The following is a 57,671-nucleotide window of genomic DNA, read 5'->3' as shown; positions in this document are numbered from 1 at the left end:
CTTTGCCTTTAAACATGACTGTTTCCACGCCGATAGCGGCCGCGGCGTTGGATACCACGGCGTCAAAAACGTCCGCCATTGTGTTGACGTCGCCGTATGCCTGGTAAAGTTCCATCATGGTAAATTCCGGGTTATGCGTGGTATCGATGCCTTCATTGCGGAACATTTTGCCTATTTCATAAATTCTATCTATGCCGCCAACCACAAGACGTTTGTGGTAAAGCTCTAAAGCTATACGCATGAAAAGCGGCATTTTAAGCGCGTTGTGAAATGTTTCAAACGGTCTTGCTATAGCACCGCCGGCGTCTGGCGTTAGGGTAGGGGTTTCAACCTCAAGGTAACCCATGCCGTCAAGCGTTTTGCGTATGGAGCTGATGATTTTGGCGCGCTTTCTAAAAATATCGGCAACGTCTTCATTGGCTATAAGGTCAACGTGGCGGTTGCGAAAGCGGATTTCAGTATCCTGCACGCCGTGCCATTTTTCAGGCATAGGGCGGATAGCTTTGGATATTAAATTAACGCTGCCCGCTTTAATTGTTTTTTCGCCTGTTTTGGTTAAAAACATATGGCCCGATACGGTAACAAAATCACCTACGGAAACGTGCTTTTTGAAAAAATTATATTTTTCTTCACCAAGAGTATCTTTCTGCGCGTAAAACTGTATTTTGCCCGTAAAATCTTTAATATGCGCGAACGCCGCTTTGCCCATAAGCCTGAGTTGCACTACACGGCCTGAGACGGTTACGTTAGCGTCTATTTCTGCGTCCATAGCTTCTTTTGCGCTGTTTACGCTGCCTGAGCGGGCCGGGTATGGGTTAACGCCTGCGGCTTTAAGTTCGGCAACTTCATCGTATCTTTGTTTAATTATTTCCGCTAAAGAATTTTGCGGTTTTTGTTCATTATTTTCTGTCATAGTTTCCTCTTGGTAATGCGCTATTTTGCGCTGTACTTATAATTTTATCAAATTGACAGCGGTTTGTTTAATGGATAGAATAAATGAAAGGGAGAATACTATGAAAAATTATAAATCACGCCATAGCTTAGCAAAGGCGGAAGGTTTTACATTAATTGAAGTGCTGGTAGTGGTAATGATTATAGCCATACTTGGCATTATCGCCGTACCGCAGTATATAAGAATAGTTGAAAGAAGCAGAATGTCAGAGGCGCAGGTAGCGCTCAAAGCCGCGGCGGAAAGCATACAAAGGGCCGAAAAAATAAAACACGGCATTGTGGGGGAGAACAACTGGGATATGATTGATATAAAAATGGGCGGAGACTATGATAAAACCACCCACACATACACAACATCTGACTTTGTGTATACATTAAATGAACAATCCTTAAGCAGCGTTAAGCACACTTTTATTAACGCCACAAAAAGAGAAGCCCCTTATTACAGCATGGAAATGCATGTAAACAAAGGGGATTTATCACCAGTTATATGCACTTACGCTACCGGAGACACTAAAGCAAAATCCGCCTGCGAAGACGGCGGCTACACGCAGTCTTACCCAAACCCGGGCAACAACAATAACGGTCTTACAAGACCGTAACAATATAAGTTTTAAAACCCCGCGTAAAACGCGGGGGTTTTATTTTATACATTTTTTAAGAAATGGGTAGTAAAGGTCCGCTTTTAACGGGTACTTTATTTCATTAGGTTTATCTTTAGCGGTAAAATTTACCGGGGCGCCGTCTATAACGCAAAGCGGGGTTTGCTCGGCCGCTTCACCCATTAAAATGGACGCCGCCGCCGCAAGAGAGTCGGCTATATCTACCATTGTCATAGTAAGCTTGCGCCCGTAAATATCTTTTTGGCCTACATAATTTTTTACGCCGCTAAAGCCCGAATACGCTACAGCCGCGCCTATTACGCCGGCACGCAGCGGCAGTATCATGCTGTCGGTAATAATAATACCAAGTTTTTTTACTTTATATTTTTTTATCAGCGCGGTGCGTAAAACGCGGGCAAGTTTGTAAGAATCTTTAGGCAGCAAAATTGTTTTACCGCCCTTGGAATTGGACTGGTCTATACCTGCATTGGTCATAACCATGCCGTCTTTAATTGTAAAGTAACAAAGGTATGTTTTAAGCGCGTAGGAACTTTCCTTTTTTATAAGCGCCTCATAATCTTTTTTACTAAGCTGGGGCAGTGTGCGGCCCCCGCTAAGCGCGGCTATTTTGGATGACAGCACAATAATAGCGCCCTCACTTATTTTAGGAATGTGGTTAAAAATAAAATTTGTCAGATTTTCTTTTTCTTCAAATATTCTTGTTTTAATTGGTGTAAGTTTCATAATTATCACTCAAAGGGCGCTACAAAATAAGCAAAAACTTCGTTAGATAAAAACATGCCGTCAAAACTTAATTTTATTTTTTCTTTATCACTCTCTAAAAGATTTTTGCCTATAAGTTCTTCAATTTCTTTGCCAAAATATTTTTGCATTTCCTGCGTGTAATCTATACCGCCAAGCTGGCGCAGCGCTATTAAAATTTGTTCGCCTAGTTTTTCTTTACCCTGCAAACTTTCTTCAAACTCACGTACTGGGCGGCCATTATTTATTTTATAAATATATTCCATGGGGTCTTCTATATTAGAATATCTTACGCCGCCTGTGTAGCCCGCCGCCGCGCTGCCTATGCCAAGATACTCACTGCCTTGCCAGTAAGATGTATTATGTTTGCTTTCATAGCCGGGTTTAGCGAAGTTTGAAATCTCGTAATGGTTATAACCCGCCGCCGCTAAAGTATGGTGGGCGTATTCCAGCATTTGGCGCATTAAAATTTGGTCTGGGTTAAAACCCTGCTCAAAAAGTTTTGTGCCCTCTTCTATCTGTAAACCATATAAAGAAAAATGCTCTGGGTTAAGCGACAAAACAGTTTTTATATCTTCTTCAAAATCCTGCATGGTTTGGTTTTGTACACCGCAAATTATATCAATATTAATATTATTAAATCCCGCCGCGCGTAAGGCGTTATAAACAGCTAAAAACATTTCTTTATTATGCACGCGGCCAAGCGTACTCAGGTGCTTATCATGCGTGCTTTGCAAGCCCAGGCTAACACGGTTAAAACCGTATTTTTTAAGTAATTCTATTTTAGCGCTGTCCAAGCTTTCGGGGTTGGCCTCGAAGGTGGATTCCTTAAAATTTTTGATAGGGCCAAAGTTTTTTTCTATATCATCAAAAAGTATTTCCAAATGCAAACGGTTTAGTACGCTTGGCGTACCGCCGCCTATATATAAGGTAGGCGCCTGAAAATTTTTATTAAGTTCCATCTCGCGCCCAAGCGCACGTACATAATCCAAATGTATCTCGTTGCGACCTGGGTATGAGGCAAACGCGCAATAATTACATTTTTGTTTGCAAAAAGGAATGTGAATATAAATGCCAGTCATAAACTCCTTACTTTTCTCCCTTTCGTAAAGGGAGTGGCCTGCAAGGCCGAGGGATTTATCACGCTGCGTAGCAGCTTACCATAAATGCCGTTGAATACCATCATTAAATCCCTCCCCCCTACGGGGTACTCCCTTTACAAAAGGGAGAAATAACGGCGCGTTATTTTTAAAAACATTAAGTCATGTTGAGCAGACGCGTCAACGCGCCAAAGTGAACATCTACTTCTTTTTAAAATACAGTTGTTTTTATTAGGTAAATCCTTACCCTTTTGCGTTGGCGCAAAAATTCAGGATGACTTAGTTTATATAAAAACATATCCAGCTAAAAATACTCTAAAAGAAATTCTTTATTTTTGAGCGGCAAGGTAGTCTAGGTAAGACTGCATAAAAGCGTCCAGGTCGCCGTCCATAACAGCCTGTACCTGCGAACTTTCGTAACCTGTTCTTAAATCTTTAATTAATTGGTAAGGCATAAAAACGTATGAGCGTATTTGGTGACCCCAGGCAATGTCGCCCTTTTGGCCGTAATGCTTTTCCTGCTCGGATCGTTTTTTATCGGCCTCTATCTGGTAGAGTTTGGCCTTTAACATTTTCATAGCCATTTGCCTGTTTTTAAGCTGGCTGCGCTCCACCTGGCAAGCCACCACAACGCCTGTTGGTATATGCTGTATTCTTACGGCGGTTTCAACTTTATTTACGTTTTGCCCGCCCGCGCCGCCGCTGCGAAATGTGTCTACCTTTAAATCTTTATCTAAAATTTCTATTTTAATTTCGTCTTCAATATCAGGCAACACGTCGCATGAGGCAAATGATGTATGTCTGCGTGAGTTAGAGTCAAACGGAGAAACGCGCACCAAGCGGTGTACGCCGTTCTCGCTCTTAAGGTACCCGTACGCGTAAGGCCCCTCTACTACGGCGGAAACGCTTTTTACGCCGGCTTCTTCACCCGGCAAAATATCTGTAATGGTAAGTTTTAACCCGTGCGCCTCGGCCCAGCGGGTGTACATTCTAAGCAGCATTTGCGCCCAATCGCAAGACTCCGTACCGCCGGCGCCGGCGTGAATATTTATAATAGCGTTAAGTTTGTCGGCGGGCTCGGAAAGTTTTATTTTAAATTCAATATTTTTAAGAGTATCTTCAACACTTTGCAGGCTGGCGGCAATTTCGGGCAGTTCCGCTTCGCTGCCCGCTTCGCGGGCCATGTCATAAAACGCCTGCGCGTCTTCTAAATCAGTTTTTAATTTGGCGTAAGTTTCAATATCCGTTTTAACGGCGTCGGCCTCTTTGGTTACTTCACGGGCCTTTTCGTTATCGTCCCAAAAGCCTTCTGAGGCGGACATCTTTTCCAGCACGGCTAAGCGTTCACGCTTTTCATCTATACGTAACAAAGAACCTGCTTTAGCGGTGCGCTCAAGCAGTTCATCTATTTTATTTTTGATGTCTTTAAATTCGATATTACTCATCTGACACTATAAAAGCGGTAAAAGCTATGTTAAGGAATATAAATATGCAAATGTACACAAACAGGTTGCCCCATTTAGCGTAGAAAGTAGCGTCCTGCTTTTCATGCAGTGGCACAGAAAAGTTCATAACAGTATCGGTATTAAGCGTGCTGGACTCTCTTATTCTTCCAAAGCCGTCTATCCAGCCGGAAATACCTGTATTGGCGCTTCTTACCACAGGCACGCCAAGCTCCGCCGCACGCATTACGTTGATTGCAAAATGTTGGTACGGGGCGGAGGTATCAAGATACCAGCCGTCGTTAGTTATGTTAAAAAATATTTTTGCGCCTTTAAGCTCAGTCTTACGCCAAATGGCCGGGAAAACAGATTCATAACAAATATTTATGCCTATTTCCGTATCGTCAAGTTTTTGTAAAGGCTGGTTGCGGTCGCCTGGGGTAAAGGAACCAAGCGCGCCAAGCACCTCAATATCTAAAGTGCTAAGGTAATCTTCAAAAGGTATATATTCGCCAAAGGGTACCAATTGTTCTTTATTATAAATACCCTGCAAACCGCCCGCGCGGTCAAACATATAGGCACTTACAAAGCTAACGTCGTCTACCGTGTAGGTAGAGCCTATTATTTGGTAAGCGTTAGATTTTTTGCTTATATCTTCCAGCCAGTTATAGTACCTTGCTTCCTGCGCGGGGCCGGGCAAAGCTGTTTCAGGCCAGACAATAATGTCAGGGTTGGTAGGTGTGATCTGTGCTAACTGCTCTTTAAGTTTATTTTCTATTTCGTTTACAAAGGCGGAGTTCCATTTTTTATACTGGTCGATATTCGGCTGTAAAATAGAAACTTTTAAAACTTTTGTAGGCGCGCCAAGCTGCGCGTCGGCCTTAGCCAAACGGTCTTTGCCGTATGTAAATACTAAAGAAAATACTATCGCGCCAAAAAATATTGCCAAGGCTCTCTCGCCAAAGCTTTTCATGGTAAACGCCGTAGCTATAGAGCCGTTTACAAAAGCTATGGCGAAACTTACCGCGTATACGCCGCCTATGCTTGCCACCTGCAGCATAACGGTATTATTCCACTGCGAGTACCCAAGCATGAACCAAGGAAACCCTATAAACCCCTGCGCCACTACCTGGTGCAAAAGCTCTAAAGATACCCAGCCTGTAGCCACAAGCAGCGGGTAAAAATAATTGTACTTACGCGCGTAAAAACAAAGCCCGCCAAACAGCGCGAACTGCGCCGAAACTGAGACCGACAACACCACGCACGCCCCTATAGACATAACATTGGTAACGCCCGCGGCCATAGCAGTATAATATATCCAGTAAAATAATCCTACGCAGGTAAAAGCGCCTGTTAACCAGCTGAAAAACACGCTGCCAAAAAGGCCGCGTGTTTTCCTGATACCCACAAAAAGAGGCACCAAGGATACCCACGCAACTATAGAATGGCTTTGTTTAGGAAAGCTGAGAAATACAAGATACGCGCTAAGCGCCGCCGCGAAAATAAACAGTAGCAGCCTGCCCATAATAGCAAGTTTATCGGCAAAAAAAGACGAGTTTTCTTTATGCTTATGTATATCTCTTTTATTAGAGATATAGCTGTACACCTGCGTATCACGCTGGCGTACTACATATTGGCCTGTTTTCCTTTTTTTCTCTGCCATGTCAAAACTCTCTTATAGATTTTCACCGCAGCATTTTTTGTATTTTTTACCGCTGCCGCAGGGGCAAGGGTCATTACGGCCTATTTTGCCGGGGGTAACGGTATCGCGCGAACCTACAGTTTCATCGCCCGCCACAGCCTCTTTACCTACAGGAGACACACGGCGTTTGGGCGGCAATTGTAAGCGGAAAATATATTCCACCATAATGTCGCGCACTTTGTTAAGCATGCCAAGGTAAAGGTTGTGAGACTCTTTTTGGTATTCAATTAAAGGGTCTTTTTGGGCGTAACCGCGCAGGCTGACGCTTCTCTGCATTTGGTCAAGTTCATATAAATGCTGTTTCCACGCTTGGTCTATAATTTGAAGCAAAAGCATTCTTTCAACTTCGCCAAAGTCAACGGCTTGGTCATAAAAATATTTAGAACGCTCGTCAAAAACTTTTTTAACTTTTACAATAGTTTCTTCTATAGCTTTATCCACGCCATTAGGGTGCAGGTTTTCAGCGTTGTAGTTGGACTCTATTGTAAACACTCTTTGCAGGAAAATATTAAGCGTGTTATAGTCAGACTTAGCGGGTTGCTTTTGGTTATAATAGCGGCCGAAAGCCTCTTCTATAACTTCTTTTATCATCTCCATAACCTGCGCGTTTACATTGGCGCCGTCTAAAATAGAGTTACGCAAATGGTAAATAGCCGTTCTCTGCTGGTTCATTACTTTGTCATAATCCAGCAAGTGCTTGCGGATATCAAAGTTATGCCCCTCAACCATGCGCTGGGCGGATTCTATCTGCCTGCTCATAAGGCGGGACTCAATTACGTCGCCCTCTTTCATGCCCATTCTTTCAAGTACGGCTGAAATGCGCGAGGTATTGGCAAACAACCTCATAAGCTCGTCATCAAGCGATATATAAAAACGGCTTAGCCCCGGGTCGCCCTGGCGCGCGCAGCGGCCGCGCAGCTGGTTATCAATACGTCTGCTCTCATGGCGTTCGGTGCCTAAAACGTGCAAACCGCCCTGCTCTACCACAGCAGCCTGGTCTTGCGGGGTTGTGGGGTTGCCGCCAAGCACAATGTCAGTACCGCGGCCAGCCATATTGGTGGCTATGGTAACCGCGCCTTTTGCGCCCGCCTGACTGATAATTTGCGCTTCCATCTCGTGATATTTGGCATTAAGCACTTTATGCGGTATGCCTTTGGAGCGCAGCATATTACCAAGTTTTTCAGATTTTTCTATAGAACGTGTACCTACAAGTACCGGAGCGCCCTTTTTCCAAAGTTCTTCAATGTCCTGCACAATAGCATTATATTTTTCACGCTCCGTGCGGAAAACTAAGTCCGGGTTGTCAACACGCTTAGAAGGTTTGTTGGGCGGTATTTCTACAACGTCAAGTTTGTAAATTTGCCAAAACTCGCCCGCTTCCGTCATGGCGGTACCGGTCATGCCGGAAAGCTTGTTGTAAAGTTTAAAGAAATTCTGGAACGTGATTGTAGCTAAAGTTTGGTTTTCTTCTTTAATTTTAATTCTCTCTTTAGCTTCAACCGCCTGGTGCAAACCGTCTGACCAGCGGCGGCCGGGCATAAGGCGGCCGGTAAACTCGTCCACAATAATAACCTCGCCGTCTTTTACTACGTAGTCTACGTCTTTTTCATAAAGATGATGCGCGCGCAAAGCCTGGTTAATGTGGTGCACCCATTCGGACTCTACGTCGTTGTAAAGGTTGGGCACGTTTAAAAACTTTTCGGCCTTGGACACACCGTCTTCGGTAAGGGTGGCGTTGTGGTTTTTTTCGTCTATAACAGCGTCGTACCCGGCGGAAAGGTTTTCGCCTGAGTATTTAGCTTTTATTTCTTCGTCTTCAGTAATTTTACGTACTTTTAAGTTGGGGATAATGCGGTTAACAATTTCGTATTTATCTGTGCTCATTTCGGCGGGGCCGGAGATAATAAGCGGGGTTCTTGCTTCGTCCACTAAAATAGAGTCAACTTCGTCGACTATACAGTAGTTAAGCGGGCGCAAAACTCTGTCTTCTTTACGCACGACCATGTTGTCGCGCAGGTAGTCAAACCCAAGTTCGTTATTGGTAACGTAGGTAATATCCTTTTTGTACATTTCCTGGCGGCCGGCATTGTCCATCTCGCGGTTAATATAACCTACGGTTAAACCTAAAAATTCATGTACCGGGCCCATCCAGCCGCTGTCACGTTTGGCAAGGTAGTCGTTAACGGTAACTACATGTACGCCCGCGCCTGTAAGCGCATTTAGGTAAGCGGGTAAGGTGGCCACAAGGGTTTTACCTTCACCAGTGCGCATTTCTGTAATTTTGCCCTGGTGCAGCACCATGCCGCCCAAAAGCTGTACGTCATAGTGGCGCATTTTAAGCACGCGTTTGCCGGCCTCTCTAACAGCGGCAAAGGCCTCGGGCAAAATATCGTCAAGCGTTGCGCCGGCGGCAAGGCGTTCTTTAAATTCTAATGTTTTATTTTTTAATTGTTCGTCTGATAACTTTTCAAATTCGGGTTCAAGTGAGTTAATTTTGGCGACAACAGGTGTTAATTTTTTAAGATCTCTCTGGCTTTTGGTGCCAAAGATTTTTTCTACCACAGATGTAATCATTTTTTAAGTCCTTGATGTTTGAATATTATTCATAATGCGCGCGTACACGTTCGGGTACACGATAATATATTATAACTCTTTTTAGGGCTTAAAACTTAGTAGTTTTGGAAAGTTCTTTGATAGCGGCCGAATTTCTGGCCTGCAAAGTTGTGTAAAGAGATGTTTTTGGTTGTTTTTTATCCTGCTTGGCGGAATAAATTTTGCTGATGGAAGTAAACACTTTTTTAAACGCCTCCACCACAGCCGGGTCAAAAGATTTGCCGGACTCGTCCACAATATAGTCATACGCCTTGGCCGGCGTCCAGGCAGACTTATAAATGCGGTCCATGCACAGCGCGTCAAACACGTCCGCCACGCTTACTATGCGGGCCTCTATGGGGATATCCTCCCCGCTAAGGCCGTGCGGGTAGCCCTCCCCGTTCCACTTTTCATGATGGTAAAGGCTGATTTTATGCGCCAGCTGTAAAATTTTGGAATGCGCCCCCTCCAAAATACGGCCGCCGTAAATGGTGTGGGACTTCATAATTTCATACTCCTGCTCAGTCAATTTGGCGGGTTTTAATAAAATATTATCGGCCAAAGCTACTTTGCCTATGTCGTGCAGCGGGCTGGCGTTTTTAATAAGCTCGCAGTACTTACGTTCCAGGCCAAGCGCTAAAGCTATTAAAAATGAAATTATACTTATGTTTTTTAAATGGTTTCTGGTGTCTTTCTGGTCACGGTATTCGGCGGTGACGGCCAGGCGGTAAATGGTTTCCAACTGGGAAACGTGCACGTCCTGGTACAAGCGGGCTATTTCTATAGCGCCCGAGGCCAAGGCCGACATAAGCATAAGTATGCCTTCGTCTTTTTTATCAAAAGGCGTGCCGTCGTTTTTGTTGGCTACCTCAAACACGCCAAGCACTTTGCCGGAATTATTTTTGAGCGGGACAACAAGCATGTTTACCGTCTTAAAATCGGTAACCATGTCTAAATCCATAGAAAATCTGGGGTCTTCGTAAGCATTGGTTATATTAATAACCTCGCCTGTGTTGGCGCAGGTGGATATTACGCTTTTGCCGTCAAGAGGAATGCGGATTTCGGTATGCTCGTCCAGCCCTTTGCCTTGGGCTATTTTTGACCAAAGCTCGCCAGATTCCGCGTCTTTTAAGAAAATGGCGCAGCGGCCTACGTTAAGAATTTTGGTAATTTGGTCGCCCACAATATCCAACAGCGCGTCAAGGCGAACCTCGTTAGATACCTGTATCCCGAAGTCCACCAGCAGATTCAGCTTCTCTTCAGCTGTCAGTTTTCCTATCTGCATAACCGTTTCCTATATCCCCAATATAAAACACCCTTGCCTTAGCATAATACTTTTTTAGACATTTGTTAAGCGTATTTTTTTGCGCCAGGCTTGTGCACACAACAATATCGGCCTGGTTGTACGCGATATACTCGCTTTTTATTTTAAAAAACACCGCTGTTTCTTTAGGCTTTATTTTGTCATAACCAAACAAAGCCAGCGGGTAATTTTGCCCGTACCAGGCGGGCGTAAAATGTTTAAACATTTTGCCCAGTATCTGTGATGAAGAATGAAAAAGTTCGTCCTCCGCGCTGAAAAGCGATGTTTTGGTTAGAATAACCTTCTCTTCGCTGTCAGTTTTTTTAATTTGGTTAAGCGGTATTACGTCCGCTAAAAACTTTGTGTTGGCGGCAAATTTTTGCGCTTTTTCAAAGTGCTGCGTCCCGTGAAATATTTGCGGGTACTTTTGTATAAAATTATAAATTTCTAAACTGTCCGTTACTATTTTTTTGTCCGCGGTCGGGCACAGTTTAAAATATTTTTCCATCAGTTTTTGTGCGCGCGACCTGCACTGCGGCAGCGTGCCATACACATATTCATACATGCCTGTGTCTTCATACAAAACGCCTGCCGTGCCAAAAATATTTTTTATGGTTTCATATATTTTAACGCCTGTTTTTACTTCTGTAAATTTTGCCTCAAATGACGGCAGGAAAAAGGCTGCGGCGGTTTCGGCGGTTTCTTTTTTTAGTTTATTTTTAAGCGAAAACGGATTTAAAGAAATTAAAATTTTTTGCGCTCTATATAACAACGGCAGTTTTCTTGCCGCAACGCTGCGTTCCAACTCAAGCACATGTTCGTGTGTGGGCACCTTTGCAAAACATTCTTTGGTGCACAGCCCGCATAACATACAGCCCGAGGTTACTTTTTTTATACGCTCAGTATTTTTACGAAAGCCAACTTTAGCTTCCATAATATAACGCAGCAAAATATTGCGTGCGCGGGGCCCATTGTCCTCGGTATTTGTTAACAGTTGGAACGGGCACGCGCGTGAGCAGTAGGCGCATTTATTGCACTGGCTTACGCTGTCATAAAGCGCTTTCTGCCCCATCTGCGTAAAAATAACGTGCTGGTGCAGCGGCTCCTCGCCGTCACGGAAAATAAATCTTTTGGGGGAGGAGGCTATAATAAAATCTTCATGCATTTTTTTGCTCCTCCTCTTGCGCGGCAAATTTTGCGTCCGGGTCAATTGCTGTTTTTATTTTTGAAATATATAAATTGCTCACCGCCGTCTTTTGCGCAAGCGCAGCGGGTTTTTCTTCTTTAAAAAGTCTTATTATAAGCTTTGTTATAACACCGTACTGCCCGCGCGACCCGGCAAACAAACGCGCCAAATTATACCCCGCCGAGTTTTTTACAAACTTACCGCCGTAATTTACAACGCCGCCGTTGGCAAGCACGGCCTCAATGCCTGTTACGCTTGCCGTAAATTCATTGCTTAAACCTTGCGCCAAAAGCCCGCCTATTGAGCCTTTGTACTTAGGTAAGGCGGCGTAAAGGTTGTGTTCGGCCAAATTTTTTCTAACCATATCTACAGCCGCGCCGGCCTCAACGGTAAGAGTGTAATTTTCTTTATCTATATCTAAAATTTTGTTGAAGTTTTTTAATTCTATTTTAGGTAATTTTGATTTTGTTTTATTTGTGTTTAAACCTGTTATGACGGCTTTGTCCGCCTTGGCAATTTTAGCGGAAAGTTCTTTAACATTCCCACTTAACTGCGGCACGCGCGGGTTGTTAATAACTACGGGGAAAACTTTGTCGGGGTTAGAAATATTTTTAGGGTCAAAAACAGCTTTTAAAGTTTTGAATAAATTTATTTCCGCCTCGCCATACATATATGCCATAGCGGCGCGTTTTTCTATACCTACGCCGTGCTCGCCCGATATTGTGCCGCCCAAATCCGTTACCGCACGCAGCATTTCTTTACCGGCTTTTACTACAAAACCTGTTTCATACTGGTTGCGCTCGTCAAAGACAATGTTGGGGTGTAAATTGCCGTCGCCGGCGTGAAAAAATAAGCCCGCGGTAATGCCGTAATTATCGCAAATCTCTCTTGTTTTTTTAATGGCCTGCGGCAATGCGGCGCGGGGGACGGTGCCATCCTCTACAAAAACATTCTGCGCCAGTCTTGCCATGGCGGCGTAGCCGCCGCTGCGCCCGCGCCAAAGCGCTTGGCGGTGCGCCTCGTCTTTAGCCGTTTCTGTTTTGAAGGCTTTATGTTTTTTGCAAATGTCCTCAATTTCTTTCATCTCACGCTCGGCCTTTTTTTGGTCGCCGTCGGTTTCTATTAAAAGCAAGGCCTCGCAGTCTGTAGGGTAACCGCTTTTGGAATAGGCCTCTACAGTTTCTATGGTAAGTTTATCCATAGCTTCCACACAGCGGGGCACTATGCCTGAGGCCGTGATAGCGGCAACGGCGGCTATGGAATCATCTATAGTATTAAAAGCGGCCAGCATGGTTTTTATAAAGGGGGTTTGCTTTTCTATCTTAAGCCAAAGTTTGGTAATTACGCCAAGCGTACCCTCGGAGCCTATTATAAAACCAAGCAAATCAGGCCCGGCGTCATTAGCGGATAATATTAAAACTTCACCCTGCGGGGTAACAAATTCTATTTGTGAAATATGCTCTCTTGTCGCGCCGTATTTTACGCCTTTGGCGCCGCCGGCGTTAAGCGCGGCGTTGCCGCCTATTGTGCAGATTTTTTGGCTGGCCGGGTCGGGCAAATATGTATAGCCAAGCGGCTCAAGCGCGGCGTGTAAGTCAGCGTTTACCACGCAGCATTCTACTTCAACCGTTTTATTTAATGTATCTATTTTTAAAATTTTGTTTAGCGGCATCATGTTAAGCACAACGCCGCCTTTAAGCGCCACGCAGCCGCCCACATGGTTAGTGGCGCTTGCGCGCACAACAAAGGGCACCTGGTTTGCGTTTAAAATTTTTATTAAGGGCGCGACGGCCGCGGTGTCAGTTATTCTTAACACAGCTTCGGGCATAGTGCGGTCCAAACTGCAGTCAAAGGAGTGCAGCGCAAGGGTAATTTCATCTGTAAAAACATTATCCGCGCCAAGCAGCCCTATAACACCAGCCTTAATTTTTGAGAAGGTATCCTTTACGAACATATATTAATTATAGTATTTTAGTAAAAATAAAGGGGCCGCCGCCTTCTTAAAATGCTACAATAAAATTGATACATAATAAGGTAATAGGGGTGTAGTTATGGAAACAAGAAATCACTCATCTTCCGCTTTTGTAAAAACGGAAAATAAACAGAGTAGTGAAGCGCAGGCCCAGTTACCCGTTTCATACGGGAAAACTGAAGCTTTTTTATTGCCGAAAGACCCTGCCTGGATGTTCCTTTTCTGGGACATTACCGGCACCACATATGACTATATAAAAAGCCAACACGGGTTTGATATTTTTGACAAGTCAAAACAGGTTGTTAGATTACACGACACCACGGGGAAAACTTTTGACGGGTACAACTCAAACTCATATACTGACATTGACGTATTTTTTGACGCTAAAAGCTGGTATTTACAGGCGCCCGTAACAGGCCATACTTATGTGGCTGACCTGGGGCTTGTAACGCCGCAAGGCACGTTTATCCTAATGGCCCGCAGCAACCCTGTGGCCCTGCCTACAGGCCGCGTAAGCGACGTTATTGACGAAAAATGGATGACGGTTGAGTCCAACTTTCAGAAAATATACGCTATGTCCGGCGCTAACCTGATAGGGTTAGGCGCAAGCGAAATGGCCCACATACTTAACGAAAAATGGCGCACTATTGAAGGCATGCCGTCCTCATACGCGTCTTCCAATATGTCTTCTAAACATATTGTTAAAGAAGACACGCAGGTGCAGGATGACATGTGGCTTAGGGCGGACTGTGAGATTATAATTTACGGTTCAGCCTCACCTGGCGCCACGGTAAAAATTAACGGTAAAGAAATAGAACTTAATAACGGTTCTTTTTCAATAAGGCAGTCTTTACAAAAAGGTGATGTTGTTGATTTGCCCATTACGGCCGAGAAAAACAATATGACCAGAAGCCTGAAAATAAAAGCCCAAAGGGAGGACTAACCCATGGCCCAAAAAGGTTACCTGGCGCTTGTACTGCACGCGCATTTGCCGTTTATAAAACACCCGGAATATCCTGACTTTTTGGAAGAAGACTGGTTTTACGAGGCGATGATTGAAACATATCTGCCGCTTTTAGATATGTACCAAAGGCTTACGGCCGAGGGCGTAGACTTTAGAATAACAATGTCTATAACCCCGCCGCTGTGCGCCATGATGAGCGACCCGCTTTTAATAAGCCGCTTTAAATACTACCTGCACGCCCGCCTGGAACTTAGCGAAAAAGAACTTTTACGCACCAAAAACACGGAGTTTTACTACGTGGCCGAAATGTACAACACTAAGTTTAAAAGATACAGAGAACTTTTTGAAGACATTTACGGCGGAAATATTTTAGAGGGCTTTAAAAAATTCCAGGATATGGGCAAACTGGAAATTATTACCTGCTGCGCCACGCACGGTTATTTGCCGCTGCAAGTGCATAAAGAAAGCGTTAACGCGCAAATCAAACTGGCGGCTGACGATTACAGACGCCGCTTTGGCCGCGGGCCAAGAGGCATATGGCTGGCAGAGTGCGCCTATAATCCCGGCGACGAGAAGTTCCTCAAAGCGCAGGGCATAAGATACTTTTTTACGGAATCACACGCCACATTACACGCCACACCGCGCCCGAAATACGGCATTTACGCCCCTATTTACGCGCCTAACGGCGTAGCCACATTTTCAAGAGACATGGAATCCGCCCAGCAGGTTTGGAGCGCGGAAAGCGGCTACCCCGGTGACCAGGCGTATAGAGAATTCTACCGTGATTTAGGCTACGACCTTGATTACGATTATATTAAACCTTACCTGCACAGTGACGGCGTACGCAGAAACATAGGCATGAAGTACCACCGCATTACAGGTAAAGTTTCTTTAAACCAAAAAGCGCCGTATTATCCGACAGACGCTAAATCTAAAGCGGCGGAACACGCCGGCAACTTTATGTTCAACCGCCAAAAACAGATAGAATATTTATCCACGCTTATGGACCGCAAGCCGCTGGTAGTATCTATGTACGACGCCGAGTTGTACGGCCACTGGTGGTATGAGGGCGTAGACTTTTTAGAATACCTGTTTAAAAAACTGCATTATGACCAGGACGAAATTACTTTAATTACACCTTCGGAATACCTTGAAAAGTACCCGGAAAACCAGGTCGCGCAGCCGTCTGCCAGTTCATGGGGAGACAAAGGTTACAACGATGTTTGGCTTAACAGCGGTAATGACTGGATTTACAGGCATTTAATTAAAGCGGCGGAGCGTATGATGGAAATGGCAAACTATTTCCCCAACGCGCAAGGCCTGCTCAGACGCGCGCTTAACCAGTGTGCCAGAGAGCTTGTTTTAATGCAATCGTCAGACTGGGCGTTTTTAATGACGGTGGGTACAGCGCAGCAATATTCCACCAAACGCACTAAAGTTCACGTACAAAGGTTTAACGAACTTTACGAGCAAATTAAAAACAACCGCATAGACGAAGCATATGTTTATGACCTGGAAACCAAAGACAGCATTTTCCCGGAAATGGACTACACCGTCTACCGTTCTGAAGAAAAAGACAGAATATTAGCGCAAGATTAAACTTAAACCAAAAGCCCCGGTTATACCGGGGGCTTTTAAAAACTATTTATGCAAAATAAAAATTTAACACCCGCAATACTTGGCCTTTTTGCCATTACATTTATATGGAGCTACAACTGGGTTGTAATGAAATCCGTACTATTATATATAGGCGCGCTGGAATTTGCCGCACTGCGCTGCCTTTCAGGCGCCGCCATTTTATTTTTACTGTTGGCCGTTATGCGCAAACCGCTTGCGCCGCCGCCGTTAAAACTTACCTTGGTTGTAGGACTGTTGCAAACTGCCGGTATGACGGGGCTTACGCAAATGGCTTTAATATCGGGCGGGGCCGGCAAAACCGCCGTAATAGCGTACGCTATGCCGTTTTGGGTAATTATTTTAGCCGCTATTGTTCTTAAAGAAAAAACCACCAATATGCAAAAACTGGCGTTTACAATAGCCGCCGTGGGCCTGCTGTTTGTAATAAGCCCGTGGGATGGAACGGGCGGGCCGCTGATAAGCTCTGTTTTTGCTTTAGTCGCCGGTATGATGTGGGCGGGCGGGTCTGTGGCGTTTAAAAAAATACCGCACGGCAAAAATATGGATTTGATGAATTTTACAGCCTGGCAAATTTTAATAGGCGCAGTAATTTTGGCAGTGGCCGCTATTGCCACACATACGCAGCCCATTGTGTGGAATATGCACGTGGCGGGCGCATTGGCTTATAACGCTGTTTTGGCTACCGCTTTCGCGTGGATGATGTGGCTATATGTTTTAAAAACTTTACCTGCGGGTATAGCGGGCTTGTCGACACTGCTGGTACCTGTACTTAGCGTGCTGTTTACCTGGTGGAAGCTGGGCGAACGCCCTGATATATACCAAACTATAGGCGTAACGCTGATAGTTGCCGCGCTCTTAATGATTTCCTTACCCGGCATAATAAAAAAGAGAAGGGGCCGCAAACCCAAAAACAAAGAAAACGCACCTATCGGCATGTAAACAATAAGTTTTATATAGTTATAAGTGCCGTTGTGAAAGTGAATTTCATAAGATTTTGAGTAAAATTTGGCTTTTCTCTTTTTCAGCACACTTGGTGCGGGCAACACGGTGGGTGTGGTGGAAAAGAGAAAAGCCAAATTTTGCCAAAAGCTGACGAAATTCCATTCCGCTGATTGAAAGCTGAGTGAACGAAGTGAGCGACACAGCCGGGACGCGAAGCGAAAAAATCTTTTAAAACAAAAGCCCGGCCACATGGCCGGGCTTTTATTTTTAAATTACGGTTGTTTTACCATTGGTAGTTTGTCGGGCTGGGTTTGCGTGGGTTTTACTTCAACCTCGCCTACTATAAGCGCCGGGGCGATTATGGCGTAGGGGTATTTGTTAACAATATTTGTAACGCGCATTTTGTCGCCGGCGTAAATAATGTCGCGCAGCGAGCGGGTGTTTAAGTTATTAAATACCGCGCCGTACACGGGCTCTTCTCTCCCGTCGGCCGTGTAAACCCTATATAATACAGAAGATGAATTGCCCTCTGACTTTAAGCAGTATTCAAGCTCCTGCTTGGCGCACTCCTGCATAAACAAGGCTTTCATTTCAGCTTCCGGCACCGTTGTCTCAGCTTCAAAAAACAAATTGCTTACGCCGGCGGACGGGGTGCGCACGTCTCTGGCATGGCCGTTGGAAACCTTTTGCCCCTTAATTAAACTTCTTGTTGTAAGCAGGTCCGTAAGTTTACCGTGTTTTACAAGCTCTACCTTTTTGGCGGGGGCGCCCTCTTCGTCCATTTTATAATAGCCGGCTAAGGTTTTGCCGTTGTATTCCTTAAGCAGCGGGTCGTCGGTTACGTTAAAAAAGCTGCTTATTACCCTAAGGCCTTTTTTGTCTGCAAACTCACCCACTTTGTTGCCGCCGCGCTCATACCAGGTTGTTTTTGTATTGCTGGCGGCCGGTACAAAGACATTGTCCAAAAAGTCTGCTCCCGCGCCTTTGGCATACCATACCGGGCCGATATAGCTGTCTATTTTTTTAGCTTTTTTAAGCGCGGCCGTTTTGGCGGCAAAAGCCTCAACTTCCTCTTTAAGCTCTTCTAATTGCGGCACGTCTTTTACGCTCATATATGTTCTGCTTAAAGATTCGCTTAGTTTAAAACCATTTTCTGTTTGTAACTCTGTGGTTACGTCAAAGTAAACTATTACCGGGTTTCTGTAATAAAAGCTGCCCTCGCTGTCTAAATAATAATTTTGGTAATTATCATAGTTTATAAAAACTACAAATTTATCTAAATCGGGATATTTTAAGCCTATTTTAGACAGTTCTTTTACCGCGTTTTCAAAATATTCGTGAGAAAAAACTTCTTTATTTGTGTCTTCTCTTATAACGTTTTTGGGCACAGGGGAAAAATCGTCCAAATCATCTTCCATATTCCTTTGTTGCTTATAAGCTTCTTTCCTGGACAATTGATCAAGAGACTGCTTGTAAGCGGCCTCAGACGCCTGCCAAAAAGAATCTCTTATCAAATTATACCCGGCGCCCGCGGAGTACCATATAGTATTGTATTGAAAATAGTTTGGGCTATAGCCGTAGCCGGTATTATCATTTTTTTTGTCGCCCACGCGCATATTCACATACCCTCTCTGCTTGGCGCCGCCCGTGTCACGCAGTAAAGCACCTAAAGAAGCGCCTAGAGAATACTGGTAGCGGTCCTCTAAGTTATAGGTAATAAAATAAGGCTTTTTTAAACCTTTCATATGCAGGCCTTTTTTGTTCCTGTTCATTTCGTCCTGCATGGCTTTAACCGCTGTGTCATAATCTAATGCGAATATGTTTAAAGGTAAGGCTAAGAGTAAAGCAAATATAATATTTTTCATAGTTATTTAGCCTCCACGGGGTTAGGTAAAATAGGCAGCTTTTGGGCAGATTTGTTCACCTTTTCCACTTCAAGTTCGCCAATAAGTATACTGGGGGAAACGGCAGACACAGGCACCCAACCGGACTCCGCCCCGCAATTGCCGTTAAATACTTCAACATCATCAGCCGCGCCCAGTATTTTGCTAAAACTGGTAAGCGGCGTACCTACAATATCCACCCCGCGCACAATCTCGTCCGCGCGGCCATCCGGGTAAACCCGGTAAACCAGCAGCGGGGTTACCTTAAAACTTTGTGGATTATTACGGTCTATCATAGTAAATCCGCCGGAAATATCCTCTATTATAAGGCCGTAAGGTTTATTTTGTTTTTTAATTTCGTCCTTAAGCATTTGTTTAAGAGTGTCGAATGGCACGGGGTTCTGGGCCTCTACAATTGTATTACCCATACGCGATACCGCGCGGGACCCTATTTCTTTTCTGCCATGTCCGTTGGAGTTTTTAAAGTTTTTTATAGGACTTCTGCCCATAAGAAAACCCTTTAATACGCCGTGCTCTATTATAGCCGCCTTTTGGGCTTTTACCCCCTCATCATCATATGTATAAAACCCTCTTAAAGGCGTGCCGTTGTAGTGGGACAGAGACGGGTCGTCATAAACGCTTATTATGGGCGATACTACCTGCTCTCCAACTTTACTGGTAAAGGTTTGTCCGAAAGACTCGCTCTTCTGCCTATGCCCCTCCACTCTATGCCCTAAAATTTCATGGAAAAACACACCGCTGGCGCGGTTTTTGAGTATGACGGGCCCTGTAAAAGGCTCTACCACAGGGGCATTTTGCAAGGCTTGCAAATGTCCTATATCTTTCAAAATATCCTTTTCCACTTGCTCAACCGCGGGCATGTCCGCCATAGCAAACCCGTTGTAGGCGTTATACCTACTCAGTTCCATACCGTCTTCATTGCGGGTGTTAAGCGTGTAAGAAAGCCTGATCATATCGCGCCCTTCCACTATGCTCACGCCCTCGCTGGTTACAATATATTTATTAGTGGTTGTATAGTCAAAAGAAACATAACTGTCCAGTAAAAATGGGTATTTTGTCATAATGGCGGAATACTTTTTAAGTTCTTCTTTAAGCGCGGCGCGGTCTAGTTTTTCGGCTTTTTTTACCGGGGCGTAGTATTTAACGGGTTTTGGCGCGGCGGAAAAATCGTCAGAATCGTCCTTGCTTGCCGCTGTAACGCCATCGTTAGTTTTTACCTTTAAAAACTGGTCCTGCGCTTTTTGCGCCTCTTCCTGCGTGGCACGCCACATTATATTTTTAAGTGCGGCGGGGTCGTTTTCCACAGGCACCATGTAATTACGCAGGCTAAGAGTATCTTCGTAATCATCTTTAAACTCATGGGTATTGTCTAGCTTGCGGCTGCCGGCGCGGGCGTCCACATTAAGAGTTCTGTCATGAATAGCGCGCTCGCTTGCCAAATCACCCAAAGACGCGCTGGCGGAGTAGGAATCTCTGTCCTCTATATAATAGGACATATAGTATATTGCGGGGTTTTGCTTGCGTAAAACCTTAAAATTTCGGTTAAGTTCTGCCGTCATAGTGTCGACGAGCACATCCTGCCCTATACAAACTGTGGATAAGGCCATTAAAAATATAACTAAAAATTTTTTCATAAAATCTCCGTTTATGGTGTACAAGCAATTACTTTTTAGTATATAATATAAGAGAGATAAAAGGAAAATTAAAAGAAAAGAGAGGAAATACACTATGGCGTTTAGTTTTATGCCCAAGACGACGGAGTTTTTTGATTTGTTTGACGAGCAGGCCGCGAACTTAGTACAAGGTTCACGGCTTTTTTTAGAAATAGTTAACAGTTCTAAATTTGAAGCGGTATCGGCGGAAAGAATGCACGCCCTTGAACATAAAGGCGACGAAATTAACCACAAAATTATCCGCACGCTTAACGAGACGTTTGTTTCACCCTTTGACAGAGAAGACGTTATGGCTTTTGCCGGCAATATGGACAATATTATAGACGGCATGTACATGATAACCAAGCGTTTGTCCATCTACCACATAAAAGAAGCTACACCTGAACTTAAACAGTACGCTTTGCTTTTTGAAAAATGCACTCTTATACTGCAAAAAGCTGTTAAAGAGCTTCGCCACTCAACCAAAAAAATGAAAGAAATTTTAAGATACTGCGTGGAAATCAACAGCCTTGAAAACGAGGGCGACGCCATAAGAGACAACGCTTTAGGCGCACTTTTTGAAAACGCCACAGACCCTATCCTAGTAATAAAATGGAAAGAAATTTACGAAGCCGCGGAAACTATCACAGACATGTGTGAAGCCGTGGCGAACACCATTGAAGCTATTTTAGTCAAAAACAACTAGGCGGTGCCGTTATGACTATTTTAGGCGTTTGGATAGTATTCCTTATTATATTGGCGCTGTTTTTTGATTACCTTAACGGGTTTCATGACGCTGCCAATTCTATAGCAACTATTGTTGCCACGCGTGTTTTGTCGCCCAGTTTAGCTGTTGTTTGGGCGGCTTTTTTTAATTTCATCGCGTTTTTATTTTTTGGCACATTGGTCGCCAGCACAATAGGCAAAGGTATTGTTAATATAGAGGTAATAGACTCTTTCATAATATTCGGCGCGCTTATGGGCGCTTGCATATGGAACCTTATTACCTGGTTTTTGGGGCTGCCTACCAGCTCCTCACACGCACTTATAGGCGGGCTTATTGGCTCGGCCATAGTAAAAGCGGGCACGGGTTCTTTGGTTAAATCCGGCATTATAAAAACAGTAGCTTTTATAGTGGTGTCCCCGGTGCTTGGCATGCTTTTAAGTACGCTTATGGGCGTTATTGTTTTTCATATTTTTAAGAGAAGCAACCCCCACAGGGTGGACGCCTGGTTTAGAAAGGGACAGCTGCTTTCAGCCGCGGCCTACAGTTTAGGCCATGGCGGTAACGACGCTCAAAAAACTATGGGTATTATAACCGGCCTTTTATTTAGCGCGGGTTGGCTTACAGGTGAGTTTCACGTGCCCTTCTGGGTCGTTCTGCCCTGTCAGGCCGCTATAGCGCTGGGCACACTCAGCGGCGGCTGGAGAATTGTAAAAACTATGGGCAATAAAATTACCCGTTTACGCCCGGTAGACGGCTTTTGCGCCGAAACCGGCGCGGCTATTTCATTATTCTTCTCCTCTTTTATGGGTATACCGGTAAGCACAACGCACACCATTACAGGCGGTATTGTTGGCGTGGGTATGCTTAGAAGAATGTCAGCGGTACGCTGGGGCGTGGCGGGCAGGATAGTGTGGGCCTGGGTAATTACAATACCCGCGGCGGCCATAATATCCGCCCTTTCATATTACGCCGCAATCTGCGTAACAAAAATGTTTTAAACAGTAAATAAAAAACCCGCCAAGCTTAGCTTGGCGGGTTTTTTATTTGTACAATTAGTATATGGGCTTAACGGAAAATAAGATTTTTAGCGTGACCGAAATCTCTCTGGCTATTAAAGAAATGCTGGAGGGGGTATTGGCTGATGTGCGTATAGAGGGCGAGATAAGCGGCCTGAAAAAAGCGTCCAGCGGGCATATTTATTTTGATATTAAAGACGAAAACGCTCTTATTTCCGCCGTACTCTTCAAAGGCTACGCCAGATACACCGCAGACCTTAAAGACGGGTTAAAAGTGCTGGTGCGGGGCGACCTTTCCTGCTATATCAAGCAGGGCCGTTACCAGGTTATAGTTAAATCTATAGTGCCTGTAAGCACCGGGGATTTATATTTAGAATTTGAAAGACTTAAACAAAAGTTAGCGGCCGAAGGCCTGTTTGACCAGGCCCGCAAACGCCCGCTGCCCGAGCATTCTTCTATAATAGGCGTAGTAACGTCCCCCACCGGGGCGGCGTTCCAGGATATTTTAAGCGTGCTTAAAAGGCGCAGCCCAAATGTAAACGTTATACTCTCACCCACTCTTGTGCAGGGCGCCGGCGCGGGCAAACAAATAGCCGAAGCTATAAAAAAATTAAACAAACTAAAACCCCGCCCCGATGTAATTTTAGTAGGGCGCGGCGGCGGCAGTATGGAAGACCTGTGGTGCTTTAACGAGGAAGTTGTGGCTCGCGCCATAGCGGCATCTAAGGCGCCTATAATTTCCTGCGTGGGGCATGAGACTGATTTTACCATAGCTGATTTTGTGGCGGATTTACGCGCGCCCACGCCAAGCGCGGCGGCGGAGATTGTGGTGCAAAACTCGGCCTCCGTCAAAGAATACCTGGGCCAGCTGGCCAGGCGGCTTGCGCAGAATACCAACATAATGTGCCTGCGCGCGCAAAATAGAATTAGCTACGCTCTGGCATCACCGTTTTTTAAAAACCCAGCTGATGTTCTTGCCCGCAAAGAGCAGGATATAGACATTTTGTCAGATGCCTTAAACAACGCTTACGCTATTAAACAAAAAGATTTTGCGCATAAGCTAAATGTGCTTACGCATAAACTTGAAGCGCTTAACCCCTCCGCCATATTAAAAAGAGGTTTTAGTATTGTAAGAAAAGACGGCGTTTTGGTACGCAGCGTAAGCCAGGTTAATAACGGAGATATTTTAGAAGTGCAGGTAGCAGACGGTAAATTTAATACGGAGAAAAAGAATGCATAAATTTCCTTTAATCAAATATATTTCTATTTTGTCTATAGTTGAAGCGGTTATTTTAGTGGCTATAGTTTTGGCCGGGGTTGTTTTTAACGCGCTTAGTATGAATTTATTTTTTGTGCTTATTATCGGCGTAATGGTTATCACTGTAATCACAACAGCTTTTATTGTTTTTAAAGCGGTACAGGTAAAGAATGAAGTAGCGTCCTGGCCGTCAGAGCAATGCAAAGTTATTGATGTGCAAAAGAAAGGTTTTAAATATATTATAAATGTGGAAGACAAAAAAACAAATTCCGTTTTTACCAGCCTGCCCATTATGTTTAACCCGGCTAAGGCCATAGAAAACGATAATATGTTAACCGTTTACATCAACCCGCGTAACCCGCTGGACTATTTTGTAGACGTTACCAAATACGCGCCTAAGAGGTAGAATGAAAAAATATTCAATAATGACGCCGCTAAAAAGTTTTTTATTTTTAATGGCCGCGATAATAACTTTTTGCATTTGGTTTGCTAACTCTAACGGGACAGATTTAACCAAAGCGTCGCCCATGATGCTGGCCGTGGCCATAGTGGTGCTTGTTATGCTGGCAGTGCCGGCGGCGGTATTTTTTAAAAATATTTTGCGCACATTAGCCGCCAATAAAAAACTGGCAACATGGCAGGCGCATGAGGGTCAAATTTTAAAAGTAGAAGACGCGCCGTCCGCTTATATAACGCTGTACTATTTAGAAGTATCTCTTGGTAAAACCAGCAGTGAACGTGTGCAAAGCCCAAAGTTTTCTTTTGACCCAAAAGAGTATTTGGGGGATAAAAAAATAACTGTATACATTAACCCAAAAAACCAAAAGGATTATTTTGTAGACACCAGGCAAATTTTTGAACGCGCGGGCAGAACGCCGTTTGTAAGTTGAGGATATTATGAAAGAATTAACATTTGAAGCAAAACTGAAAAGGCTTGAAAAAATAGTGGCTGATTTAGAGGCGGAAAAAACAGGTTTAGACAACTCCGTAGTATTATTTGAAGAAGGTATAAAACTGGCCAAAGATTTATCGTCATCACTTAAAGAAATTAAATTTAAAGTAAGCGTACTAAAAGAAGAAAACGGCGAGCTTTTTGCCGCGCCCATAGAAGAGGACAACTAATGGCCGAGAAAAAGCCCAGGCTGGATATGGAACTGGTGGCGCAGGGGTTTTTTGACTCGCGCACGCGTGCGCAGGCCAGCATTATGGCCGGCGAAGTTATGGTCAACGGCCAGGTGCAGTACGGCGCGGACTATAAAGTAAAACCAGAGGATATTTTGACGCTTAAAGAAAAATCCTGTCCATACGTTTCGCGCGGCGGCCTAAAATTAGAACACGCTTTAAAAGAATTTAAAATAGATGTAGCGGGTAAAATATGCGTGGACATCGGTGTGGCAACAGGCGGGTTTAGCCATTGCTTTTTAAAGTTTGGCGCAAAAAAAGTTTACGGCGTTGACGTAGGCAAAGGCCAGCTGGCAAGTGAAATAACTAAATTTGAAAATTTTATTTTTAAACCTAATACAAACGCGCGTTTTATGACGCCCGATATGTTTGAAGATAAATTTGACGTAGCGGCGGTGGACGTATCTTTTATTTCACTAAAAATGATTTTAGAGCCACTGCTTAAATGTATGGCGCCGCAAAGTGATGTTATACTACTTATAAAACCGCAGTTTGAACTAACGCCAAAACAAGTGCCCGGCGGCATTGTAAAGACAGACGAAAACCGCCAGCTTGCCATAAAATCCGTACAAGATTTTTTTAACGAAAACCTGGCGGCAAAGTATAACGCCCACGGCAAAGAACTCATAGAAAGCCCCATAAAAGGCACCCACGGAAATATAGAATATCTATGGCATATAGTTGTGGGCAAATAAAATAAGCCTAAAATATATCTTTTAAAAACCCGTAGGGGCGGAGCTAGTCTCCGCCCGCTGTTACCTAACAATTTATGGTTTTAAAATTGTAGATGTCTACGTCGCGCCGTTGACGGCGCTCCTCAACATGACTTAATTTATTAACAGCACATTCCCCCTCACCTGCTTTGCCGCAAGCGCTTTGCGCTAAACAGCGCGGCAAAACTTCCTCTCCCCAAAAGGGGCGAGGAAATAAAACAAATGCTGTAAAAATGTTGTTATAAGTACATTTTAAACCGCTGATGAAACTCAAGCGAACGCAGAGAGCAGCGCATCTGGAACGCAAAGCGTAAAAAAGGGGCCCCGAAGATTTGAGATTAGTTTGCGTTTTTATTTTTTTGGCACACTTGGCGCGAGGAACCCAAAGGGCGGACGGGGTGTGTCGAAGAAATAAAAACGCAAAACAACTCAAAGATTTGGGGATAAAAAAGAGAGCCAAAAGGCTCTCTTTTTTTACTCTTTAAATCCTATGCAGCAGTTGCCTAGCATGCATGCGGGGCAGGTTGGTTTACTATGTGTAAATTTTACAGCCTCTAATATACTTTTGGCAAAGTTGGTAAGCGACGGGTCACGCGCGCCCATTACCATAATAACGTCGCCGGGTTTGGCTTCTTCTTCAATCACGGCGGCAATATCTTCGCGGCAAGGGTCAAAGTAAACATTGGTTAAGCCTTTGCCTACCGCGCCGTCGTAAACGCTTTTGGCTGTAACCCCCTCGGGTATAGTACCGCCGGGGTAATAGGCTTCGGTCAGCCAAAATTTATCTTGCGGCCTGAGCGTAACAGCCAGCATATCAACAAACTCGTCTTTAAGAAGTTTAATTGAAGCAAAAGCGTGCGGCTGAAAATAGGCAAACACTCTTGCTCCCCTTAACTGCGCGGCCTTTAAAGCGGCGCCAAGTTTGTGCGGGTTGTGGGCGAAATCGTCTATAACTTCAATATCATTATGTTTGCCAATACTGTTAAAGCGGCGGTAAACGCCTTTATAATTTTTCAACGCTTCGGCGGCAACGTGCAAGGGCACGCTAAGCTCTTTTGCCACGGCAATGGCGGCAACGGCGTTTTGCACATTGTAGCGGCCGGGGATATTAAGCGTAAATTTTTGATCTTCCACATAAAAAGTAGTGCCAAAGCCGTCCATCTCAAGATTTACGGCCCTTACGTCGCCGTGTTCTAAACCGAATGTTTTGTATCCGTTAAAAATATCTTTAAGCTCAGGCTCGTCCGCGTTATATAAAAACGAGTTGCATTGTTTGGCAAATGTGGTAAAAAAGCCTCTCAAAACGTCCAGCTCTTTGTGGTCTTTTTGTATATTTAAACAAACGCCCACTTCAGGTGAGTATTTTACTAAAGAACCGTCACTTTCGTCGGCCTCTATAATAAGCAAATTGCCCGCGCCCTTATATACATTGCCAAAAAAACCTTTGTCTTGCAGTGATAACAGCGTAGCGCCGGTAATAACTGACGGGCTCATATCCGCCGCCATTAAAATATCAAACAGCATAGCGGTAGTCGTACTTTTTCCGCTGGTGCCGGATATTGCTATAGTTTTATTTTTGGCTACGTGACTCGCCAAAAGTTCCGAACGGTGCATAAGATTTATGCCAAGACTTTGCGCTTTAACAAGTTCGGGATTGTCTGATTCTATGGCTGAGGAAACTACAACAAGCTCGGTTGTTTCATCTATCCCGCTGCCGTCTTGCGGGAAAATAACCGCGCCCAAATCGCGCAGCGCTTTAAAAACCGGTAAATCAACCATGCCTTTATTTATAAGCCTGTCAGAACCTGTAACAATGTCGCCGCCCATGGCGTGCAGCTGCGCTAACGCGCTCATGCCTATGCCGCCTATGCCTATAAAATGTATTTTCATTAACTAAAACTCCGTGGTTGGGTAAGGGTAAATTATTTTGTTTCTATATAATCTTTCATGCTGTAAAAGCCGGGCTTTTGTTTAACCAGCCAGGCGGAAACCAGTACCGCGCTCTCGGCAAACAAAGCCCTTTTTTTAGCAACATGCGATAAAGTGATTTCTTCGTAATCTGAGGATAACACCAATGTATGAGTGCCAACAATTTCGCCTTCTCTTATAGCTTTAATATCCTGTACGGGAAAGCCCAGCTCCGCCGCTATAGCTTTAGCGGTGCCTGAGGGCGCGTCTTTTTTATGAATGTGGTGTATTTCTTCAAGGTGCCTGTCATAGCCCGCAAAAAGTTTTTGCGCGTACGCCAAAACCTCCGTAAACATATACACACCTATGCTTACATTGGGGGAGAAGAAAACGGGAATATCTTTGGTTTGCTGCAGTTCGCGCACAAAATCTTCCGGCAAATTAGTGGTGCCTGTCAAATACGCCGCGCCGGCGGCCTTTGCTACTTTAAAAGATTCAGCGGCGCCTTCAGGCAAAGAAAAATCTATAACAATGTCAAAGCTGCCTTTAACATCTTGACCTTCTTCTCTTAAAACGGAAATTTCTAAGCCAAGCTGCGGGTTTTTTGTAATAATGTCCGCGATCATGGCCCCCATTTTGCCTTTGGCGCCGTTGATTAAAACTTTCTTCATTGCGTAAGACCTGACGTTACAATATACTCCACAATCTGCGCGCCGTTAAGCGCCGCGCCTTTTAAAATATTATCCATTGTGGTAAACAAATGTATAACTTTTTTGTTTTGCATATCGGGCCTTAAACGGCAGACAAAAACTTCGTTCTTGCCGGAAATTTCTTTAGGCGTAAAAATATTTTCACCGTATACTATGCCGGGGTAAGTGCTTAAAAGTTCTTTAACTTCAAGCATATTAAAATCTTCTTCCGCCCTAAGCGTAACGCCCAAACTGTGCCCGTTGTCCACATAAACGCGCACTGTGTGCGGGTAAACGGCCAGATCAGGCCTGTTGAGGATTTTTCTGGCTTCCAAAACTGTTTTTAATTCCTCGCTGGAGTAACCTGTGTCCAAAATAGAACCTATTTTAGGCACGCAGTTTTTGTGGTAAATAGAAGACGGGTCCGCGCCCTCGGCAATTAACTTTTTACCGCCGCCGCTAAGCGCCTGGTATGAGCAAAAAAAGAGTTCGTTTATTTTATACTTTTTGCCAAGAGCGTCAAGTATCATAACAAGCGGGGTAACCGTACAGTTGGGGCTTGCTATAAGTTTGGTTTCTTTGGTTATTGTTGTGGGGTTAATTTCAGGTATAACTAAAGGCACGCCGTCTTTTTGCCTGTATTCGCTGGACATATCCACAATAAACTTGGCTTTGCCCTCAAGCTGCTCAACCAATTTTACGCTGTCGGCGTTATCTGTGCATAAAACCGCTATGTCCATATCGGTCAGAGCGTCTTGCCTGGTAAATTCTTTTATTTCTATATTTTGCACTCTTGTAAGACATTTTCTTAAAGTCTGCCCTACTATGCCGTTAATCCCTATTATGCCTACTGTTGTTTTCATTTAATTACCGTCCCTACGTCGCCAGTTTTATAATAAACAATTTTTATCGCCACGTTTTTATCTTTTGCCAATTTTACGGCGTCCGGGTGCAGAATGTTGGCGCCTTCCATGGCAAGTTTATACATTACGTCAAAGTCAATTAAATCTAATTTTTCAGCGTCTTCAAATTTGTTAGGGTCTTTATTGTAAACGCCTGTCACGTCTTTTATCATTTCCACGCTTTGGCCGCCAAGCTGGCTGGCTAAAAATACGGCCGACACGTCTGACCCGCCGCGTTTAAGGGTGGTAATTTCTTTATGTTCGCCAATGCCCTGGAAGCCGGCCACTATCGGCACATTGCCTGCGGAAACTTCTTTAAAAAGCCTGTCGCTTTTAAGCGCCAAAATATCGGCGCCGCTGTGCTGTGATGTTGTTACTAAACCTATTTGGGAACCTGTCAGCGAAACAGAATTTACGCCGCGCGCCCTTAACGCTATGGAAAGTAACGCCACGCTTATACGCTCGCCCGTTGTTATTAACATATCCAACTCGCGCTTGTCCGGGTTTTCGGCTAAGCTAAAAGCGTTGTCCAGCAAAATGTCCGTCATATTACCGTTGGCGGACGCTACTATTACCGGGTGTAGCCCGGCGTCAATTCTATTTTTAATAAGGTCTACCGCTAAGAGTATTTTTTCTTTATTGGCAAGTGTGTTTCCGCCGAATTTTAAGACTACAACATTGTTGTCCATATTTAAAAGTTCCTGTATTTATATTTTAAGTAAAAATCTTTTATCCGCGCCGGCAAGCACGGCGTCAATTTTCTTTTTAGTTTCCGCGCTTAAAGGGCCCAAGGGCAGTCTTACGTTTTCTTTACAAAAGCCCAGTTTGCTTAAAATATATTTGGAGCAGGTGGGGTTTGTCTCATAGTAACAGGCGGTTATAAGGGGGTAGGCCTCGGCAAAGGTTTTAAATGGTTCTTTGCCTTTAAAAATATCTACAAAAACCTGCGGTATGCAATTGGACGCGGCGGAAATTATGCCTTTGGCGTTAAGCGCCAGCATTTGCGGGAAAAGGTCGTCATTGCCGCAGATAATATCTATTTTATTAGAAAGCTCCACCGCTTCCTGCGTTATATGGTTAATGTCGTAGTCAGACTCTTTTATACCTTTAATTTGAGGTATACGCTGGGCTATTTCAGCCAGTACTTTAACGGGCACTTTAAGGCCTGTTCTGCCGGGGATATGGTATAAAATTATAGGCTTATCAAGCTCCGCCACTTGGCGGAAGTGCTCGTAAAGCCCCGTGGGGTTAGGTTTATTGTAATACGGGGTTACAATCAAAAACGCTTCGGGGTTAAATTCTAAAAATTCTTTAGCGGCGGCAACTGTGGCGGCTGTACTGTTTGAACCAACGCCTATTACTATTTTGGCGCGGCCGGCTATAACGTGTTTGGCAAATTTTACAATTTCAATTTTTTCTTCTTTGGTAAGGCAGGGGGTCTCGGCCGTTGTGCCTAACAGCACAAAGCCCGCCACGCCGCAGTTAAGGTTGGCGGTTATTATTTTTTCTAACGCGGGAAAATCTATATTCCCCTCCTGCGTAAAAGGTGTTATAAGCGCACAGTATACTCCGTCAAACATATTGCCCTCCCCTTTCATATAAACATCATATGGACATTTTAAAATATTTTAGCATTTTCAATCAGATAAATTTGATAAACTTTTAGTATATCCTTTTGACATTATTAAGGGCATGGAGATTATATGGGAACAGAAACAGAAAACATAAACCAGGAAATTTTTGAAACAAATCCTAACCCCGGGGAGCAGCCGCAGGAACAGACCGCCACACCCCCGCAAGAACCCGCGCCGGTACTCCCGCAGCCCGAGCAGCCCAAAGCCAAAAAGCTTTCTATGCGCGGCACAAACTGGCTTAGCGTATTTGTGCTTTTATTTTTTGTGTCCTCTTTAAGCGGCCTTTATATTATTTTTTCAGGCGGCGTGCAAGGCGGCAAAAAAGCAAAAGTTCAAAAAACCGCCCAGCTGCCGGCTTTTAGCAATATGGCCGCCACCGCTAAGAAAAACGAACCCGGCGTAGCCGTAATTAAAATTAAAGGCGCTATTATGGAGTCTTCGTCTTCTTCATGGAGAGACACCTCCGCCAGCGCCATTGCCAAAAGAATACGCGACACGGCAGACAAAGACAATGTAAAAGCCATTATCATAGACATTAACTCCCCCGGCGGCACGGTAGCCGCCGTGCAGGACATTTACAACGCTATTTTATACGCCAGAAATAAAAAAGGCAAAAAAGTAGTCGCACTATTTAGAGACGTAGCCGCAAGCGGCGGTTTCTACATAGCCATGGCGGCGGATAAAATAGTAGCGCAGCCGGGCACAATCACAGGTTCTATAGGCGTAATTATGCAGACAAGCAACTTTGAGGGCCTTATGGGTAAAGTGGGGGTGCAATTTTCTTCCATAAAATCCGGCCAGCATAAAGACATAGGTTCACCCTACCGCCCCATGACGCAGGAAGAAAGAACCCTTGTGCAAGAAATGATAGACGACTCTTACAACCAGTTCTTAGACGCCGTTAAACAAGGCCGCCCCAATATTAACCCCATGGAACTTAAAGTATACGCAGACGGGCGTGTTTTTACCGGCAGAAAAGCGTTTAGCATAGGCCTTATCGACGCGCTGGGCGGAGAGAGTGAGGCTCTTGATATCGTAAGAGACTTAGCGGGCAACAAAAGCCTTAAAATACTCAGCAATAAGCCTGACACATTTAGAGAGTGGTTTTTCTCTTTTGACCCGGAAATGTCTTCAAGAGATTTAACCCGCCAGCTGGAATCAATGGCGTCACCCAAAATGGCGTATTTGTGGACGATGTAGGGGATTATATGAGTTCAATATACTCAAGTATCTTAAAACTTTTTAATTCCCAAGAGGAATTTTTAAAGGAAACAGTGGCAAGCCGCTCTATGGGGCTGGGCATGCTGGGGTATGTTATGGGCGCTTTTTGCGTAACTTTTTACGCTAATTTTTACAGCGGCGCCAGCGTACTTTCCTTTGTAGCGCAATTTTTTGTCTATTTAGCTGCAATGATTGTGCTGAGCCTGGTTTTTGCCTCTATAACCCAGTTATTTTTGGACCTTATAGCAAGAGAAGGCAACGCCCCCGGGCTGTTTGCGCTTATAGGCATAAGCGAGTTTGCTAAAGTACTGCTTATAGCGGGGCTTTTGATGACAGGCGCGGTAAAAAACGGCGCGGCCTTAGCCTCTGTAGTGGCGGTGGTAACTTTCATATTCCAGTTAGTATTTTTAACTGTTATGATATCCCGCGCTTACACAATGCCTAAAGGCCTTGTACTGCTGTCTTTTGTTATAACTATGGTACCCGCCGTTATGGCGTGCGTACTCATGTTTATAACAGCCGCCGCAGGCATAGTAGCCCTAATAATGGGCCTGGCAGCATAAAAAGTTTAACAAAAAAGCCCCGGGCAACCGCCCGGGGCTTTTTTATAAATAAATACCGTTTCCGTTCCCTCAGCGAAGCGAAAGGGCCCGCTGAAATAAATAAGTGCCGTATCTTTCCTTTAACATATAAGTGCCTTTGACCTGCCCCGCAATTAAGGAGAGGCCAACATCATAAAGTTTTTAAGGGCATTTTTTGAATTCTGTCTGAGTAAAAAATTTATAAGGTTGCAGTACTACAGCAAAATTTTTTACGAGTTATTCAAAAACCCTTAAAAGCACCTTGCTCGACCACGGCGGGGCGAGGTTTTTGCTTACTTTTTTACGATAAAAAAAGTAAGTCGCGCTCAAAGCGCGAAACTATTTACAAACCAACACCCATATACTAGCAGGCAAAATCTCCACTTTAATATTATCCCCGGTGCTCTGCTTAGGCTCACCGTCCACGTGATAAAAAACGGGGCCCCTGGTAAAAACCTCGGTATTCTTAACACGTATCACAACCGTAGGGTTAAAAGGCCTGAAGTCAGAATTAAAAAACGACGGCAGCCCAAGCAAAAGGCTAAATTTATTTTTATCCAGCACTTGCACCATATCAAGCAGCCCGTCCGTCAAACTGGCCTTTGGCGCTATTTTAAAATTAGTGCCGTACTGGCGGCCGTTAGCAAACACAAGCGTAAGCGGGGCTATTTCTATTTCGTGCCCCTCGGTTACCACTTTTACTTTTTTGGGTTTATAGCTAAATACTATTTTGGCGCCAAGTTTAAAGTATGGCCAAATTCCTCTTTTGCCATGCGTGGCAAAAGCATGCGCAATATCGGCCTCTATACCTATGCCCGCCACATTTATAAAAAGTTCGCCGTTAATGCGGCCCATGTCGGAATGTATTTTTTTAGCTGTTTGCAACTGCTTTAAAGCGCGTTCACTGTTTAAATTCATGCCTATTTCACGGGCAAAACCGTTGCCCGAACCCCTGGGGATTATGCCAAGCGCAGTGTTTGTGCCATAAAGCCCTTTTGCAACTTCATTTATAGTGCCGTCGCCACCGCACGCTATCACGCTGTCCTCCACTGCAGCAGCTGCCGCCGCGGCAAGCTCCGTCGCGTGGCCTGCGCGCTCCGTAAATTTTATTTCCGCCTGCGGAAAATATTTTTGGACTAAAGAGGCAAAAGCCTTAGCGTCTTTTTTGGCGCCGCTGTTGGGGTTAATAATAAAAATCATAATTTTTTAATTTCCTTTATCCCGTATTTAGCTATAGACTCGCCTATAATCTCTGTCCTTATAAACCCTATGCCGCCGCTTACTAACCTGCCGCCTACGGCGGCCAGGAAAAACATAAAAAGCGCGTGTAAAACTAAATTAAGCACCCCTGTCATAGACCCCGCGTCCACCGTCATAGGCCCGTATTGAGTGGTAACGGACATTTGCACCGGCGCAACCACTTTTATAGGCGCTTGCCCCTCTACAAAAACTTTAAACATTGCGATTGTGGCGAAAAAAAACATTAAAAGCCCGACACAAACCAAAAAATACCCTATTATTTTATTCATATAAATAATCCTCAGCAAAAATTTTACCAAAAATGCGGTTTCCCGTCCAAAAGAGTATCTCATATTTTGTATACTTTAAGTATATACATTTTATTGATTTTTAAGAGGTTTTATGAACAGCAAAGATATAAGAGAATCCTACCTACAGTTTTTTAAATCTAAAGACTGCACTATAGTGCCGTCCAGCTCTCTCATACCTGAAGCTGACCCTACACTGCTGTTTACCTCCGCCGGCATGGTGCAGTTTAAAGCAAATTTTTTAGGTTTAGATAAAAGTTTAAAACGCGCCGTTTCCTGCCAAAAATGCGTGAGAACCACAGACATCGACTCCGTCGGCTTTACCAACCGCCATTTGACGTTTTTTGAAATGCTTGGCAACTTTTCCTTCGGCGATTATTTTAAAGAAGAAGCCATTGCCTGGGCCTGGGAATATTTGACAGTAACGCTTAAAATGCCAAAAGAAAAACTTTTTGCCAGCATTTACAAAGGCGGCATTGCCCAGCGTGACGAAGAGGCCTATAATATTTGGCTAAAATACGTAGACAAAGACCGCATTTTTGAACTTGGCGAGAAAGACAATTTTTGGACCATGGGCCCCACAGGCCCGTGCGGCCCGTGCTCTGAGATTTACTTTGATTTCGGCGACAAAGGCTGTACAAATAAAAACTGCGATATTACGTGCGACTGCGGCAGATACGTGGAAATATGGAACATAGTTTTTACACAATTTGACCGTAAAGAAGACGGCAAAATTGTACCCTTAGCGCAGAAAAACATTGATACCGGCATGGGCTTTGAACGCCTGACAATGGCTATGCAGGGCACCAAAAGTTTATACGAAACAGACTTGTTTTCCCCTCTCACAGACGCCGCCAAAAAAATACTTAATATTAAAGGCGACACTAAAGAAGAAACCGCAACCTTGCGCATAGTGGCGGACCACGCGCGAAGCTCCAGCTTTCTTATAGCGGAGGGCATTTTACCCGCTAACGACGGCCGCGGTTATATTTTACGCCGCTTAGTGCGCCGCGCGTTAAGATACGGCAAAATGGCGGGCGCCAAAGGCCCTTTTTTATACAATCTTGTTGATATTGTGGACCGTGAGTTTGGCGATGTTTACCCTGAAATAAGAAACAACAAAGACTACATTAAACAAGTAATAAAAACGGAAGAAGAATCTTTCTTTAAAACGCTTGAAAACGGTGAGGAAAAACTGGAAGAAATTTTGAAACGCAACCCAAAAATTGTAACGGGTGAAGAAGCGTTTTACCTGTACGAAACATACGGGTTCCCGGTAGAGCTTACCAAAGAAATAGCGGGCCTTAAAGGCATTGGCATTGACGAAGCTAAATTTGAAGAAGCCAAAAAAGCCGCGCGGGATAAAAGCCGCTCTTACGCAGATGAATTTGCCAAAGAAAAATTGGTTGTTTTGCAGCGCCTTGAAGTAGCGTACAAAAATACTTTTGTGGGTTATGACACATTGTCAACAAAAGCTGTTATCCTTGGCCTGCTTAATGATAAATTTGAAACCGTAGACACATTGGACGGCAGCGGTTACTGCGTGCTGGACAAAACGCCTTTTTACGCCACAGGCGGCGGGCAAATAGGCGATAAAGGCACAATAGCTTCTACTGAATTCTCCGCTAAAGTTACCGCCACAGAGCGCCCTTTGGGGTCCATAATTTTACATTCAATAACAACCAACGGCCCGTTATCCGTAGGCGATAATGTTATTGCGGAAGTAGACCTGCTTAACAGGCGCAAAACGGCCGCTAACCATACGTCCATCCATTTAGTTAATGAGGCCTTGCACCAGGTACTTGGCAAAGGCGTACACCAAGCAGGGTCTTTCGTCTCCGACGAAGTTTTCCGCTTTGACTACACCACACCAAAGGCGCCTACACCGGAACAGTTAAAAGAAGTTTTTGCCATTGCCAATACCGCTGTGCAAGACGCGCACCAGGTATCTTGCGAGCTGCGCCCGCTGTCCGACGCCGCTAAATTTGGCGCGGTAACATTGGTTGGAGAAAAGTATGCGGACCCGGCACGCTTTGTGCTTGTGGGCGGTGATTTTGAGAGTACAGACCTAAAATACAGCTTAGAGCTTTGCGGCGGCACACACGTACAGAATACGGCTGAAATTATGACAATTTTACTGTTAAAAGAATCCGCCCTGTCAGCGGGTGTGCGCCGCATTGAGGGCGTGGCGGGCCTTAGCGCTATAGAATACCTTAACGCTATGCGCGCCATTGTTGATGACTTGGCTAAAACCTACACCGTCCCAGCAACCGAAGTAGGCGCCAGAGTAAACGCCTCTATGGAAGAATTAAAAGCGGCTAAAAAAGAGATAACCGCTTTAAGACAAAAAATGTTAACCGGCGGGTCAGCCTCCACCACTACCGAAGAAACTTTAAAAGACGGCAGCAAATTGGTGGCCTTTTACGCCGAAGGCGCAAGCCCCAAGGAGCTGCGCTCTATAGCAGACAACCTTAGCCATAAGCATAAAGATTCCGTAGTGCTAATTGCTGTGGACGATAACGGCAAACGCTCATTTGTAGTTAAAAAAGCGGGCGCCTCCACCGCCGACGCCTGCGGCCTGGCCAAAAGTTTGGCCGAGGACCTGGGCGGCAGAGCCGGCGGCAAAGACGACTTTGCGCAAGGCGGCTGCCAGATAATAGACTGGAAAGAATTTTTAAACAAAGCCAAAGACATTCTTTCTTAATTAATAAATTAAACAAAACCCCCCGCCCCGCATAGTTTGCGGCGGCGGGGTTTTTATTTTAAATGTAATGCTATAGTGCAGCAATTTGGCGACAGCGGGCGGAGACAAGCTCCGCCCCTACAAATTGTTTTTATAATGTAGGTTCTCACGCCCGTCTTCGCTTTGCTACAACGCAGCTCAGAATGACATTATTTATATAACAGCACATATTGTGTACATCACCCTCACCTGCTCGCTACGCTCACTTCCTCTCCCCTAAGAGGGAGAGGAAATAAAATTAGTGCCGTTTCCGTTCCCTAAGCAAAGCGAAAGGGCCCGCTGAAATAAATAGGTGCCGTATCTTTCCTTTAACATATAAGTGCCCTTATCCTGCCCCGCAGTCAAGGAGAGGCAATATATAAAGTTTTTAAGGGTATTTTTTGAATTCTGTTTGAGTAAAAAATTTATAGGTTGCCGTACTACAGCAAAATTTTTTACGAGTTATTCAAAAACCCTTAAAACACCTTGCTCGACCACGGCGGGGCGAGATTTTTGCCTACTTTTTTACGATAAAAAAAGTAGGTCGCGCTCAAAGCGCGAAACTACCCCTCCCCCGTGGAGTGAAAACAAATAAAAAAGTAAGCAAAATAGGCCCTTTTTGGGCCTTGGGTTTAAGCTAATTTAGCTTATAATAGAATATAAGGAAACACCCAGAAAATGGATAAAAACCATATCGAGCCCTTAGGCTTTAGTTTCCTTATAAATGTTTTAGTTTAGTAGTTTATGGGAGCTATTAAACGCGCACGTGAGGACGTGCTAAAAGGTTTAAGGGGATGGCTAAAAGCTCATCCCCTTATTTTATTCCTTATTCCAAAAAAACAAGCTTCCATATTTGGATAAATAGCAAACAGTCTACTCTTTTATTCTTCTATTTTTAAATTCTACAACCCCAGCGCGGGGGCTGCGTCCTGCATGGCTTTTAATGATATTTCGGCAAACTTTTCAAAAGGTATGCCTATGCGTTCGCACTCTAATATTTTATCTCTGCTGACGCCGGCGGCAAAACGCAGTTCTTTCATTCTTTTGGCAATAGATTTTACTTTGACTGAAGACACTTTTTTGTCCGGGTAAATTAAAGCGATGGCGGTAATAAAGCCGCTGATAGTTTCTCCGGCGCAAAGCGCGTGGTCAAACATTGTGGAGCGTTCTTTTCCTTGCGCTTCAGCGTTGTGCATTTCTATAGCGTCAATTATATCACTATCCACCTTGCCCTCTAAAATTGGGCGTGCTTTAAAACCATGCTCGTTCATATTACCCGCTGTTATTTCTACGTCTATATCATGCAACAGTCCCGCCATTGCCCACATATATTCGTCTTGGCCAAGTTCTTTTGCAAGCGCGCACAAAATAGCCTCGGACGCTAAAGAATGTTTTATCATGGCGTCGCTTTTTACATATTCTTTTAGTAAATTTAAAGCCTCTTCTTTACTTATCATGCCGTCTCCTAATTTTTGTAGAATAGTAGTATGAATACATCTTACAAAAAATCTAACTTCGGCCCGGCGTTTTTCTTTTTAAATGAAGAACAGAAGGAAGCCTTGGCGGATATTTACGCCTTTTGCCGTACGGTAGATGATATTGCAGATGAGCCCTCCTCCAACCCCAAAGGGGAATTAGCCGGCTGGCGTGAGGAAATAGACAAAATTTTTTCAGACCAAAAACCATTTTCAGAACTTGCCAAAGCCTTGCAGCGCCACGCTGTTAAATTTAACCTCAGCAAAGAAAATTTTACCCTGCTTATAGACGGCATGGAAATGGACCTTGATAGGACAGAGTACAAAACATTTGAAGACCTTGAAAAATATATGTACCGTGTGGCCGTAGTAGTGGGCCTTATGTGCTGTGAGGTAATGGGGTTAAGAAAAGAAGAAATTTTAGACTACGCAACCAACCTTGGCTACGCCGTACAGCTTACTAATATTATAAGAGACGTTTACTCTGACATAGAACTGGGCCGTGTTTACTTGCCGGAAGAAGATATGCAAAAATACGGTATTTTAAGCATAGATTTGCAAACCAAAAACACCGCCGCGCTGGCGCCCATCCTCTCCTACGAGGGGGAAAAAGCAAAAGAATTTTTTAACAAAGCAAAAGCGCTGTTTCCTAAACAATATAAAAAACAATTGCTTGCCGCCAAGGCCATGGGCGCTTTGTACGAGGCTATACTTAATAAAATAGCTAATAGAAAATATGTCTTTACAGAAAAAGTATCCCTTAGTAAAATAGAGAAAACATTTGTTATTATCAAGGAACTTGTGAAATGAGAATTTTTTGTACGCTTGCTTTGGTAACGGGGCTTAGCTGCGCGGTATACGCGCAGTATTCTTCCGCGCAAGTGTGTATAGAAACAGGTAAATCTTTATTTCAACAATCCAAAATTACCGAGGCCGAAAAAGTTTTTAAAGACTGCTACGCCATGGAACCTAAAAATACGGACGTGCTTATCAGTTTAGCCGGCCTTGCGCTGCTGCAAAATAATAATGCCCAGGCTAAAATTTATTTTGAGGCCGCCGTCGCGCTTTTACCTTTAACTTCGCCGTACAACGCCTATTGTTATTCACGCCTTGGCGATATTTACTTTAAAGAGCAAAACTATAATAAAGCCAAAGAAAATTACGAAAAATCTTTAAAATTTAATTATTCTAACGTTAACTCTATAATAGGCTACTCCGTAGTGTTGGAGTACCAGGGTGATTTAACAGGCGCCGCCAAAGGGTACAAAACCGCCCTTTCAGTGGAGCCTTACAACCCCATAGCCAGAGAAAACTACCGCAGGCTTGAGCCTATAATTTTCAGTAAAGAAGATTTTTTAGAAGCATTAAAAGTAAGAAACGCCATTAACCCAGACACCACCGAAGTTACTAAAGCAGACGTAGACCTGTTTAGAAAAATACACCGCGCCGAGCAAAGCATGGGCGTGGAATATTTGCAGGACAAATATAAAAGAAAAGTACCCCAGGGCCTGATTGTAGAGACCGGCACAGGCACGCCGGAGCTGCGCCTTATGCTCTCACTAAAAGGCTATAACGAAGTCATCCGCCTTATGAGTATGGAGGCGGCAAAATTCTTTCAAGAATCCGGCATAAAAAGTAACGAAGTTTACAAACTGAGAGATTTAAACGGCCGCGAAGTTTTTGACCAACGCGCCGTACTTACCGACGAGGGTATTGCCGTATACTCCAAAGCGCTTGAGGGTAAAAAAGCTTTTATCCTGCCGACCGAACCTATCCCCGCCGTAGCCCAAGAGGCCGACGCTTACGCCAAACAACTTTTAGAGCTTGGTTATACGGAAGTCTCGCCAAAAGAATATACTTATGTTAAAGAAGAGTCCAAATGTTCCGACGCTACTTTAAAATACAGAATGGAAGTTAAAACTTTAACCGCGCCAAGGCTGCGCTATTTTGTATACACACCCAAATCGCACGACCAAATAAGTATGCCCAAGGTTATACCATATAACCTTGTTATGCATTACAGAGAGCTTACCTCAGACAACCCGCAAACCGTAAGAGTGTACACATCATTCTTCGGCGAGAAACAAGCCAATTCCCCAACGGTATGCGACAACCGCGGGGAATATATAGGCATGTAAAAAGTATTTTCTACAGCACTATCCTTTAAAAATTAAAATAATAAAATAAAGTCATGTTGAGGAGGCGCACCAACGCGCCGACGTGGACATCTACCGCTTAACAAGTGCAGTTGTTTTATGCGACAAAGGGCGGAGACTAGCTCCGCCCCTACAGCAAATTTTTATTTGTACGCCGCTAGTTCCATAATGGGGTGGACAGATATCTTTCCCCGGTATCTGGCAAAATTACCACAATATTTTTACCTTTATTTTCCGCTTTGGCGGCCAATTGCAGCGCGGCCCACATGGCTGCGCCGCTGGTTATACCCGCGAAAATGCCTTCTTTCCGCGCCAAATCACGGCCCGTGGCGTAAGCGTCTTCTTCTTTTACTTTTATAATTTCATCAATTATTTTTGTGTTTAAAACCTTTGGCACAAAGCCCGCGCCAATGCCCTGCAACCCGTGCGGGGCCGGCGGCTCGCCAGATAATACGGCTGATTTAAAAGGCTCTACCGCTACTATTTTTACATTGGGGTTTTTCTCTTTAAGTACTTCCCCAACACCGGTTAATGTGCCGCCTGTGCCTACGCCCGCAACAAAAATATCTACTTTACCCTGCATATATTCAATAATTTCAGGCGCGGTTGTAGCGCGGTGAATAGCGGGGTTGGCGGGGTTGCCAAACTGGTCGGCAAAAAAATACTCTTTGTTCTCCGCCAAAATTTCCTGCGCTTTGGCTATGGCGCCTTTCATGCCTTTGGGGCCTTCGGTAAGCTCTAGCTTTGCGCCAAGCGCGGCCAAAATACTGCGGCGCTCTACACTCACACTTTCGGGCATGGTTAAAATTAATTTATATCCCCTTTGCGCGGCTATAAACGCCAGGCCAATACCGGTGTTGCCGCTGCTGGCCTCCACAATGGTGCCGCCGGGGTTTAATTTGCCGTCCTTTTCCGCCGTGTTAATTATGCCTAAGGCCAAGCGGTCTTTAACGCTGGAAAGCGGATTGAAACTTTCCACCTTGGCAAAAATATTTGCCTCTCCGCCAAGTTTTGTTATTTGAACAAGCGGTGTGTTGCCTACTGTCTGCGTCAAGTTTTTATAAATCATTCTTCCCCCTTTAAGTCAACTTTCCCGCTGCTGCGCGGGTGAAACATTTTATGTTTTGCTTTCAAATCCGTTACATCTACATGCGTGTAAATCTGCGTTGTCTGCAGGCTGGCATGGCCCAGCATTTCCTGCAAGCTTCTCAGGTCCGCCCCGCCGCTAAGCATATGGCTGGCAAATGTGTGGCGCAGTAAATGCGGGTATAACTTTTTTTGTATACCGGCCAGTTTGCCAAGGTCAGAAATATCTTTCCACACGCTTACGCGGTTTATCTTACCGCCGTCACGGTTTATAAAAACCTCTGACGCGGACGCGCGGCCTTTAAGTGTTTTCTCACGCTCAAATAAATAATTTTCCAACACTTTTACGGCGCGTTCGTGCATGGGCACAAACCGCTGCTTGCCTCCTTTCCCAAACGCTAATACCCAGCGTTCTTTTAAGTTTACGTTTTCTATGCGCAAATTTACAAGCTCGCTCACACGCAGGCCGCAGGCGTACAGTAATTCCAAAATTGTGACGGTGCGGACCTCGCTAAAAGTACGCGCGGGGAAAGAGAGCAGGCGCTGCATTTCCTCTTTGCTAAGCTGCTGCGGTATTTTTTGGGTAAGTTTGGGGGAAGATAAAAAGCGGCAAGGGTCTTCTTTAATATCGCCGTTGATTATAAGGAATTTATAATAATGTTTTACCGCTTCTGTTTTTCTAAAAACAGATTTGGGCGCGAGACCGCGGGTTTTAAGGTGATAGACAAACTCGTCCATAAAATCAGTGTTGGCGTTAACGGGCGCGACATTATTTTCCTGGCAGAAAAGCAGGAATTCTTTTACATCACGCATATAAGCGGAAATTGTATTGGCGGAAAGCTGCCTTTCAAATGCCAGATAATTTTTAAACTCCAGCATAATTCCCCCGAATTAAACTTTACTGCAGAATATTTGTGTACATCACCCTCACCAAGCCCGCCTACGGCGTTGGCCTCCTCTCCCCTAAAAGGGAGAGGAAATAAAACAAGTGCCGTTTCCATTCCCTAAGCGAAGCGCAAGGGCTCATTAAAATAAAATCAGTGCCGTAAGCCGTACCCCTAAGCAAAGCGAAAGGGCCCGCTGAAATAAATCAGTGCCGTTAGCCGTAATCCCCTTTAAACTATAAGTGCTTTTGACCTGCCCCCGCAATTAAGGAGAGGCAATCATCATAAAGTTTTTAAGGGCATTTTTTGAATTCTGTCTGAGTAAAAAATTTATAAGGTTGCCGTACTACAGCAAAATTTTTTACGAGTTATTCAAAAACCCTTAAAAGCACCTTGCTCGACAAAGGCGGGGCGAGATTTTTGTTTACTTTTTTACGATAAAAAAAGTAAATCGCGCTCAAAGCGCGAAACTACCCCTCCCGCAAAAAGCGGAAAAAATAAAAAATAAAAAAAGCGCGCGGACCCAAAGGCCCGCGCACTATTATTCTTATAACAAGTGTGAGGCTATATCGGCCAGCTTACTGCGTTCCGTTTTTGTAAACGTAATATGCCCATAATTCTTTTGCCCTTTAAACTTATCTACCAGGTATGTAAGACCGTTAGACTCGGCGTCTAAATACGGCGTATCAATCTGGTACGGGTCGCCCGTGACAACAACCTTGGTGCCCTCGCCCGCGCGGGTAAGAATTGTTTTAATTTCATGCGGGGTAAGGTTTTGCGCGTCGTCCACAATCATATACTGCTGCGGTAAGCTGCGGCCCCTTATGTGTGTGATGGAAGCAATTTCCACTTTACCGGAATCTAAAATATATTTAGCTTTTTCTTCGCCTTCATCAGGGTTTTTGCGGTCAGCCAAGAAGGCCATGTTATCGTAAATAGCGCCCATCCATACTTCCAGCTTTTCTTCTTTGCTGCCGGGCAAGAAGCCAATATCTTTACCTACCGGCACTACGGAGCGGCACACAACAAGGCGTCTGTACTTTTCTTCGTCTAAAGTTCTCTGCAGCCCTGTGGCCAAGCTGATTAAAGTTTTACCTGTGCCTGCTGAACCAACAAGGGTTACCAGGTCAAGTGAATCGTCCAGCAAAAGTTCCATGGCAAAGCGCTGTTCTTTATTAAGCGGTTTTATGCCCCATGCGGTAGGTTCTGACTGCGGCAAAAGCTTTATAACAAGCTCGCCGTTGTTACCCACGCGGCCGATGGCGGATTTTTTGCTGCCGTCGTTAACTTTTAAGATAACATACTGGTTAGGGTAAAAGGTATGTTCACCGGGCACGGGTATTTTTTTATCTTTATAAAGCGCGTCTATCACGCCGGAGTCTACTTCAATCTCGGCCACGCCGGTGTAAAGCTCGTCGTAGCTGATTTTATCTGTGGTGTAGTCCTGCGCTTCTAAACCTAAAGCTTCGGCTTTTAAACGTAAATTTGTGTCTTTGGTTACAATTATTACCGGTTTTTTAGCAGTGGTTTTTTTGGTTTCTTCTTTTTGTTTAAGCGCGTAGGCTATGTTTAAAATGCCGTTATCTGATTTATTAAAAATAAAACCCGCGGGCAAAGCTTTTTCACGCTCCATTTCTATTCTAAGAGTGCCGCCGCCTTCTGTGGGTACGCCTTCGCTAAGACGGCCCTTTTCACGGTAGGCGTCTAATGTTCTGGATATTACTCTGGCGTTTTTACCCCTGTCGTCGGCGTCGGTTTTAAAATTGTCTAACTCTTCTATTACTACTATGGGAATTACAACATCATTATCCTCAAAAGCCTCTATGGCTTTAACGTCGTGAAGAAGGACGTTGGTGTCTAATACAAATATTTTTGTCATAAGCTCTCCATACTCAAAGTTTAAAATCCCTTGAGCATATTGTAGCATTAAAATATTACAATGTAAGTATGAAATATTTATGCATACATGGGCATTTTTACCAACCGCCAAGGGAAAATGCATGGACGGGGACTGTGGAGGTTCAGGAGTCCGCCGCGCCGTATCACGACTGGAACGCCCGTATTACCGCAGAATGCTACGGGCCTAACGCAAGTTCAAGGGTACTTAACGGGGATAAAGATTTAACGGCTTTAGTAGACAATTATTCTTTAATAAGTTTCAACTTTGGCCCGACGCTACTCTCATGGCTAAAAGAAAACAACGCCGACGTTTACCAGGCCATACTAGACGCGGACAAAGCGTCTCAAAAAAACTTTTCCGGCCACGGCAGCGCCATAGCGCAGGTGTACAACCACATGATAATGCCGCTTACAAACGAGGCCGATAAACGCACGCAAATTATTTGGGGGATGGAAGATTTTAAGTCACGTTTTAACCGCATGCCCGAAGGCATGTGGCTGGCCGAAACCGCCTGCGACACGCCCACGCTGGAGCTGCTGGCGGAGTACGGCATTAAGTTTACCATTCTCGCCCCCGGCCAATGCGCCAGAGTACGCAAAATAGGCGACAAAAACTGGACCGATACTTCAGGCGCTAAAGTGGACCCTAAGCGCCCGTATCTGTTCAATTTGCCCTCCGGCAAAACCATAACATTGTTTTTTTATGACGGGCCTATATCGCAAGGCATAGCCTTTGGCGATACTCTTAAAAGCGGTGAGAATTTTGCCGCGCGCCTTTTGGGCGCTTACACGCCTGCCAGCCAAACACAAACAGAGCTGGTGCATATTGCCACAGACGGGGAAACTTACGGCCACCACCAAAAGTTTGCCGACATGGCGCTGGCCTACTGCCTTAAACATGTGCAAGACAATAACCTTGCGCAAATTACAATTTACGGCGAGTTTTTAGAAAAAAATCCGCCAACCTATGAAGCCGTTATTTTTGAAGATACATCCTGGAGCTGCTTTCACGGCGTAGAACGCTGGCGTAGCGACTGCGGGTGCAACTCCGGCATGCACCAAGGCTGGAACCAAAAGTGGCGAGGCCCGCTGCGCGACGCGCTTGATTTTATAAGAGAACACTCTATAAAAACTTTTGACACGCTTGGCAAAGAATATTTTAATGACCCGTGGATTGCCAGAAACAACTATATCTCCGTTATTCTTGCCGACAGAAACCAAGAGGCCATAAACTCTTTCCTGCAAAACAACGCCACCGACAAAGGTAAACAAAATATACAAAACGCGCTTAAGCTGATGGAAATGGGGCTTAACGCTATGTTTATGTACACAAGCTGCGGCTGGTTTTTTGACGAAATCAGCGGCATAGAAACCGTGCAGATTATGCAGTACGCCGCGCGCGTAATAGAGTTAAACAAAAACTTAACAGGCGTTGATATTGAGCCAGACTTTATTACAAAACTAGCGCTTGCGCCCAGCAATGTACCCGGGTACAGCAATGGCGGCATTGTTTATGAAAAATTTATTAAACACGCCGCTTTCACACCTGAAAAGGCTGCCGCGCATTACGCCATTTCTTTAATATACGACGAGCATTGCGACACTATTTTCTCTTACAAAGTCTCGGACGAACGGCATGAAATAACAGAGGGGGAAAACACCAAAGCAATAATAGGCAGCGCTGTGTTTACGTCTAAATTTACGCTGGAGTCATACAAGCTGCACTTTGTACTTTTTTACGCGCAGGAATACAGGCTGGTATGTTACTCCGCCAAAGAGCTGCCTTTAAGCGTGGAACAAATAAAAGAAATTATTAAAAACAAACCTACAGAAATTGCTATGGAAGAAATGCAGGCCTTGTTTAATGACGCTTACACATTGTCTGATTTATTTAAAGACACGCAAAGAATGGTGGTTAAAAAAATAATAACAAACGTGCGCGATAAAACAACACAAATGTTTGACGAGGTTTTTGACTCTCAATACCCGCTGCTGCGCGAACTTAAATTTATAGGCGCGCCGTTGCCGCCGGCGTTTTTATACGCCGCGCAGTTTGTTATAAAAGAGGATTTAAAACAGGAATTATCCTCCGGCCACGTTGACGCCGCCAGACTGGAAGAATTGATGGAAGACGCCAACAGTCTTAACCTAAAATTAAACATAGACGAGGTGCGTGCGGCCGCGCAGGAAAGACTGCAAAGTTTAAGCGGGATCTTTAAAGAAGATCCTACCAGAGACAACGCGCTTACCATAATAGAGTTTTTGGCCAGCGTGTCACAGCAGCCGTTTGCGCCGGACGTTTTTTATGGCCAGGAAGACGTGTTTTTGGGCCTAAAAAAACTGCCGATTATGGTTAAAGAAGAATCATCATTTAAAGTACTGGCAAGAAAAATGAAAGTAGTTGTTTAGTTTTATCTTAACAAAAAACCCTCGCCAATAATTATTGGCGAGGGTTTTTAAATAAAAGCTTAAGGCTGAGCATATACTTTAGCGTCGCCCCATGTAGCTATATGCTTAGTAAAACCCCAAGATTTACAATAGGCGTATTTTTTGTCCGTTTCAGCTATACATAATAAGCCGTCCTCTTGGCTGCCGTTTATATTAGGCGCGTCCGCCACAGTAGACGCATATTGAACGGCGCCGTTATTATATACCGTTATACGGCCTATATTTCCGCCAAGCGTGTAAGACTGCCAGGTATTTTCCACAGAGTCTCCCTCTGTACTTCCGGCCGGCAGCTCTATGTCCAAGTCTTCAGCCTTGAAAGCGTAAGAACCGTGTTGTAAAAAATATCTTTGCTGCGCGTCGGTAAGTGATTTTACAAGCGGGAACATCCTTTTTATTTTAGCGGTAGTAACCGCCTTTGTATATTGCGGCAGCGCAATAGCCGCCAAAATACCTATTATTAAAACTACTACAAGAAGTTCGATAAGAGTGAATCCTTTTGCTTTAAATATATTTCCTTTTATGTCCATATATTCCTCTTTAATTTCTTTTTACCAGTTTCTATGTTTCCAATAAGTAATAATTAACCACACTGAAATTATAGCCAGTCCTATAACCATCCAAAACGCGTTGGGGTGGAACTGCATGGGTATTTCCACGTTCATGGAGAACGCGCTCACAACAAACGTGGGCACCATTATCCATATGGTAATGGCGTTGAGGTTTTTCATAAGAAGGTTAAGATTGTTGCTTACAATGCTGGCTCTGGCGTCCATAAGGCCGGCCAAAACGTTGGAGTAAATTTCAGCCTGTTTTAAGCACTGCCCGTTTTCAACTATAATATCATCTAAAAGTTCTCTGTTAGGTTCGTCTAGGCCTATACGGGCGGAAAAGTTGCGCAGTTTCTCAAACACCATGCCGTTGGCGCTGATAGCGTTGGCATAATAAACTAAACTTTTTTCTAAGCTGAACAGGTTCAATAAATATGTATTGTCTAAAGACTCTGCCATTTTATCTTCAATCTCATCTGAAATTAAATTAATAACACGCAAATGCTCTATATAATGCGTAATAGAGTTATACATAAGCTTTAAAAACACGTCGTTAATACCCGTAACGTTAAAAAACTTTTTACCTATAAACAGCGGTATATCTTCTGAGATTACAATAACAAGCCTGGTTTCATAAATAAACAAACCCATAGAAGCTACTTTAAATTCCAGCTGGTCTTTGCCGGAATAATTTTTGGGACGTTTAAAAATGAGAGCCGCGTGTTCAGGTTCAAACTCAAGACGGGGCTGCTCCTCAGGGTCCAACGCGGACGCTAGGGTGTGCTCGTCTATTTTCAACTCTTCTATAAGATATTTTTGTTCGTCCACGGTAGGATTGGCAAACAGCAAAATAGGGCTGTTTTCAGCCGCGGTTTCTATAATCTTTCCGTTTTCTATGGTATAGCGTCTCATATTATTTATCCAAAACGTCCGCCTTAATATACTTTTCTGTGTCTTCTTTTATTTCGTGTCTTAACTTAATTATAGCGTATATATTGATAACTGTCATAAACGCCATGGCGCATATTGTTGCCGCCCACATAAAGCGTGTGCTGGCGTTACTTTCCACCACTTTGGCAAGGCCGTCGGCAACAAATAAATCAAGTGTAAACGCGGTGCCTAACCCGGCACCAAAAACCATGGTTATAAGCCACACAATTCTAAACGGGGTTATCCATTTGTCGCCCTCTAAAAATTGTAACACTTTTTCACCGTAATAACACCACCCTAAAATTGTGGTGAAAGAAAATGTGGCTAAAGAAAATATTAACAGCGGCGTGCCCACATAAGGAATATTTTTAAAAGCGCTGTTGCACAGGTTGGCGGCAAACACGTTTGGGTTCTGCTAGTCGCCCGCCAATACTATTACCATGCCTGTGATTGTACATATAAGTATTGTCCAAAATACCGAGGTTGAAGATATTAAAGCCTGCCTTACCGCGCTGTTAGTTTTAGCGGCCGCCGCCACTATGGACGCGCTGCCAAGCCCGGCCTCGGTAGCTAAAACGCTTCTGCTGACTCCCGCCCTTAAGGCGGAAACTATGGCCTGTACTATACCCATAATGCCCACGCCAACCGCGCCGCCCGCGGCGCCGTAGCCTGTAAAAGCGCCTTTAAATATAGAAACTATGGCCATGGGTATTCTTTCATAAAACATCACGCCAATTATAATAGCGGCCAAAAGATAAACGCTGCCCATTATAGGCACCAGCCATTCGCAAATATTGGCAATTCTTTTAACGCCGCCAAGCACGACCACCGCGGTAAGAACCGCCACGCCAATGCCCGTAAACCAGGGGTTTAAATTATAACCTTCTCTCATGGCGTCGGCAATAGAGTTAGCCTGTAAAAGCCCGCCCGCTATAAAAGACATTACCAATGTTGATATGGCAAAGCCTATCGCCATTTTCCTGCTTTTAAGCCTGTTAGCAAGCACGTACATAGGCCCGCCCACATATTCGCCGGAACCAAGGTGCACTCTATATTTAACTGACAAAAAACATTCGGCGTATTTTGTGGCAAAGCCGAAAAAGCCGGCTATAATCATCCAAAAAATAGCGCCCGGCCCGCCAACGGCGATTGCCGTGGTTACGCCTATAATGCTGCCGGTGCCCACTGTTGCCGCTATTGTAACCGCCAGCGCGCCAAAGTTGCTTACCTCGCCCTCACTGTCGTCTTTAGCTACGGAAAGCTTAATACCTTTAAACAAATGTCTTTGAATAATACCAAGCTTAAAAGTAAGATATATCCCCAAAGAAAAAATAAGTACAATCATTGGCACACCCCATACAAGAGTATTAAACCCTTCTATAAGGTTGTAAAATGTGGCCATAGTAAGGTCCAGCGTAAAAACGCCTTTTATACCTGTCCAGATTTGCGCTACTCCGTCTATATTCATTATTGCCTGTAACATTGGCGGCCTCTTTTTGTGTGATTATATATGATTATAAAACACGGTAAGATTGGAATTTGTTAGAATATTAAATAAACTAACTTAATTCAAATTTTACAAAATTTTATGATATACCCTAAGGACAAAAAGTACCTAGAAGCCGCCATTTCCGGCGCGGCCAATTATCTGGCACATATCAAGGCAGATTTAAAACTTCCGCCTAATATTGTTATGTGCCCCGTGTCTATGCTGACTAAAGTTGTGGCCAACAATTACAAAAATAAATTCTACCGTTTAGACGGTGATATTTATGTGTTGGAAGGTTACGACGCCGCTTTTGTAACAAATTTTGGCATGGGGGCCCCCGCTTTTGCCATGATGATGGAAGTGCTGATTGGCCTGGGCTGCAAAAATTTTATGTTAATAGGCATAGCGGGCGCTTTACAGAAAAATTTGGAGATTGGGGATATTGTTTTGTGCGAAAAAGCGCTGCGTGATGAAGGCGTTTCATCCAGCTACGTAACGCCTGGCCACTACTCTTTTCCGTCAGTTTCCCTCACCCAAAAAGTGAAAGATGTTTTGCGTGATGACAAACAAGATTATCATTATGGCCCGACATGGACGACGGATGTTTTGTTCAGAGAAACCGCGCCTGAGGTTAAGTTTTATCAAGAAAACGGCGTACAAACCGTTGAGATGGAAGCCGCCGCCGCCTTTGCCATAGCGGAACACCACAAAGTTAACTGCGGCGCAATGTTTGCCATAAGCGATACCTTGGCCAACCTTAAATGGGAACCGGCTTTCGGCCACAAAAACATAAACGACAGCATGCAGCAAATATTAAAGACATGTTTAAAGTCTTTTAAATAATAAGTACCTTTATATTTTCTCTACCTTAGCGTAGCATGCATATATAAAGATATGGAGAAAGTTTTTTTGCGTTGTTTGCTGCGCAGCAGCATGCAAAAAGCAGGTGAGGGAAATATTTATATTTTTAAAAGTACTCTATTTTAAAACAACACATATTTGTGTATATCACCCTCACCTGCTCGTGTACACTCGCTTCCTCTCCCCTAAGAGGGAGAGGAAATAAAATTAGTGCCGTTATAATTAGTGCTGCTATAGTAGTGAATTTCACAGGATTTTGAGTGTATTTTTAATTTTTCTGATTTCGGCACACTTGGTGCGGGAACACGGTGGGTGTGTTGGAATCAGAAAAATTAAAAAGACGCCAAAAGCCGAAGAAATTCTTTTCCGCTTATTGAAACCCAAGCGAACACCGAGAGCGGCACAGCCGGGACGCAACGCGACAAAAAATTTTTAAGAGAAAAGCCGGGGCGATTTTGCCCCGGCTTTTTTTATAATGTTAGTGAGTAGATTCTGCTTTCGTAGGGTTTTAGGTCTACGGTTAGTCCGTTTTTATACAGCTCATCGGCGGATTCAGTAATTTCAAGTCCTTGTAAGTCCTCGGCAATTGTTTTAAACTTATGCTTATTAAGAGTCATGTGCCCGATGGACTGCTCACCTGAATAGTTAATAACCACAAGTTTATGTTCCATGCCTTGTATCCATGTCCACGCTAAAATATTTTTGTGTGTTTCGCTGTCATTAACAGAGGTTAAATTCTTAATTGTCCACTGCCCGCCGTGAAAAGACGGATGGTTAATTAAAGACAAAAGCCGCGTGTAAAAATTAAACAGCTCCGCGTCCGCCTCGCCCGTATAACCGACATACTGCACAGGCAGGTGGTGCTTGTAACCGTACAACTGTTGGCAAAAGAACATTCTGGCGCCGGGTATTGTGGCAATCAGCGTGCTTGCGGCCAACGCCTTATCTCTGCCAAAAGCCTGCATGGCGGATTCTTCGTCATGGTTGCTGATAAACCTTATGGAGCGCATTTGATACAAATGTTCGGCGCCCAAGTGCCCCTTAATATTTTCGGCCGAGGAAAAGCGCAGCCTGTCATACATAACTTTATCATATGTATAATCAAAGCCCATTTCCTGTATTTCCCATTCAAGGCCCCAGTAAACTTCGGCTATGAAAATGAAATCGGAATTTATTTCCCTGGCTTCACGCACTGCTCTTGTCCAAAATTCTTCACCGGGTTCTTGTCCGCCTAAAAACTTCCACCAGGTGTCTTTTTGTACTTTGTTAAGCGAAAGCATAGCCATATCACAGCGCACCCCGTCGCAAAAGGTCATGATTTTTTTAAGCACTTCCATCATGTAATCCTGCGTTTTTGGGTTAAAATAATTAAGCTGCGCGGTGTCTGTCCACGGCGGGAAAAACGGGTCTCTGCCGTGCGCTATGTAGTAGCCGTTTTCGGTTTTAAAAAACAAGTCCGGGTCCGTGGTAGGCGGGTTGGTGCCCGTGTTTATAAAAAGGTCTGGATCCGTCAATGTTTTGGGGTGGTCTATGGCAAGGTGGTTGCCCACAAAATCAAGCAGCAGCGCTATGCCGCGCTCGTTAAAACGTCTTTTTAAGTCTTTCAGCCCCTCTTCTGTGCCTATCTCACTGTCAACGGTATAGGCGTATACGGAATAAGGCGAAGCTTTAATATCTTCTTTTTTATAATCAGGGAATATATACGACACTGCCCTGTTTATCTCCTCATTGGCGCGGGCAATTTCCTGCGCTTTCGGACTTTTTTGCCATACCCCCATGAGCCATACGGCGTCAAAGCCCATGGCCTTTATTTCGTCCAAACATTCATCGGGTACGTGACAAATAGTCATTGGCTTAGCGTATCTGTCGCTAAGCAGTTTTAACCAAACTCCCGTGTTAACCTCTAAGATATGAGGGTTTGTCCTCATAAAATAACCCCTTTTGCGTCTTTTTATTTTTTTACCGCTTGGTAGATTTCTACCCTTAAATATTTATACCACTTTTCCGCAGTTCTGTAAATGTTTTTATTTAAATTATATTACATATATGGCGCAAGCTTTGTATAATAGACCTATGAAAATACTTTTTGTTATAACTTCCACGGATATGGGCGGGGCGGAAAAAGCTGCGGGGGAACTGGCCCTAAGCATGAGTAAAGAACATACCGTTAAAGTTATAACCCTCTACCCGGCGGGTTTTTACGCCAAAAAATTACATGAAAACGGGGTAAAAGTAGCGTCCTTAAACATGGGTTACTGGCCCAAAATAACAGATTTAATCAAACTAAAAAATGAAATTGCAGCTTTTAAGCCCGATGTTGTGCACGCCATGCTTTACCGCGCCATACAAATGTGCAGGATGTTAAAGCAGGACTTTAAACTGTTTACCACACCGCACGCAAATTACATGAAAAAAAGTAAATTTTTGCGTATTGTTGACGCCGCTTTAAAAAGCAAAGACAACCTTAGCCTGGCCGAATCACACAGCACGGCCGAGTTTTTATTAACTTTCCAACGCTACAACAAAGATAAAGTAAAAATTATTTTAAACACCCCGGCGCCAGATTTTGTGCCCGACGATTTACTTAGAAAAATGGCCCGCGCGGCAAACAATGCTGAAGATAAAATTGTTTTTATAAACGTGGCCCGCCTGCATCCGCACAAAGCGCAGGCAACGCTGTTAAACGCGTTTGCAAAACTCTATGCTAAAAACCAAAACACGGCCTTATGGCTGGTGGGCGAAGGCGCGGAAAAACAAGCTTTACAAAATTTAGCCGCTACACTGCAAATTGATAAAGCCATAACTTTTTTTGGCGCGAGAGAAGACGTGCCCGCGCTGCTCAATGCCGCCGATATTTTTGTGCTGCCGTCTTTAGAAGAGTCTTTGCCTTTGGCGCTGTTAGAAGCCGCCGCTTGCGGCAAGCCGCTTATTACCAGTGACGTTGGCGACAACACTGTTGTATGCCGCCACGGTAAAAACGGCTTTGTGGTAAACCAGCATGACCCGGTTTTATTTTCCGCCGTTATGGGCGAGCTGGCGGATAACGCGCAGCTCAGAGAATCTTTCGGCCAGGAATCACTAAAGGCAGCGCAGGAATTAAAAACAGATTATTTGGCAGAACATTTACAAATTTATTTATAGAACAGTTTGTAGGGGCGGAGCTTGTCTCCGCCCGCGCTCAGCAAAATATATGAACATGACTTTATTATATTAATTAAATTAAGAGGTATTATGGAATCAAGACTTTTTATTATAGGCGTAATAATGCTGGTATGGGCGGTTGCCGCCAAGGTTTTAAAAAAGAAAAATTTATTGGAAAATAAATATATTTTTACGGTGCTGCACGTCGCTTTTGCCGCCATTGCCGCCGCCTTGGCATTGTGGCTGTTTGACTTTGTTTCCAACGGCGGCGACGCTGCCGCTTTGGCCGAGACTTCTTTAACTAAAAAGCTGTTTAGTTTAGCTGTTATACTGGGGCTTAGTATTTGGGCTTTTATAAGCGCGTGGCGTGCCGATAAAAAGAAAAAAGTTAAACTTTTTGATAAAGATTATGAATGGGCCGACACCATTTATTTTTCCGCGCTTTTGGCCGCTTTTGTAATGTTCTTTTTTATACAGGCATTCAAAATACCGTCGGCCTCTATGCGTAATACTCTTATTGAGGGCGACCACCTTTTTGTTAACAAATTTACCTATGGCTTTAGAATACCGTTAACGGATATAAGGTTTTTAGAATTTAACAAAGTTAACCGCGGCGATGTTATTGTATTTGCCTTCCCCGCTGACAGCAGAGAGCAAATAAACTGCGGCGGCCCGCAGTACGGCAGAGATTATGTTAAAAGAGTAATAGGCATGCCCGGCGATACCGTGGAAGTAAGAGGCGCGCAGGTTTACATAAACGGCGAGGCCGTGCCCCACCAAGACTATGAGTTATATGAAAATATAGAACGCTACCCGCTTATCCCGCTGCCAGATAGCAAAGAATCTTACCAACAAAAATGGGAAGACCGTGAACTTGAGCATTACTACAGCATTTACCTGCGCGACCAGTTTGGCCCGGTTACCGTGCCGGAAGACTCTTACTTCGCCATTGGCGACAATAGGGACAACTCCTGCGACTCCCGCTTTTGGGGCCCGGTACCAAGGGAAAACATTAAAGGCAAAGCCTGGTTTATACACTGGCCCGCCAGCAGAATTAAGTTGATAAAATAGACACTTTGACGGTAAAAATATATAATTAAATTACTTTAATACGGTTGCCGTTACCAGCAACCTAAGGGGAGAGATTATGACAAAATATGTATGCAATGTTTGCGGTTATGTTTATGACCCTGCAGTAGGGGACCCTGACGCAGGTATTTTACCCGGCACACCTTGGGAACAAGTGCCCGACACGTGGGTTTGCCCCGCATGCGGCGTAGGTAAAGACCAGTTTTCACCTATGTAAAATAAAACCCTCCCGGAGCTAATCCGGGAGGGTTATTTCAAATTTAATATATTGAATTGGCAAAAGAATATGAAAAAAATCTTTTTTATTTATTTTATTTTTTGTTTCATGATTACTTCTTGTAATGCGAAACAGCAAAAAACAGTTAAAGACAATGATGTAAAAAAGGCACCCGCCGCAAATATTGCCGGGACTGTTACAACTAATAATACAGTAAAAAAACCAAAAGCCGTCTTATCAGAAGACAATCCATTAGGCGCAGCCGTTTGCATATCTGATGAGGGTGATGTTGCCGGTAAAAACATTAATTTTACCACCGTAAAAAAACTGATAGAAGAAGGTCACAGTCCCAATGTTAAATGGCGCGGCTACACACCTTTAGCCTGCGCTGCAAGCTACGGCAGAATGGATGTAGTAAAGTACCTTATAGATAATGGCGCGGATATAAATATTTCGACTGACGGAATAGGCTTTTCTGAAGCGCCTATAGTTGAAGCGGCTTTTGCCCGCCACACGGATATCGCAAAGTATTTAGCGCAAAAAGGCGCCGTCGATACAGATAAAGCCTTGGGCGTAGCGATACAACATAATAATATAGAGTTGATAAAATTTTTAGTAGATAATAACTACGCAAAACTCAATGAATTAGAAATTTGGGACAGCGGGAAAAATTATACCTCAATTGATGATTATCTGTCAGAACATAAAAATAAAGTAAACAAAGAGATTCTTGATTATTTAAAACAAAAACCCCGTTTATAAAACGGGGTTTTTTTATTTGTGCAGTTATTGTTGTTATAAATGCAGTTGTATTATTAAATTTCACATAGTTTTGCCAAAAGTACTACTCTATTTTATAACAGACATATTTGTGTACATCACCCTCCCCCGGATTCGCTACGCTCATCTCGACCTCCCCCGTAAGAGGGGGAGGAAATAAAACAAGTGCCGTTTGCCGTACCCCTAAGCAAAGCGAAAGGGCCCGCTAAAATAAATCAGTGCCGTACCCCTCCTCTAACATATAAGTGCCGTTATTCCTGCCCCGCAGTCAAGGAGAGGCAATATATAAAGTTTTTAAGGGTATTTTTTGAATTCTGTTTGAGTAAAAAATTTATAGGTTGCCGTACTACAGCAAAATTTTTTACGAGTTATTCAAAAACCCTTAAAACACCTTGCTCGACCACGGCGGGGCGAGATTTTTGTTTACTTTTTTACGATAAAAAAAGTAAATCGCGCTCAAAGCGCGAAACTATAAATTACCCGTGTGTCCCGCCCTTAGGCACCTTACCTTTTAATTGCTCGTGGTAGTACTGGTATGTCATGCAGGCGTCGGGGCAAATATTTTTAGCTTCCGCTATTTCACCTATAAATAATGTGTGCGTGCCTACGTCTACGGTTTGGCTTACTTTAACCTCAAACGCGGCATTGGTATTATCCAGCACAATGGGCGCGCCGGTAATGCCAAGCTCATATTTATATTTAGCAAATTTATCAAAATTTCTGCCTGTACGAAAGCCAAAATTGCCTATAAACAACATATCGGCATGTTCCGTTACAGGCATTATAGCCATAACTTTACTTGCCATTATATATTCGTGCGTTAAGCTTGCTTTATTTACGGAGGCCAGTATTTTGGCGGGCTCGGCCGTAACTTGTATGACGGAGTTTACTATCATACCGTTAATTTTGCCCTCTTTGGCCGATGTTAACACATACAGCCCGTAGGAAATTTTATTTAACGCTGTTTGGTCTAACATAATTATTTTAACTTCTCCGCTAATTTTTTTGCTACAGTTCTGCCAAGCTCCTCAGCCTTTTCAAGATCCGCCTCCGTAGGTACAAAATTTACTTTAAGAGGCTCGGCCACTATTTCTATTTTCATGCTTTCCATTTCTTTGCTAAGCATATCTATAGGCGCCGGGGCCCAGCCATATGAGCCAAACGCCGCGCCAACTAAATTTTTCTTTTTAAGCCCTTTCATGTAAAAAAGGATGTCGCCAAGCGCGGGGAACATGTATGAGTTCATAACAGGCGTGCCCATTACAACGGCGCCGGCGGTTAAAACCTCGGTCACAACGTCGCTTCTGTGTTCCACGTGCATGTTCATAACTTTTACGTTTACGCCGCCTTGTCTAAGCCCCTCGGCCACGCTGTGCGCCAGCTTGTTGGTGCTGCCCCACATTGTATCGTAAATAACAACGGCTTTATTGGTGTAGGCTTGTGTGGCAAATTCTTTGTAAAGATTAACAATTCTTGCCGGGTCACTGCGCCATATAAAGCCATGGTCAGGCGCTATTATTTTGGTTTTGGCTATTAGTCCTGACGTCTCGGCAAATTCTAAAAATTTAAGCGCGATATCGCTGTAGGGGGTAATAATATTGGCGTAATATTTTACGCATTCATAAAACCATTCGTGTTCGTCCACTTGGTCGTCAAATAAACGGTCGGTGGCAAAGTGCATGCCAAAAATATCGTTGGAAAATAAAATGCCTTCATTTTCTAAAAACGAAACCATGCTGTCTGGCCAGTGCAGCATGCGGGACTCGTAAAAAGTTATTTTGTCGTCGCCTATATCAATACTGTCGCCTGTTTTTACCGTTTTAATTTGCAGGTTATCATGCAGCTGTAAATCTATA

General features: G+C 44.1%; 49 protein-coding genes and 1 pseudogene (2 of these 50 running past the window's edge). 22 read left to right on the top strand and 28 right to left on the bottom strand.

Annotated features, from left to right (window positions below; all coding sequences use genetic code 11):
• Nucleotides 1–913, bottom strand: partial view of a lysine--tRNA ligase gene (lysS, locus tag AAIR98_RS01710; protein ID WP_423970521.1) — the 5' portion only. Its footprint begins 584 nt before the window's first position; only the first 913 of its 1,497 coding nucleotides appear in the window; it begins with the start codon at nt 911–913; the stop codon falls past the left edge of the window.
• Between the two features lie 100 nt (nt 914–1,013).
• On the opposite strand from lysS, the gene AAIR98_RS01705 reads away from it, so the two are divergent.
• Nucleotides 1,014–1,553: a type IV pilin protein gene (locus AAIR98_RS01705; protein WP_423970520.1), complete on the top strand. Its 540-nt coding sequence runs from the start codon at nt 1,014–1,016 to the stop codon at nt 1,551–1,553.
• A 39-nt stretch (nt 1,554–1,592) separates the two neighbouring features.
• Here AAIR98_RS01705 and AAIR98_RS01700 read toward each other — a convergent pair whose 3' ends face one another.
• From AAIR98_RS01700 to AAIR98_RS01665, 8 genes are all read right to left on the bottom strand, one after another.
• The gene (locus AAIR98_RS01700; RefSeq protein ID WP_423970519.1) at nt 1,593–2,297 is read right to left on the bottom strand and encodes a coenzyme F420-0:L-glutamate ligase; all 705 of its coding nucleotides are present in this window, start codon (nt 2,295–2,297) and stop codon (nt 1,593–1,595) included.
• A gap of 5 nt (nt 2,298–2,302) precedes the next feature.
• The gene (gene hemW, locus AAIR98_RS01695; protein ID WP_423970518.1) at nt 2,303–3,397 is read right to left on the bottom strand and encodes a radical SAM family heme chaperone HemW; all 1,095 of its coding nucleotides are present in this window, start codon (nt 3,395–3,397) and stop codon (nt 2,303–2,305) included.
• 347 nt (nt 3,398–3,744) lie between these two features.
• Nucleotides 3,745–4,860, bottom strand: coding sequence for a peptide chain release factor 2 (gene prfB / locus AAIR98_RS01690; RefSeq protein WP_423970517.1), 1,116 nt, complete (start codon nt 4,858–4,860; stop codon nt 3,745–3,747).
• Nucleotides 4,853–6,520, bottom strand: a complete 1,668-nt coding sequence (lnt, locus tag AAIR98_RS01685) for an apolipoprotein N-acyltransferase (protein WP_423970516.1) — start codon at nt 6,518–6,520, stop codon at nt 4,853–4,855. The genes prfB and lnt overlap by 8 nt, the downstream gene beginning before the upstream one ends.
• A gap of 12 nt (nt 6,521–6,532) precedes the next feature.
• Nucleotides 6,533–9,133 (bottom strand): preprotein translocase subunit SecA, encoded by a 2,601-nt coding sequence (gene secA, locus AAIR98_RS01680; RefSeq protein ID WP_423970515.1) that lies wholly within the window; start codon nt 9,131–9,133, stop codon nt 6,533–6,535.
• Between the two features lie 88 nt (nt 9,134–9,221).
• Nucleotides 9,222–10,436: an HD domain-containing phosphohydrolase gene (locus AAIR98_RS01675; RefSeq protein WP_423970514.1), complete on the bottom strand. Its 1,215-nt coding sequence runs from the start codon at nt 10,434–10,436 to the stop codon at nt 9,222–9,224.
• Nucleotides 10,411–11,619, bottom strand: coding sequence for a 4Fe-4S dicluster domain-containing protein (locus AAIR98_RS01670; protein ID WP_423970513.1), 1,209 nt, complete (start codon nt 11,617–11,619; stop codon nt 10,411–10,413). Before AAIR98_RS01670 ends, AAIR98_RS01675 begins: the two co-directional genes overlap by 26 nt.
• The gene (locus AAIR98_RS01665) at nt 11,612–13,594 is read right to left on the bottom strand and encodes an FAD-binding oxidoreductase (protein ID WP_423970512.1); all 1,983 of its coding nucleotides are present in this window, start codon (nt 13,592–13,594) and stop codon (nt 11,612–11,614) included. Before AAIR98_RS01665 ends, AAIR98_RS01670 begins: the two co-directional genes overlap by 8 nt.
• 97 nt (nt 13,595–13,691) lie before the next feature.
• Between AAIR98_RS01665 and AAIR98_RS01660 the strand changes: the two genes are divergently transcribed.
• Genes AAIR98_RS01660 through AAIR98_RS01650 form a run of 3 tightly spaced genes read left to right on the top strand, consistent with a single transcriptional unit; the run spans nt 13,692 to nt 17,153 of the window.
• Entirely contained in the window at nt 13,692–14,555 is an 864-nt protein-coding gene (locus AAIR98_RS01660; RefSeq protein WP_423970511.1) for a DUF4912 domain-containing protein, read from the top strand.
• Nucleotides 14,556–14,558: 3 nt separating this feature from the next.
• Complete coding sequence (locus tag AAIR98_RS01655) at nt 14,559–16,175, top strand: glycoside hydrolase family 57 protein (RefSeq protein ID WP_423970510.1); 1,617 nt, start codon at nt 14,559–14,561, stop codon at nt 16,173–16,175.
• 48 nt (nt 16,176–16,223) lie between these two features.
• Nucleotides 16,224–17,153 (top strand): DMT family transporter, encoded by a 930-nt coding sequence (locus AAIR98_RS01650; RefSeq protein WP_423970509.1) that lies wholly within the window; start codon nt 16,224–16,226, stop codon nt 17,151–17,153.
• Nucleotides 17,154–17,428: 275 nt separating this feature from the next.
• Here AAIR98_RS01650 and AAIR98_RS01645 read toward each other — a convergent pair whose 3' ends face one another.
• Entirely contained in the window at nt 17,429–19,021 is a 1,593-nt protein-coding gene (locus tag AAIR98_RS01645; protein ID WP_423970508.1) for a metallopeptidase TldD-related protein, read from the bottom strand.
• Between the two features lie 2 nt (nt 19,022–19,023).
• Nucleotides 19,024–20,694 (bottom strand): TldD/PmbA family protein, encoded by a 1,671-nt coding sequence (locus AAIR98_RS01640; RefSeq protein ID WP_423970507.1) that lies wholly within the window; start codon nt 20,692–20,694, stop codon nt 19,024–19,026.
• Between the two features lie 94 nt (nt 20,695–20,788).
• Here AAIR98_RS01640 and AAIR98_RS01635 point away from each other — a divergent pair, with 94 nt between their 5' ends.
• The 7 genes from AAIR98_RS01635 to AAIR98_RS01605 all read left to right on the top strand — a co-directional run bounded on the left by AAIR98_RS01635 (nt 20,789) and on the right by AAIR98_RS01605 (nt 25,590).
• Nucleotides 20,789–21,418 (top strand): DUF47 domain-containing protein, encoded by a 630-nt coding sequence (locus AAIR98_RS01635; RefSeq protein ID WP_423970506.1) that lies wholly within the window; start codon nt 20,789–20,791, stop codon nt 21,416–21,418.
• Between the two features lie 11 nt (nt 21,419–21,429).
• Nucleotides 21,430–22,437, top strand: a complete 1,008-nt coding sequence (locus AAIR98_RS01630; protein ID WP_423970505.1) for an inorganic phosphate transporter — start codon at nt 21,430–21,432, stop codon at nt 22,435–22,437.
• Nucleotides 22,438–22,498: 61 nt separating this feature from the next.
• A complete protein-coding gene (xseA, locus tag AAIR98_RS01625) occupies nt 22,499–23,695 on the top strand; it encodes an exodeoxyribonuclease VII large subunit (RefSeq protein ID WP_423970504.1) in 1,197 nt (398 codons plus the stop codon).
• Nucleotides 23,688–24,119: a hypothetical protein gene (locus tag AAIR98_RS01620; protein ID WP_423970503.1), complete on the top strand. Its 432-nt coding sequence runs from the start codon at nt 23,688–23,690 to the stop codon at nt 24,117–24,119. The genes xseA and AAIR98_RS01620 overlap by 8 nt, the downstream gene beginning before the upstream one ends.
• Nucleotide 24,120: 1 nt before the next feature.
• A complete protein-coding gene (locus AAIR98_RS01615) occupies nt 24,121–24,603 on the top strand; it encodes a hypothetical protein (protein ID WP_423970502.1) in 483 nt (160 codons plus the stop codon).
• Nucleotides 24,604–24,610: 7 nt separating this feature from the next.
• Nucleotides 24,611–24,835 carry an exodeoxyribonuclease VII small subunit gene (xseB, locus tag AAIR98_RS01610; RefSeq protein ID WP_423970501.1) on the top strand — a complete coding sequence of 75 codons (225 nt, stop codon included), beginning with the start codon at nt 24,611–24,613 and terminating at the stop codon, nt 24,833–24,835.
• Nucleotides 24,835–25,590 carry a TlyA family RNA methyltransferase gene (locus AAIR98_RS01605; protein WP_423970500.1) on the top strand — a complete coding sequence of 252 codons (756 nt, stop codon included), beginning with the start codon at nt 24,835–24,837 and terminating at the stop codon, nt 25,588–25,590. Before xseB ends, AAIR98_RS01605 begins: the two co-directional genes overlap by 1 nt.
• 492 nt (nt 25,591–26,082) lie before the next feature.
• Here the strand turns inward: AAIR98_RS01605 and AAIR98_RS01600 are convergent, their stop codons facing one another.
• Genes AAIR98_RS01600 through dapA form a run of 5 tightly spaced genes read right to left on the bottom strand, consistent with a single transcriptional unit; the run spans nt 26,083 to nt 30,687 of the window.
• On the bottom strand, nt 26,083–27,498 hold the full coding sequence (locus tag AAIR98_RS01600) for a UDP-N-acetylmuramate--L-alanine ligase (protein WP_423970499.1): 1,416 nt from the start codon (nt 27,496–27,498) through the stop codon (nt 26,083–26,085).
• A 32-nt stretch (nt 27,499–27,530) separates the two neighbouring features.
• Nucleotides 27,531–28,187, bottom strand: a complete 657-nt coding sequence (locus tag AAIR98_RS01595) for a 4-hydroxy-tetrahydrodipicolinate reductase (protein ID WP_423970498.1) — start codon at nt 28,185–28,187, stop codon at nt 27,531–27,533.
• A complete protein-coding gene (locus tag AAIR98_RS01590; RefSeq protein WP_423970497.1) occupies nt 28,184–29,068 on the bottom strand; it encodes an aspartate-semialdehyde dehydrogenase in 885 nt (294 codons plus the stop codon). The genes AAIR98_RS01595 and AAIR98_RS01590 overlap by 4 nt, the downstream gene beginning before the upstream one ends.
• Nucleotides 29,065–29,796: an amino acid kinase family protein gene (locus tag AAIR98_RS01585; protein ID WP_423970496.1), complete on the bottom strand. Its 732-nt coding sequence runs from the start codon at nt 29,794–29,796 to the stop codon at nt 29,065–29,067. The genes AAIR98_RS01590 and AAIR98_RS01585 overlap by 4 nt, the downstream gene beginning before the upstream one ends.
• 18 nt (nt 29,797–29,814) lie before the next feature.
• Nucleotides 29,815–30,687 carry a 4-hydroxy-tetrahydrodipicolinate synthase gene (dapA, locus tag AAIR98_RS01580; protein WP_423970495.1) on the bottom strand — a complete coding sequence of 291 codons (873 nt, stop codon included), beginning with the start codon at nt 30,685–30,687 and terminating at the stop codon, nt 29,815–29,817.
• 123 nt (nt 30,688–30,810) lie between these two features.
• On the opposite strand from dapA, the gene sppA reads away from it, so the two are divergent.
• Together sppA and AAIR98_RS01570 are read left to right on the top strand one after the other, a co-directional pair.
• Nucleotides 30,811–31,941, top strand: a complete 1,131-nt coding sequence (gene sppA / locus AAIR98_RS01575; RefSeq protein ID WP_423970494.1) for a signal peptide peptidase SppA — start codon at nt 30,811–30,813, stop codon at nt 31,939–31,941.
• Nucleotides 31,942–31,949: 8 nt separating this feature from the next.
• A complete protein-coding gene (locus AAIR98_RS01570; RefSeq protein WP_423970493.1) occupies nt 31,950–32,525 on the top strand; it encodes a hypothetical protein in 576 nt (191 codons plus the stop codon).
• Between the two features lie 357 nt (nt 32,526–32,882).
• Here AAIR98_RS01570 and AAIR98_RS01565 read toward each other — a convergent pair whose 3' ends face one another.
• Nucleotides 32,883–33,743 (bottom strand): diacylglycerol/lipid kinase family protein, encoded by an 861-nt coding sequence (locus tag AAIR98_RS01565; RefSeq protein ID WP_423970492.1) that lies wholly within the window; start codon nt 33,741–33,743, stop codon nt 32,883–32,885.
• Nucleotides 33,740–34,072, bottom strand: a complete 333-nt coding sequence (locus AAIR98_RS01560) for a hypothetical protein (protein ID WP_423970491.1) — start codon at nt 34,070–34,072, stop codon at nt 33,740–33,742. The genes AAIR98_RS01565 and AAIR98_RS01560 overlap by 4 nt, the downstream gene beginning before the upstream one ends.
• A 112-nt stretch (nt 34,073–34,184) precedes the next feature.
• Here AAIR98_RS01560 and alaS point away from each other — a divergent pair, with 112 nt between their 5' ends.
• The gene (gene alaS / locus AAIR98_RS01555) at nt 34,185–36,794 is read left to right on the top strand and encodes an alanine--tRNA ligase (RefSeq protein ID WP_423970490.1); all 2,610 of its coding nucleotides are present in this window, start codon (nt 34,185–34,187) and stop codon (nt 36,792–36,794) included.
• 920 nt (nt 36,795–37,714) lie between these two features.
• Here alaS and AAIR98_RS01550 read toward each other — a convergent pair.
• Nucleotides 37,715–38,269 (bottom strand): HDIG domain-containing metalloprotein, encoded by a 555-nt coding sequence (locus AAIR98_RS01550; protein ID WP_423970489.1) that lies wholly within the window; start codon nt 38,267–38,269, stop codon nt 37,715–37,717.
• A 30-nt stretch (nt 38,270–38,299) separates the two neighbouring features.
• On the opposite strand from AAIR98_RS01550, the gene AAIR98_RS01545 reads away from it, so the two are divergent.
• Both AAIR98_RS01545 and AAIR98_RS01540 read left to right on the top strand, forming a co-directional pair.
• Entirely contained in the window at nt 38,300–39,097 is a 798-nt protein-coding gene (locus AAIR98_RS01545) for a phytoene/squalene synthase family protein (RefSeq protein ID WP_423970488.1), read from the top strand.
• A complete protein-coding gene (locus AAIR98_RS01540) occupies nt 39,094–40,425 on the top strand; it encodes a tetratricopeptide repeat protein (RefSeq protein WP_423970487.1) in 1,332 nt (443 codons plus the stop codon). The genes AAIR98_RS01545 and AAIR98_RS01540 overlap by 4 nt, the downstream gene beginning before the upstream one ends.
• 175 nt (nt 40,426–40,600) lie before the next feature.
• Here the strand turns inward: AAIR98_RS01540 and cysK are convergent, their stop codons facing one another.
• The 3 genes from cysK to AAIR98_RS01525 all read right to left on the bottom strand — a co-directional run bounded on the left by cysK (nt 40,601) and on the right by AAIR98_RS01525 (nt 44,292).
• Nucleotides 40,601–41,512, bottom strand: a complete 912-nt coding sequence (gene cysK, locus AAIR98_RS01535) for a cysteine synthase A (protein ID WP_423970486.1) — start codon at nt 41,510–41,512, stop codon at nt 40,601–40,603.
• Nucleotides 41,509–42,408, bottom strand: coding sequence for a site-specific tyrosine recombinase/integron integrase (xerA, locus tag AAIR98_RS01530; protein WP_423970485.1), 900 nt, complete (start codon nt 42,406–42,408; stop codon nt 41,509–41,511). Before xerA ends, cysK begins: the two co-directional genes overlap by 4 nt.
• A 552-nt stretch (nt 42,409–42,960) precedes the next feature.
• Nucleotides 42,961–44,292, bottom strand: coding sequence for a PhoH family protein (locus AAIR98_RS01525; protein WP_423970484.1), 1,332 nt, complete (start codon nt 44,290–44,292; stop codon nt 42,961–42,963).
• Between the two features lie 68 nt (nt 44,293–44,360).
• On the opposite strand from AAIR98_RS01525, the gene AAIR98_RS01520 reads away from it, so the two are divergent.
• Entirely contained in the window at nt 44,361–46,721 is a 2,361-nt protein-coding gene (locus AAIR98_RS01520; protein WP_423970483.1) for a DUF3536 domain-containing protein, read from the top strand.
• Between the two features lie 59 nt (nt 46,722–46,780).
• Here the strand turns inward: AAIR98_RS01520 and AAIR98_RS01515 are convergent, their stop codons facing one another.
• The 3 genes and pseudogenes from AAIR98_RS01515 to AAIR98_RS01505 form a co-directional block, all read right to left on the bottom strand.
• Nucleotides 46,781–47,287: a type IV pilin protein gene (locus tag AAIR98_RS01515; RefSeq protein ID WP_423970482.1), complete on the bottom strand. Its 507-nt coding sequence runs from the start codon at nt 47,285–47,287 to the stop codon at nt 46,781–46,783.
• Nucleotides 47,288–47,308: 21 nt separating this feature from the next.
• Nucleotides 47,309–48,220, bottom strand: coding sequence for a magnesium transporter CorA family protein (locus AAIR98_RS01510; protein WP_423970481.1), 912 nt, complete (start codon nt 48,218–48,220; stop codon nt 47,309–47,311).
• 1 nt (nt 48,221) lies between these two features.
• Nucleotides 48,222–49,583: pseudogene (locus AAIR98_RS01505) on the bottom strand (alanine/glycine:cation symporter family protein).
• Between the two features lie 243 nt (nt 49,584–49,826).
• Here AAIR98_RS01505 and AAIR98_RS01500 point away from each other — a divergent pair.
• A complete protein-coding gene (locus AAIR98_RS01500) occupies nt 49,827–50,570 on the top strand; it encodes a nucleoside phosphorylase (protein ID WP_423970480.1) in 744 nt (247 codons plus the stop codon).
• A 488-nt stretch (nt 50,571–51,058) separates the two neighbouring features.
• Here AAIR98_RS01500 and AAIR98_RS01495 read toward each other — a convergent pair whose 3' ends face one another.
• The gene (locus AAIR98_RS01495) at nt 51,059–52,516 is read right to left on the bottom strand and encodes an alpha-amylase family glycosyl hydrolase (RefSeq protein ID WP_423970479.1); all 1,458 of its coding nucleotides are present in this window, start codon (nt 52,514–52,516) and stop codon (nt 51,059–51,061) included.
• A gap of 145 nt (nt 52,517–52,661) precedes the next feature.
• Here AAIR98_RS01495 and AAIR98_RS01490 point away from each other — a divergent pair, with 145 nt between their 5' ends.
• The 4 genes from AAIR98_RS01490 to AAIR98_RS01475 all read left to right on the top strand — a co-directional run bounded on the left by AAIR98_RS01490 (nt 52,662) and on the right by AAIR98_RS01475 (nt 55,797).
• Nucleotides 52,662–53,729 (top strand): glycosyltransferase, encoded by a 1,068-nt coding sequence (locus AAIR98_RS01490; RefSeq protein ID WP_423970478.1) that lies wholly within the window; start codon nt 52,662–52,664, stop codon nt 53,727–53,729.
• Between the two features lie 90 nt (nt 53,730–53,819).
• A complete protein-coding gene (lepB, locus tag AAIR98_RS01485; protein WP_423970477.1) occupies nt 53,820–54,800 on the top strand; it encodes a signal peptidase I in 981 nt (326 codons plus the stop codon).
• A 76-nt stretch (nt 54,801–54,876) separates the two neighbouring features.
• Complete coding sequence (gene rd, locus AAIR98_RS01480; protein WP_423970476.1) at nt 54,877–55,035, top strand: rubredoxin; 159 nt, start codon at nt 54,877–54,879, stop codon at nt 55,033–55,035.
• Between the two features lie 69 nt (nt 55,036–55,104).
• A complete protein-coding gene (locus AAIR98_RS01475) occupies nt 55,105–55,797 on the top strand; it encodes an ankyrin repeat domain-containing protein (RefSeq protein ID WP_423970475.1) in 693 nt (230 codons plus the stop codon).
• A gap of 494 nt (nt 55,798–56,291) precedes the next feature.
• Here AAIR98_RS01475 and AAIR98_RS01470 read toward each other — a convergent pair whose 3' ends face one another.
• Both AAIR98_RS01470 and AAIR98_RS01465 read right to left on the bottom strand, forming a co-directional pair.
• On the bottom strand, nt 56,292–56,792 hold the full coding sequence (locus AAIR98_RS01470) for a flavin reductase family protein (RefSeq protein WP_423970474.1): 501 nt from the start codon (nt 56,790–56,792) through the stop codon (nt 56,292–56,294).
• Nucleotides 56,793–56,794: 2 nt separating this feature from the next.
• On the bottom strand, nt 56,795–57,671 hold the 3' portion of the coding sequence (locus AAIR98_RS01465; protein ID WP_423970473.1) for an FprA family A-type flavoprotein. The gene runs 323 nt beyond the window's last position; the window shows 877 of its 1,200 coding nt (coding positions 324–1,200); its start codon lies off the right edge, out of view — the gene reads right to left on this strand; its stop codon occupies nt 56,795–56,797.

The organism is Elusimicrobium simillimum, from assembly GCF_049639735.1.
Classification (GTDB): Bacteria; Elusimicrobiota; Elusimicrobia; order Elusimicrobiales; family Elusimicrobiaceae; genus Elusimicrobium; species Elusimicrobium simillimum.
This window is presented reverse-complemented; position numbering and strand designations above follow the sequence as displayed.

What these genes read in the sequence shown, in the direction of transcription:
- AAIR98_RS01705 (WP_423970520.1), top strand. Translation starts at nt 1,014, where the DNA reads ATGAAAAATTATAAATCACGCCATAGCTTAGCAAAGGCGGAAGGTTTT.
- cysK (WP_423970486.1), bottom strand. Translation starts at nt 41,512, where the DNA reads ATGATTTATAAAAACTTGACGCAGACAGTAGGCAACACACCGCTTGTT.
- AAIR98_RS01605 (WP_423970500.1), top strand. Translation starts at nt 24,835, where the DNA reads ATGGCCGAGAAAAAGCCCAGGCTGGATATGGAACTGGTGGCGCAGGGG.
- AAIR98_RS01655 (WP_423970510.1), top strand. Translation starts at nt 14,559, where the DNA reads ATGGCCCAAAAAGGTTACCTGGCGCTTGTACTGCACGCGCATTTGCCG.
- AAIR98_RS01615 (WP_423970502.1), top strand. Translation starts at nt 24,121, where the DNA reads ATGAAAAAATATTCAATAATGACGCCGCTAAAAAGTTTTTTATTTTTA.
- AAIR98_RS01620 (WP_423970503.1), top strand. Translation starts at nt 23,688, where the DNA reads ATGCATAAATTTCCTTTAATCAAATATATTTCTATTTTGTCTATAGTT.
- hemW (WP_423970518.1), bottom strand. Translation starts at nt 3,397, where the DNA reads ATGACTGGCATTTATATTCACATTCCTTTTTGCAAACAAAAATGTAAT.
- AAIR98_RS01515 (WP_423970482.1), bottom strand. Translation starts at nt 47,287, where the DNA reads ATGGACATAAAAGGAAATATATTTAAAGCAAAAGGATTCACTCTTATC.
- AAIR98_RS01645 (WP_423970508.1), bottom strand. Translation starts at nt 19,021, where the DNA reads ATGAAAAATATTATATTTGCTTTACTCTTAGCCTTACCTTTAAACATA.
- AAIR98_RS01570 (WP_423970493.1), top strand. Translation starts at nt 31,950, where the DNA reads ATGAGTTCAATATACTCAAGTATCTTAAAACTTTTTAATTCCCAAGAG.
- AAIR98_RS01475 (WP_423970475.1), top strand. Translation starts at nt 55,105, where the DNA reads ATGAAAAAAATCTTTTTTATTTATTTTATTTTTTGTTTCATGATTACT.
- AAIR98_RS01490 (WP_423970478.1), top strand. Translation starts at nt 52,662, where the DNA reads ATGAAAATACTTTTTGTTATAACTTCCACGGATATGGGCGGGGCGGAA.
- xerA (WP_423970485.1), bottom strand. Translation starts at nt 42,408, where the DNA reads ATGCTGGAGTTTAAAAATTATCTGGCATTTGAAAGGCAGCTTTCCGCC.
- AAIR98_RS01590 (WP_423970497.1), bottom strand. Translation starts at nt 29,068, where the DNA reads ATGAAAACAACAGTAGGCATAATAGGGATTAACGGCATAGTAGGGCAG.
- dapA (WP_423970495.1), bottom strand. Translation starts at nt 30,687, where the DNA reads ATGTTTGACGGAGTATACTGTGCGCTTATAACACCTTTTACGCAGGAG.
- alaS (WP_423970490.1), top strand. Translation starts at nt 34,185, where the DNA reads ATGAACAGCAAAGATATAAGAGAATCCTACCTACAGTTTTTTAAATCT.
- AAIR98_RS01560 (WP_423970491.1), bottom strand. Translation starts at nt 34,072, where the DNA reads ATGAATAAAATAATAGGGTATTTTTTGGTTTGTGTCGGGCTTTTAATG.
- AAIR98_RS01495 (WP_423970479.1), bottom strand. Translation starts at nt 52,516, where the DNA reads ATGAGGACAAACCCTCATATCTTAGAGGTTAACACGGGAGTTTGGTTA.
- AAIR98_RS01520 (WP_423970483.1), top strand. Translation starts at nt 44,361, where the DNA reads ATGAAATATTTATGCATACATGGGCATTTTTACCAACCGCCAAGGGAA.
- AAIR98_RS01470 (WP_423970474.1), bottom strand. Translation starts at nt 56,792, where the DNA reads ATGTTAGACCAAACAGCGTTAAATAAAATTTCCTACGGGCTGTATGTG.
- AAIR98_RS01595 (WP_423970498.1), bottom strand. Translation starts at nt 28,187, where the DNA reads ATGAAGAAAGTTTTAATCAACGGCGCCAAAGGCAAAATGGGGGCCATG.
- AAIR98_RS01500 (WP_423970480.1), top strand. Translation starts at nt 49,827, where the DNA reads ATGATATACCCTAAGGACAAAAAGTACCTAGAAGCCGCCATTTCCGGC.
- secA (WP_423970515.1), bottom strand. Translation starts at nt 9,133, where the DNA reads ATGATTACATCTGTGGTAGAAAAAATCTTTGGCACCAAAAGCCAGAGA.
- AAIR98_RS01565 (WP_423970492.1), bottom strand. Translation starts at nt 33,743, where the DNA reads ATGATTTTTATTATTAACCCCAACAGCGGCGCCAAAAAAGACGCTAAG.
- AAIR98_RS01650 (WP_423970509.1), top strand. Translation starts at nt 16,224, where the DNA reads ATGCAAAATAAAAATTTAACACCCGCAATACTTGGCCTTTTTGCCATT.
- AAIR98_RS01510 (WP_423970481.1), bottom strand. Translation starts at nt 48,220, where the DNA reads ATGAGACGCTATACCATAGAAAACGGAAAGATTATAGAAACCGCGGCT.
- AAIR98_RS01675 (WP_423970514.1), bottom strand. Translation starts at nt 10,436, where the DNA reads ATGCAGATAGGAAAACTGACAGCTGAAGAGAAGCTGAATCTGCTGGTG.
- AAIR98_RS01630 (WP_423970505.1), top strand. Translation starts at nt 21,430, where the DNA reads ATGACTATTTTAGGCGTTTGGATAGTATTCCTTATTATATTGGCGCTG.
- AAIR98_RS01550 (WP_423970489.1), bottom strand. Translation starts at nt 38,269, where the DNA reads ATGATAAGTAAAGAAGAGGCTTTAAATTTACTAAAAGAATATGTAAAA.
- AAIR98_RS01665 (WP_423970512.1), bottom strand. Translation starts at nt 13,594, where the DNA reads ATGTTCGTAAAGGATACCTTCTCAAAAATTAAGGCTGGTGTTATAGGG.
- xseA (WP_423970504.1), top strand. Translation starts at nt 22,499, where the DNA reads ATGGGCTTAACGGAAAATAAGATTTTTAGCGTGACCGAAATCTCTCTG.
- AAIR98_RS01545 (WP_423970488.1), top strand. Translation starts at nt 38,300, where the DNA reads ATGAATACATCTTACAAAAAATCTAACTTCGGCCCGGCGTTTTTCTTT.
- AAIR98_RS01600 (WP_423970499.1), bottom strand. Translation starts at nt 27,498, where the DNA reads ATGAAAATACATTTTATAGGCATAGGCGGCATAGGCATGAGCGCGTTA.
- AAIR98_RS01670 (WP_423970513.1), bottom strand. Translation starts at nt 11,619, where the DNA reads ATGCATGAAGATTTTATTATAGCCTCCTCCCCCAAAAGATTTATTTTC.
- rd (WP_423970476.1), top strand. Translation starts at nt 54,877, where the DNA reads ATGACAAAATATGTATGCAATGTTTGCGGTTATGTTTATGACCCTGCA.
- AAIR98_RS01585 (WP_423970496.1), bottom strand. Translation starts at nt 29,796, where the DNA reads ATGGACAACAATGTTGTAGTCTTAAAATTCGGCGGAAACACACTTGCC.
- sppA (WP_423970494.1), top strand. Translation starts at nt 30,811, where the DNA reads ATGGGAACAGAAACAGAAAACATAAACCAGGAAATTTTTGAAACAAAT.
- xseB (WP_423970501.1), top strand. Translation starts at nt 24,611, where the DNA reads ATGAAAGAATTAACATTTGAAGCAAAACTGAAAAGGCTTGAAAAAATA.
- AAIR98_RS01660 (WP_423970511.1), top strand. Translation starts at nt 13,692, where the DNA reads ATGGAAACAAGAAATCACTCATCTTCCGCTTTTGTAAAAACGGAAAAT.
- AAIR98_RS01635 (WP_423970506.1), top strand. Translation starts at nt 20,789, where the DNA reads ATGGCGTTTAGTTTTATGCCCAAGACGACGGAGTTTTTTGATTTGTTT.
- prfB (WP_423970517.1), bottom strand. Translation starts at nt 4,860, where the DNA reads ATGAGTAATATCGAATTTAAAGACATCAAAAATAAAATAGATGAACTG.
- AAIR98_RS01700 (WP_423970519.1), bottom strand. Translation starts at nt 2,297, where the DNA reads ATGAAACTTACACCAATTAAAACAAGAATATTTGAAGAAAAAGAAAAT.
- lnt (WP_423970516.1), bottom strand. Translation starts at nt 6,520, where the DNA reads ATGGCAGAGAAAAAAAGGAAAACAGGCCAATATGTAGTACGCCAGCGT.
- AAIR98_RS01640 (WP_423970507.1), bottom strand. Translation starts at nt 20,694, where the DNA reads ATGAAAAAATTTTTAGTTATATTTTTAATGGCCTTATCCACAGTTTGT.
- AAIR98_RS01540 (WP_423970487.1), top strand. Translation starts at nt 39,094, where the DNA reads ATGAGAATTTTTTGTACGCTTGCTTTGGTAACGGGGCTTAGCTGCGCG.
- AAIR98_RS01525 (WP_423970484.1), bottom strand. Translation starts at nt 44,292, where the DNA reads ATGACAAAAATATTTGTATTAGACACCAACGTCCTTCTTCACGACGTT.
- lepB (WP_423970477.1), top strand. Translation starts at nt 53,820, where the DNA reads ATGGAATCAAGACTTTTTATTATAGGCGTAATAATGCTGGTATGGGCG.